This is a genomic window from uncultured Sphingomonas sp. (genome assembly GCF_913774285.1).
In the GTDB taxonomy this organism is placed as follows: domain Bacteria; phylum Pseudomonadota; class Alphaproteobacteria; order Sphingomonadales; family Sphingomonadaceae; genus Sphingomonas.
Genome location: NZ_CAJYHX010000028.1, coordinates 1 through 55229, shown reverse-complemented (window position 1 = coordinate 55229; position 55229 = coordinate 1). Strand labels below are relative to the sequence as shown.

56 protein-coding genes and 1 other RNA gene (1 of these 57 running past the window's edge) are annotated in these 55229 nt (G+C 67.4%); 24 read left to right on the top strand and 33 right to left on the bottom strand.

Annotation, left to right across the window (positions count from 1 at the left end; translation table 11 throughout):
• On the top strand, positions 1-1440 hold the 3' portion of the coding sequence (locus QZ670_RS14435; RefSeq protein WP_294256617.1) for a glycosyltransferase family 39 protein. The gene continues 198 nt to the left of window position 1, outside the view; the window shows 1440 of its 1638 coding nt (coding positions 199-1638); the start codon falls outside the window, past its left edge; the stop codon is at positions 1438-1440.
• A gap of 123 nt (positions 1441-1563) precedes the next feature.
• On the opposite strand, the gene QZ670_RS14430 is transcribed toward QZ670_RS14435, so the two are convergent.
• Positions 1564-2346 carry an aldolase/citrate lyase family protein gene (locus QZ670_RS14430; protein WP_294256615.1) on the bottom strand — a complete coding sequence of 261 codons (783 nt, stop codon included), beginning with the start codon at positions 2344-2346 and terminating at the stop codon, positions 1564-1566.
• A gap of 677 nt (positions 2347-3023) precedes the next feature.
• Between QZ670_RS14430 and QZ670_RS14425 the strand changes: the two genes are divergently transcribed.
• Entirely contained in the window at positions 3024-4109 is a 1086-nt protein-coding gene (locus QZ670_RS14425) for an aromatic ring-hydroxylating dioxygenase subunit alpha (RefSeq protein ID WP_294256614.1), read from the top strand.
• A 41-nt stretch (positions 4110-4150) separates the two neighbouring features.
• A complete protein-coding gene (locus QZ670_RS14420; RefSeq protein ID WP_294256612.1) occupies positions 4151-4840 on the top strand; it encodes a GntR family transcriptional regulator in 690 nt (229 codons plus the stop codon).
• Between the two features lie 7 nt (positions 4841-4847).
• Here QZ670_RS14420 and QZ670_RS14415 read toward each other — a convergent pair whose 3' ends face one another.
• Both QZ670_RS14415 and pobA read right to left on the bottom strand, forming a co-directional pair.
• Positions 4848-5858 carry an aldo/keto reductase gene (locus QZ670_RS14415; RefSeq protein ID WP_294256611.1) on the bottom strand — a complete coding sequence of 337 codons (1011 nt, stop codon included), beginning with the start codon at positions 5856-5858 and terminating at the stop codon, positions 4848-4850.
• Between the two features lie 2 nt (positions 5859-5860).
• Positions 5861-7030 carry a 4-hydroxybenzoate 3-monooxygenase gene (gene pobA, locus QZ670_RS14410; protein ID WP_294256609.1) on the bottom strand — a complete coding sequence of 390 codons (1170 nt, stop codon included), beginning with the start codon at positions 7028-7030 and terminating at the stop codon, positions 5861-5863.
• Positions 7031-7145: 115 nt separating this feature from the next.
• Between pobA and QZ670_RS14405 the strand changes: the two genes are divergently transcribed.
• Positions 7146-8033, top strand: a complete 888-nt coding sequence (locus QZ670_RS14405; protein WP_294256608.1) for a helix-turn-helix domain-containing protein — start codon at positions 7146-7148, stop codon at positions 8031-8033.
• Here the strand turns inward: QZ670_RS14405 and QZ670_RS14400 are convergent.
• The 4 genes from QZ670_RS14400 to QZ670_RS14385 form a co-directional block, all read right to left on the bottom strand.
• On the bottom strand, positions 8019-9029 hold the full coding sequence (locus QZ670_RS14400) for a glycosyltransferase family 4 protein (protein ID WP_294256606.1): 1011 nt from the start codon (positions 9027-9029) through the stop codon (positions 8019-8021). The two genes, QZ670_RS14405 and QZ670_RS14400, sit on opposite strands and share 15 nt — an antisense overlap.
• 112 nt (positions 9030-9141) lie before the next feature.
• Complete coding sequence (locus tag QZ670_RS14395) at positions 9142-10725, bottom strand: alpha-amylase family glycosyl hydrolase (protein WP_294256605.1); 1584 nt, start codon at positions 10723-10725, stop codon at positions 9142-9144.
• A 160-nt stretch (positions 10726-10885) separates the two neighbouring features.
• The gene (locus QZ670_RS14390) at positions 10886-12001 is read right to left on the bottom strand and encodes a glycosidase (RefSeq protein WP_294256603.1); all 1116 of its coding nucleotides are present in this window, start codon (positions 11999-12001) and stop codon (positions 10886-10888) included.
• Between the two features lie 37 nt (positions 12002-12038).
• Positions 12039-12335, bottom strand: a complete 297-nt coding sequence (locus QZ670_RS14385; RefSeq protein ID WP_294256601.1) for a chorismate mutase — start codon at positions 12333-12335, stop codon at positions 12039-12041.
• Positions 12336-12417: 82 nt separating this feature from the next.
• Here QZ670_RS14385 and QZ670_RS14380 point away from each other — a divergent pair, with 82 nt between their 5' ends.
• The gene (locus QZ670_RS14380; RefSeq protein ID WP_294256598.1) at positions 12418-13431 is read left to right on the top strand and encodes a polyprenyl synthetase family protein; all 1014 of its coding nucleotides are present in this window, start codon (positions 12418-12420) and stop codon (positions 13429-13431) included.
• 16 nt (positions 13432-13447) lie between these two features.
• Here QZ670_RS14380 and QZ670_RS14375 read toward each other — a convergent pair whose 3' ends face one another.
• A complete protein-coding gene (locus QZ670_RS14375) occupies positions 13448-13666 on the bottom strand; it encodes a hypothetical protein (RefSeq protein WP_294256595.1) in 219 nt (72 codons plus the stop codon).
• A 60-nt stretch (positions 13667-13726) separates the two neighbouring features.
• Between QZ670_RS14375 and hrpB the strand changes: the two genes are divergently transcribed.
• Together hrpB and QZ670_RS14365 are read left to right on the top strand one after the other, a co-directional pair.
• Complete coding sequence (hrpB, locus tag QZ670_RS14370; protein WP_294256593.1) at positions 13727-16306, top strand: ATP-dependent helicase HrpB; 2580 nt, start codon at positions 13727-13729, stop codon at positions 16304-16306.
• Between the two features lie 11 nt (positions 16307-16317).
• Entirely contained in the window at positions 16318-16599 is a 282-nt protein-coding gene (locus QZ670_RS14365) for an ETC complex I subunit (RefSeq protein ID WP_084584007.1), read from the top strand.
• Positions 16600-16666: 67 nt separating this feature from the next.
• Here QZ670_RS14365 and QZ670_RS14360 read toward each other — a convergent pair whose 3' ends face one another.
• Positions 16667-18451: an ATP-binding cassette domain-containing protein gene (locus QZ670_RS14360; protein WP_294256590.1), complete on the bottom strand. Its 1785-nt coding sequence runs from the start codon at positions 18449-18451 to the stop codon at positions 16667-16669.
• 141 nt (positions 18452-18592) lie between these two features.
• On the opposite strand from QZ670_RS14360, the gene QZ670_RS14355 reads away from it, so the two are divergent.
• The 3 genes from QZ670_RS14355 (at position 18593) to QZ670_RS14345 (ending at position 21040) form a co-directional block, all read left to right on the top strand.
• Positions 18593-18913 (top strand): hypothetical protein, encoded by a 321-nt coding sequence (locus QZ670_RS14355; RefSeq protein WP_121073110.1) that lies wholly within the window; start codon positions 18593-18595, stop codon positions 18911-18913.
• 26 nt (positions 18914-18939) lie between these two features.
• Positions 18940-19608 (top strand): response regulator transcription factor, encoded by a 669-nt coding sequence (locus QZ670_RS14350; protein ID WP_064310484.1) that lies wholly within the window; start codon positions 18940-18942, stop codon positions 19606-19608.
• 124 nt (positions 19609-19732) lie between these two features.
• Positions 19733-21040, top strand: coding sequence for an ATP-binding protein (locus tag QZ670_RS14345; protein ID WP_294257070.1), 1308 nt, complete (start codon positions 19733-19735; stop codon positions 21038-21040).
• A gap of 3 nt (positions 21041-21043) precedes the next feature.
• Here the strand turns inward: QZ670_RS14345 and QZ670_RS14340 are convergent, their stop codons facing one another.
• The 3 genes from QZ670_RS14340 to QZ670_RS14330 all read right to left on the bottom strand — a co-directional run bounded on the left by QZ670_RS14340 (position 21044) and on the right by QZ670_RS14330 (position 26623).
• Positions 21044-22042, bottom strand: coding sequence for an LLM class flavin-dependent oxidoreductase (locus QZ670_RS14340; RefSeq protein WP_294256585.1), 999 nt, complete (start codon positions 22040-22042; stop codon positions 21044-21046).
• A 216-nt stretch (positions 22043-22258) separates the two neighbouring features.
• Complete coding sequence (locus QZ670_RS14335) at positions 22259-25429, bottom strand: efflux RND transporter permease subunit (protein WP_294256583.1); 3171 nt, start codon at positions 25427-25429, stop codon at positions 22259-22261.
• A 12-nt stretch (positions 25430-25441) separates the two neighbouring features.
• On the bottom strand, positions 25442-26623 hold the full coding sequence (locus QZ670_RS14330; protein WP_294256581.1) for an efflux RND transporter periplasmic adaptor subunit: 1182 nt from the start codon (positions 26621-26623) through the stop codon (positions 25442-25444).
• Positions 26624-26892: 269 nt separating this feature from the next.
• Here QZ670_RS14330 and QZ670_RS14325 point away from each other — a divergent pair, with 269 nt between their 5' ends.
• On the top strand, positions 26893-27618 hold the full coding sequence (locus QZ670_RS14325) for an SIMPL domain-containing protein (RefSeq protein WP_294256579.1): 726 nt from the start codon (positions 26893-26895) through the stop codon (positions 27616-27618).
• Positions 27619-27689: 71 nt separating this feature from the next.
• Here QZ670_RS14325 and QZ670_RS14320 read toward each other — a convergent pair whose 3' ends face one another.
• The 3 genes from QZ670_RS14320 to QZ670_RS14310 all read right to left on the bottom strand — a co-directional run bounded on the left by QZ670_RS14320 (position 27690) and on the right by QZ670_RS14310 (position 28701).
• Positions 27690-27947 (bottom strand): GlsB/YeaQ/YmgE family stress response membrane protein, encoded by a 258-nt coding sequence (locus tag QZ670_RS14320; RefSeq protein WP_064310489.1) that lies wholly within the window; start codon positions 27945-27947, stop codon positions 27690-27692.
• A 123-nt stretch (positions 27948-28070) separates the two neighbouring features.
• Positions 28071-28370, bottom strand: a complete 300-nt coding sequence (locus tag QZ670_RS14315; protein WP_066721323.1) for a DUF1153 domain-containing protein — start codon at positions 28368-28370, stop codon at positions 28071-28073.
• A 103-nt stretch (positions 28371-28473) separates the two neighbouring features.
• Positions 28474-28701, bottom strand: coding sequence for a hypothetical protein (locus tag QZ670_RS14310; RefSeq protein WP_294256576.1), 228 nt, complete (start codon positions 28699-28701; stop codon positions 28474-28476).
• A 156-nt stretch (positions 28702-28857) separates the two neighbouring features.
• On the opposite strand from QZ670_RS14310, the gene mnmA reads away from it, so the two are divergent.
• Positions 28858-29967, top strand: coding sequence for a tRNA 2-thiouridine(34) synthase MnmA (mnmA, locus tag QZ670_RS14305; protein WP_294256574.1), 1110 nt, complete (start codon positions 28858-28860; stop codon positions 29965-29967).
• A 61-nt stretch (positions 29968-30028) separates the two neighbouring features.
• Here mnmA and ssrA read toward each other — a convergent pair.
• Positions 30029-30375: a transfer-messenger RNA gene (gene ssrA, locus QZ670_RS14300) on the bottom strand.
• A gap of 59 nt (positions 30376-30434) precedes the next feature.
• Between ssrA and QZ670_RS14295 the strand changes: the two genes are divergently transcribed.
• A complete protein-coding gene (locus QZ670_RS14295) occupies positions 30435-30866 on the top strand; it encodes an Rrf2 family transcriptional regulator (RefSeq protein WP_066721336.1) in 432 nt (143 codons plus the stop codon).
• A gap of 192 nt (positions 30867-31058) precedes the next feature.
• On the opposite strand, the gene mscL is transcribed toward QZ670_RS14295, so the two are convergent.
• On the bottom strand, positions 31059-31517 hold the full coding sequence (gene mscL, locus QZ670_RS14290) for a large conductance mechanosensitive channel protein MscL (RefSeq protein ID WP_294256571.1): 459 nt from the start codon (positions 31515-31517) through the stop codon (positions 31059-31061).
• A 146-nt stretch (positions 31518-31663) separates the two neighbouring features.
• Between mscL and QZ670_RS14285 the strand changes: the two genes are divergently transcribed.
• From QZ670_RS14285 to QZ670_RS14265, 5 genes are read left to right on the top strand one after another with little or no spacing between them, the layout of a single operon-like run.
• Positions 31664-32254, top strand: a complete 591-nt coding sequence (locus tag QZ670_RS14285; protein ID WP_294256570.1) for a LemA family protein — start codon at positions 31664-31666, stop codon at positions 32252-32254.
• A gap of 26 nt (positions 32255-32280) precedes the next feature.
• Positions 32281-32763 (top strand): TPM domain-containing protein, encoded by a 483-nt coding sequence (locus QZ670_RS14280; RefSeq protein ID WP_294256569.1) that lies wholly within the window; start codon positions 32281-32283, stop codon positions 32761-32763.
• The gene (locus QZ670_RS14275) at positions 32763-33650 is read left to right on the top strand and encodes a TPM domain-containing protein (RefSeq protein WP_294256568.1); all 888 of its coding nucleotides are present in this window, start codon (positions 32763-32765) and stop codon (positions 33648-33650) included. Before QZ670_RS14280 ends, QZ670_RS14275 begins: the two co-directional genes overlap by 1 nt.
• Before the next feature lie 2 nt (positions 33651-33652).
• Positions 33653-34324, top strand: coding sequence for a hypothetical protein (locus tag QZ670_RS14270; protein ID WP_294256567.1), 672 nt, complete (start codon positions 33653-33655; stop codon positions 34322-34324).
• A gap of 10 nt (positions 34325-34334) precedes the next feature.
• Complete coding sequence (locus tag QZ670_RS14265; RefSeq protein WP_294256565.1) at positions 34335-34868, top strand: NUDIX hydrolase; 534 nt, start codon at positions 34335-34337, stop codon at positions 34866-34868.
• A 102-nt stretch (positions 34869-34970) separates the two neighbouring features.
• Here QZ670_RS14265 and QZ670_RS14260 read toward each other — a convergent pair whose 3' ends face one another.
• The 5 genes from QZ670_RS14260 to QZ670_RS14240 all read right to left on the bottom strand — a co-directional run bounded on the left by QZ670_RS14260 (position 34971) and on the right by QZ670_RS14240 (position 38943).
• Complete coding sequence (locus QZ670_RS14260) at positions 34971-35597, bottom strand: PEPxxWA-CTERM sorting domain-containing protein (RefSeq protein ID WP_294256564.1); 627 nt, start codon at positions 35595-35597, stop codon at positions 34971-34973.
• 370 nt (positions 35598-35967) lie between these two features.
• Complete coding sequence (locus tag QZ670_RS14255) at positions 35968-36777, bottom strand: ATP-binding protein (protein ID WP_294256563.1); 810 nt, start codon at positions 36775-36777, stop codon at positions 35968-35970.
• A gap of 85 nt (positions 36778-36862) precedes the next feature.
• Entirely contained in the window at positions 36863-37738 is an 876-nt protein-coding gene (locus QZ670_RS14250; protein WP_294256561.1) for an LOG family protein, read from the bottom strand.
• Between the two features lie 39 nt (positions 37739-37777).
• A complete protein-coding gene (locus tag QZ670_RS14245) occupies positions 37778-38473 on the bottom strand; it encodes an extensin family protein (RefSeq protein WP_294256559.1) in 696 nt (231 codons plus the stop codon).
• A 68-nt stretch (positions 38474-38541) separates the two neighbouring features.
• Positions 38542-38943 carry an acyl-CoA thioesterase gene (locus tag QZ670_RS14240; RefSeq protein WP_294256558.1) on the bottom strand — a complete coding sequence of 134 codons (402 nt, stop codon included), beginning with the start codon at positions 38941-38943 and terminating at the stop codon, positions 38542-38544.
• A 135-nt stretch (positions 38944-39078) separates the two neighbouring features.
• Here QZ670_RS14240 and QZ670_RS14235 point away from each other — a divergent pair, with 135 nt between their 5' ends.
• A complete protein-coding gene (locus QZ670_RS14235; RefSeq protein WP_294256557.1) occupies positions 39079-39219 on the top strand; it encodes a hypothetical protein in 141 nt (46 codons plus the stop codon).
• On the opposite strand, the gene QZ670_RS14230 is transcribed toward QZ670_RS14235, so the two are convergent.
• From QZ670_RS14230 to QZ670_RS14215, 4 genes are all read right to left on the bottom strand, one after another.
• Positions 39220-39852, bottom strand: a complete 633-nt coding sequence (locus QZ670_RS14230) for a hypothetical protein (RefSeq protein WP_294256555.1) — start codon at positions 39850-39852, stop codon at positions 39220-39222.
• Between the two features lie 55 nt (positions 39853-39907).
• Complete coding sequence (locus QZ670_RS14225; protein WP_294256553.1) at positions 39908-40312, bottom strand: biopolymer transporter ExbD; 405 nt, start codon at positions 40310-40312, stop codon at positions 39908-39910.
• Positions 40313-40423: 111 nt separating this feature from the next.
• On the bottom strand, positions 40424-40765 hold the full coding sequence (locus tag QZ670_RS14220) for a DNA primase (protein ID WP_294256552.1): 342 nt from the start codon (positions 40763-40765) through the stop codon (positions 40424-40426).
• Between the two features lie 79 nt (positions 40766-40844).
• The gene (locus tag QZ670_RS14215; RefSeq protein ID WP_294256551.1) at positions 40845-42080 is read right to left on the bottom strand and encodes a multidrug effflux MFS transporter; all 1236 of its coding nucleotides are present in this window, start codon (positions 42078-42080) and stop codon (positions 40845-40847) included.
• A gap of 104 nt (positions 42081-42184) precedes the next feature.
• Between QZ670_RS14215 and QZ670_RS14210 the strand changes: the two genes are divergently transcribed.
• From QZ670_RS14210 to QZ670_RS14200, 3 genes are all read left to right on the top strand, one after another.
• Positions 42185-42670, top strand: a complete 486-nt coding sequence (locus QZ670_RS14210) for a hypothetical protein (protein WP_294256550.1) — start codon at positions 42185-42187, stop codon at positions 42668-42670.
• A 99-nt stretch (positions 42671-42769) separates the two neighbouring features.
• Positions 42770-43720, top strand: a complete 951-nt coding sequence (locus tag QZ670_RS14205) for a 2-oxoglutarate and iron-dependent oxygenase domain-containing protein (protein WP_294256547.1) — start codon at positions 42770-42772, stop codon at positions 43718-43720.
• Positions 43721-43854: 134 nt separating this feature from the next.
• Positions 43855-45147: a homoserine dehydrogenase gene (locus QZ670_RS14200; protein WP_294256544.1), complete on the top strand. Its 1293-nt coding sequence runs from the start codon at positions 43855-43857 to the stop codon at positions 45145-45147.
• A gap of 19 nt (positions 45148-45166) precedes the next feature.
• On the opposite strand, the gene QZ670_RS14195 is transcribed toward QZ670_RS14200, so the two are convergent.
• Together QZ670_RS14195 and QZ670_RS14190 are read right to left on the bottom strand one after the other, a co-directional pair.
• A complete protein-coding gene (locus QZ670_RS14195) occupies positions 45167-45496 on the bottom strand; it encodes a hypothetical protein (RefSeq protein ID WP_294256542.1) in 330 nt (109 codons plus the stop codon).
• 79 nt (positions 45497-45575) lie between these two features.
• Positions 45576-45932 carry a hypothetical protein gene (locus tag QZ670_RS14190; protein WP_294256540.1) on the bottom strand — a complete coding sequence of 119 codons (357 nt, stop codon included), beginning with the start codon at positions 45930-45932 and terminating at the stop codon, positions 45576-45578.
• A 157-nt stretch (positions 45933-46089) separates the two neighbouring features.
• Between QZ670_RS14190 and glpX the strand changes: the two genes are divergently transcribed.
• Together glpX and QZ670_RS14180 are read left to right on the top strand one after the other, a co-directional pair.
• On the top strand, positions 46090-47058 hold the full coding sequence (glpX, locus tag QZ670_RS14185; RefSeq protein WP_294256538.1) for a class II fructose-bisphosphatase: 969 nt from the start codon (positions 46090-46092) through the stop codon (positions 47056-47058).
• A gap of 82 nt (positions 47059-47140) precedes the next feature.
• On the top strand, positions 47141-48988 hold the full coding sequence (locus QZ670_RS14180) for a CocE/NonD family hydrolase (protein ID WP_294256537.1): 1848 nt from the start codon (positions 47141-47143) through the stop codon (positions 48986-48988).
• Positions 48989-49130: 142 nt separating this feature from the next.
• On the opposite strand, the gene QZ670_RS14175 is transcribed toward QZ670_RS14180, so the two are convergent.
• The 5 genes from QZ670_RS14175 to QZ670_RS14155 all read right to left on the bottom strand — a co-directional run.
• On the bottom strand, positions 49131-49901 hold the full coding sequence (locus QZ670_RS14175) for an ABC transporter permease (RefSeq protein ID WP_121073141.1): 771 nt from the start codon (positions 49899-49901) through the stop codon (positions 49131-49133).
• On the bottom strand, positions 49898-50824 hold the full coding sequence (locus tag QZ670_RS14170; protein ID WP_294256534.1) for an ABC transporter ATP-binding protein: 927 nt from the start codon (positions 50822-50824) through the stop codon (positions 49898-49900). Before QZ670_RS14170 ends, QZ670_RS14175 begins: the two co-directional genes overlap by 4 nt.
• 133 nt (positions 50825-50957) lie before the next feature.
• A complete protein-coding gene (locus tag QZ670_RS14165; protein ID WP_294256532.1) occupies positions 50958-51722 on the bottom strand; it encodes a DsbA family protein in 765 nt (254 codons plus the stop codon).
• Positions 51722-53101 (bottom strand): M48 family metalloprotease, encoded by a 1380-nt coding sequence (locus QZ670_RS14160; RefSeq protein ID WP_294256530.1) that lies wholly within the window; start codon positions 53099-53101, stop codon positions 51722-51724. The genes QZ670_RS14165 and QZ670_RS14160 overlap by 1 nt, the downstream gene beginning before the upstream one ends.
• Positions 53102-53207: 106 nt before the next feature.
• The coding region (locus QZ670_RS14155) for an Rne/Rng family ribonuclease (protein ID WP_294256528.1) at positions 53208-55229 on the bottom strand (2022 nt) is incomplete at its 5' end.

Sequence of the window (55229 nt, the reverse complement as noted above, 5' to 3'; positions counted from 1 at the left end):
ACGACGATGTATGTCCTCGCGGTCGTCAACGTGCTGGTGGGCTTGGGCGGCTGGATCTGCGGCCGCTTCGCCTCGCTCGAAGCGTTCGGGACGGCGGTCTATGCCGATCCGAGCTGGATCATCCTGCCGGGAAGACTGGCGATGACCGCCTTCGGGCTCGGCACGATCGTGTTGGCCTATCGCCTCGCCAAGCGGCTGGCAGGCCTAGAGGTAGCCCTAGTCGCAGCGGGAGTGCTCACGCTCAGCCCGGTCCACATCACCTATTCGCAGATCATCCGCTCGGACATGATGGCCTGTTTTTTCATGCTGCTGGCGATGCTGGCGGCATTGGATATCGCCGAGCGCGGGCGGTGGCGCGACCATGTGCTGGCGGCGTTCTGGCTGGGCTGCGCGATCACCACCAAATGGCCGTTCGCGCTGAGCTTTCTTCCCATTGCCGGGGGGATCTGGCTGTCCCGTCGTTCGGGTGACAATTCGGTGCGCGCGTGTCTTGCCCGGATGGTCGTCACCGGGCTGTTGGGTCTCTGCTTCTGCGCGCTCCTTTCCCCCTATCTGCTGCTCGACCACGCGACCGTGGTGCGCAACCTTACGGGCGAGAGTCAAATTCGCCACTTGGGATCCACCGGCGGGACGCTCTGGTTCAATGCACGATGGTATCTGACCGGCCCGCTGTTCACGGGGCTGGGTGCTGCGGGGCTGGTGCTGCTGGTCCCTGGCCTCGCCATTGCCGCGCGGCGGCCGCGGATCGCGGTGCTGGTGTTGCCGCTGCTGGCCAGCTTCTTCGTCGTGCTTTGTACCCAGACCATGGTGTGGGATCGCTGGGCGATGCCGATCCTGCCGCTCTGCGCAATCCTGATCGCATTAGGGCTGCGCGGCGTCATCTTTCGCGTCGGCGAGCGCTGGCGCGGCGCAGCGGCCGCGCTGGCCGGCGCCGCGCTGGCCCTACCGCTGATTCTGACTTCGCTGGCACAGGCGCGCGAGCGGATGCACGACACGCGCCAGCTCGCCTCGGCTTGGGCGGTGGCGCACGTTCCTCCAGGCAGTACGGTGCTGGTCGAGCATTTCGCCTTTGACCTGTTGCCGCAGCCTTGGCACTTCCTGTTCCCGATGGCGGAGGTCGGCTGTGTCGACGCGGCGGCGAAGCTGCACGGCAAGATCGGCTATGCCTCGATCGATCAGGCGCGGGGAACGCGCGCCAATGTCGACTATGGCACCGTGGCTGCAGCGAAGCGTGACACGTGCCGTGCCGACTTCGCCATCCTCACCCAATATGAGCGCTACAAGGCCGAACGCAGCGCCTTCCCCGAGGAATATGCCGCCTATCGCGACTATGTCGCACGCGGCAAGACCGTGGCGCGGTTCGTGCCGAAGCCCGGCGAGACCGGCGGCCGCATCGTGACGATCGTCGATTTCCGTGTGGTGCAGCGAGCAACGCGCTGAGCTGGCGCGGGCGCCGTCGCGCGGCCGCCCTGCGACCGACAAAAGTAAGGCCGCAACCTCGCACGGGAGGTTGCGGCCTTTCTTTTGGGGTCCTGCCCGCCGTCGTCGGCGGGCCAGGCCGTATCAGGCGGCGGCGGCGGTGTCCGCGGTGACCGCGATGCGGCGCTCCATCATTTCGATACGCGACGCGTCTTCCGCGGCGATCTTGCTGTAATAGTCGCGCTTGTTCTTGAGCCAGAGCAGCTCGAACTCGACTGCGTTGGCGATGCCGTCGGCGAGCGACTTGCTGGTCGCGGCTTCACCGTCGAAGATCACCTTGCGGGTCTCGAACCGGTCGAGGCGAACCGCGCGGAACTCGCGCAGCGCGTCGATCGCGTCCATCGACACCGAACCGCCGACGACCAGCTCCAGGTCGTTGTTGACGCAGGCCTGAGCGACGCGAAGCACCGCCTCGGTGATGCTCTGCTCGTTCACCGCGGTGCGGGCCATGCCGCGCGACAGGGTGAAGTCGACCCGGCCGAACACGATGCCGTCGACATTGCCCTTTGCCAGCGGCACGATGTCGTCGAGATTGTCGAGCGTGGTCTGGGTTTCCAGGTTGAACAGGAACTCGGTACGCTCCTCATTCGGCCCGTGGGTCTTGTTCTTCGCGTCGATGAACTTGGACAGCGCGTAACGCGTCTCGACCATCGGCGCGATGACATAGTCGATGCCGTAGATCTTGGTCGACAGTAGGTCGGAAACCGCTTCGCAACCGCCGATCTTCAGCGCAACCTTGAGGTCCGCGCGCTGCGCGAGTTCGAGGAGCCGGATGAACTCGTCCGGTCGCGTGCCCTCCGCTTCGAATTCTGCCTTCACGGCGACGACACCGTAATGGTCGCGCCCCTTCTTGAGGCAATCAAGCATCTTACGCTCATTCGGAGTCACAAGGGTTTTCCTTTAGCAGTCAACAAACCAAAGCCGGGATGAACCCCGGGGCGTCGCATCGATCGTGGTGGAACATGGTTAACAAACCCCTAGCCGCGCCTCGCAGGCACCGACCAGGCCGTGCCCCGCGGCCGATCAAACGACACCTAAACGCCGTCGCAAGTGCTGTGCATTCACATTGCAACATTATTTGGTGATATTCGTTGGACCCCGTTTCGCCGTTGGTCAATGCAAAAACAGCCGGCGAAGCCGAATTTGCGGCAATCGGTGGCGACGGTGGAGTAGTTGTTGGGCGTCGCCGCGGTTCCGTTTCGCTCGCGCACCATCACCTGTCCTACCGCGGTGGCGTGGTGGAGACGATGCCGCATCGCATCATAGTTGCGCCAGCAGTAAACGCGCGCATGCCCGGCAGTTGTTCGCGCCGGTGTCGAAGATTCGCCGCACCGACACGCCCTTGTCGTCGAAGAGTTCGCGGCGCTTCATGTTCGTCTAACGCTCGTTTCGTGCCGGCCTCGTGAGTCATCGGAGCGCACGCGGGGCGGTTTGCGCACCGTGGCCTTCCTACCTGCGCCGCCCCGCTACGCCCGCCGCATTGACAAACCGCGCTGCGCAGGGCCTATTGGATCCAATATCGTGCTCGACGCGAGGAGAGGAAAATGAGTCGACCCGCCCCAACCCAGGACGCCGCGCCGCCCTGGCCGCTCCACACCTGGTATGTCGCGGCCGCAGCCGACGAACTCGCCGACCGCCCGCTCGGTCGCACCATTTGCGGGATACCCATGGTATTCTTTCGCGGCGCGGAGGGAGCGGTCGTCGCGCTCGAGGATTTCTGCCCGCACCGCGGTGCGCCGCTCTCCCTGGGCTTCGTGCGGGATGGTGAGCTGGTGTGCGGCTATCACGGGCTGGTGATGGGCTGCGCCGGGCGCGCCACGGCGATGCCCGGCCAGCGAGTTGAGAAATTCGCCGGCATCCGCCGCTTCGCGGTTATCGAGCGCTACGGCTTTCTCTGGGTATGGCCCGGGGAGGCGGAGACCGCAGATCCGAGCAAGCTTCACCACCTCGCCTGGGCCGAGAGCCCGGACTGGGCCTATGGCGGCGGCTATTACCATATCGCCTGCGACTATCGGCTGATGGTCGACAATCTGATGGATCTCACCCACGAAACCTATGTCCACAGCACCAGCATCGGCCAGAAGGAGATCGACGAGGCGCCGGTCGAGACGCTGATCGAGGGCGAGCAGGTGGTCACCCGCCGCTTCATGGACGGGATCGAGGCGCCGCCTTTCTGGAAGATGGCGCTGCGCGGCGCCGGTCTACCCGATGACCAGCCGGTCGATCGCTGGCAGATCTGCCGCTTCACCCTGCCGAGTCATATCCTGATCGAAGTCGGCGTCGCGCTCGCCGGCAAGGGCGGCTATCATGCCGAGGATCGCTGGAAGGCGGCGAGCATCGTCGTCGACTTCATCACCCCCGAGACCGAGACCTCGCACCATTATTTCTGGGGCATGGCGCGACGCTTCGCGGTGGCGGACAGCGCGCTGACCGACACGATCCGCGCGGGCCAGGGCAAGATCTTCGGCGAGGACCTCGAGATGCTCGAACGCCAGCAGGCCAATCTGCTGCGCTATCCCGATCGGCGGCTGATGAAGCTCAACATCGATGCGGGCGGGGTGCGCTCGCGGCTGATGATCGAGCGGGCAATCGCCGCCGAGCAGGCAGCACCGGTCGACGCCGCGGCCTGACCCCTTGGCGTGCCGCCGTGCCGATGCTTTAAGCACGGGCGATGGACAAGCCTGCCAAGCCGGGCCAGCAGGTGCTGGTCGCGCTCCGCCGTATGATCGCCGACGGCACGATCAAGCCGGGCGCACGGATCGCCGAGATCCCTACCGCCGCGGCGCTGGGCGTATCGCGCATGCCCGTGCGCACGGCGCTGCGCGCGCTGGAGCATGAGGGGCTGGTCGAGAAGCTCGGCGCGCGCGGCTATACCCCGCGCGCGGTGAACGCGGCCGCGATCACCGGGGCGATCGAGGTGCGCGGCGTGCTCGAAGGGCTGGCGGCGCGCCGGGTCGCGGAGCGCGGGCTGGGCGAGGCGGAAGCGGCGCAGCTGGACGCCATCCTGGCGGAAGGCGATGCGCTGTTCGCCAAGGGTCACCTCGCCGATGGCGATCTCGACGGCTTCTACCGCTACAACCTCTCCTTTCACGACCTGCTAATCGCGGCGAGCGGCAACCCCTCGATCGCGCTGGCGCTCGGCCGCAACAACCATCTGCCCTTTGCCTCGGCGGCGGCGCTGGCGCTGGACTGGGACGACCTTGAGGGCGAATACCGCCATCTGCTGGCGGCGCATCACGAGCATCGCGCCGTGTTCGAGGCGATCCGCACCGGTGACGCCGATCGCGCCGAGCGGCTGATGCGCGGGCACGCGGCGGTGGCGGTCGCCAACCGCCGGGCGTTCCGCATGCTGGCGGAGTAGAACCGGCTCAGGCCAGTTGCTCGTCCGGCCAGACTTCGGTGTCGACCTGCGCCTGCGCCTCTTGCGCATAGCGCGGGCCGGCGGCGGCATCGGGCGGGAAGAGCGCGTCGACCCGGGCGAGAAGCTCGGGCGCCACCGGATGCGCGAAGGTGCCGAGCAGGTCGTCGAGATGGTCGATCCGGGTGGTGCCGGGAATCGGTACGATAAAGTCGCGCCGCGACAGCACCCACGCCATGCACAATTGTGCCATCGAGCATCCTGCCGCCGCGGCGATGGTGCGGAAGCGCGCGGCCATGTCGAGGTTGCGGGTGAGATTGTCGCCCTGGAAGCGCGGCATGCCGCAGCGCAGGTCGCCCTCCGGCACGCCCTCGGCGCCGACCCCGCCCGCGAGCAGCCCGCGGGCGACCGGCGAGAAGGCGACGAAGCCGGTGCCGAGCTCGGCGCAGGCATCGAGCACCGCGATCTCCGGGTTGCGCGTCCAGGGCGAATATTCGGTCTGCATCGCCGCGATTGGATGCACGGCATGCGCCCGTCGGAGCGTCGTCGCCGACATTTCGGAGAGGCCGATCGCGCCGATCTTGCCCGCCTCCACCGCGCGGGCGAGGGCGCCGACCGATTCCTCCACCGGCACGTTCGGGTCGAGGCGGTGCATGTAATAGAGGTCGATATGATCGGTGTTCAGCCGGCGGAGGGAGTCCTCCAGCGTGCGGGTGATCGCTTCCGGGCTGCCGTCGATCCCGCGCTTGCCGTCCGATCCGCCGAGCACGCACTTGCTCGCCAGCGTGAAGTCGGCGCGGCGGTGCATCACCGTGCGGCCCAGCAGTTCCTCGTTGGCACCGAAGCCGTAGAGCGCGGCGGTGTCTAGGAAGGTTACGCCCGCATCCAGCGCATGTAGCAGCAGCCGCTCGGCATCGGCCGCGTCGGGGCGTGGCAGATAGGCGTGGCTGAGATTCATGCAGCCAAGCCCGATCGCCGAGACGGTGAAGGGGCCGATTTTACGGATGGGCAGCGTCGTCATGGTCAGAGCGGCAATCCTACATAGTTTTCGGCGATCGTCGTCTGTGCCGCGTGCGACGTGGCGATATAGTCCAGGTCGGCGAGCTGCATCCGGCGATCGAACGCATCGGTCTCCGGAAAACGATGCATCAGCTTGGTCAGTTGCCACGAGAAGCGCTCGGATTTCCAGACCCGGGCGAGCGCCTTTTGTGAATAGCCGCCGATCGCGTCCTGGTCGCCATGCCGATAGTGGCGAACCAGCGCCTCGGACAGATAATGGACGTCGGACGCGGCGAGGTTGAGCCCCTTGGCGCCGGTCGGCGGCACGATGTGCGCGCTGTCCCCCGCGAGCAGCAGCCGGCCGTGGCGCATCGGCTCGAACACGAAGGAGCGTAAGGGCGCGACCGACTTCTCGATCGCCGGGCCGCGCGTCAGGTTCGCTGCGGCTTCGGGCCCGAGGCGCACCGCCAGTTCGTCCCACAGCCGGTCATCGGGCCAGTCGCCGAGGTCCTCGTCGAGCGGCACCTGGATATAATAGCGGCTGCGCGTCGCCGAGCGCATCGAAGCGAGCGCGAAGCCGCGGTCGTGGTTGGCGTAGATCAGCTCGTGATGGCAGGGCGGCACATCGGCAAGGATGCCGAGCCAGCCGAACGGGTACACCTTCTCGTAGGCGGCGCCGACGCTGGCAGGAATTGCCTTGCGCGAGGGCCCGTGGAAGCCGTCGCAGCCGCAAATGAAGTCCGCATCGATCCGCTCGGCGCGGCCTTCCCGGGTGTAGGTGAGATAGGGCGCATCGCTTTCGAGATCGTGCAGCGTGACGTCGGTCGCCTGGTAGATCACCTGCAGACCGCGCGCGGGCGCGGCTTCCATCAGGTCGCGGGTCAGTTCGGTCTGGCCGTAGACAAGGACATGGTGGCCGGTGAGCTCGGTGACGGGAATGCGGATCAGCCGATCGCCATCGGCAAGCGCGAAGCCGTCGTGCGGCAGACCCTCGCGGTGCATGCGGTCGGCAAGGCCCACGCGCTCCATCAGCATCGTCGCGGTGCGCTCCAGCACGCCGGCGCGGATACGGCCCAGCACATAATCGGGCGTGGCGCGCTCGACGACCACCACGTCGATGCCCTCCGCCCGCAGCAAATGGCCGAGCAGCAATCCCGCCGGGCCTGCGCCGATGATCGCAACCTGTGTCCGCATGCGCGCCTCTCCAGTTTTCTTGTTGCGCAGCATGGTGCCGAGGCGCGCGCCGGTGCGTGAGGGACACGTCAACCTTTTGCTTGGACGATTCGCCCGGCCGTGCGACGCTCCGTTCATGCGTGCACGGAGCCCGGTCCCGGCCTTTTATCTCTATGGCGAGCCGCAGCGGGGCGTCACCGAGGGGTTCGTCCATGTCGAGGATCTCGACGATCGCTCGCGGCCGAGCGAATGGACGATACGCCCGCATCTCCACCGCGATCTCCACCATGTGATCCTGATCGCCGAGGGCGGCGGCACGATGACCGCCGAGGCCGAGACGGCGACGTTCGCGGCGCCCGCGCTGCTGCTGGTGCCTGCCGGCATTGTCCACGGCTTTGGCTGGCACCAGGAGTCGCGCGGCTGGGTGTGCACCATCGCCGACGCCTATTTCGCCCAGCTGGCGATGCGCGACCCGGCGCTCGACGGATTGTTCCGGATGCCGCGGGCGCTGTCGTTGACCGACGGCGAGGGGGAGGCGATCGCCGCTTCGCTTGGCGAGGTGCAGCGCGAGCTCAGCTGGTCCACACCCGGCCAGCGCGCGGCGGTGGAGGCGGCGCTGCTCGCGATCCTGGTGCGCAGCCTGCGCTGCGGCGGGGCGGCGGCGGCGCGGGGCAGCGGCAGCCGGCGCGAGGCGGAGGTGGTGGCGCGGCTGCGCGCGCGGATCGAGGCGCGGTTCCGCCTGCGCGAGCCGGTGGGGGTCCATGCCCGCGCGCTGGGGGTGAGCGTCACCGCGCTGCGCCTCGCCTGCAGCCGGGTCGCCGGGAGCAGCCCCGCGGCGATGCTCGATGCACGCGCATTGCTCGAGGCGCGGCGGCTGCTGCTCTATTCGAACCTGTCGGTCGGCGAGGTGGCCGACGCGGTGGGGTTCGAGGACCCGGCCTATTTCTCGCGCTTCTTCGCCCGCCACGTCGGCACCCCGCCGCGCGCCTTTCGCGAACGGAGCGGGGCCTCAGCCGCGCGCTAGGATCTTGCGATAGAGCGCGATGTAGCGATCGGCCATTGCCTCCACCGAGAAGCGCGCCTCGATCGCGTGGCGGCACGCGGCGCGGTCGATCAATCCGACGCGGTCGACCGCTTCCACCGCGTCGTCGGCCGAGGCGACCAGCAGCCCGGTTTCGCCGTCGTCGATCAACTCGGGCATCGATCCGCGGCGGACCGCGATCACCGGCGTGCCGCACGCCATCGCCTCGATCACCGAGAGGCCGAATGGCTCATCGAAGTTGATCAGGTGCAGCAGGGCGCGGGCGCTGCCGAGGGCGCGGATGCGTTCCTCGCCGCCCACCGGGCCGTGATAGACGATGCGGTCATCGAGGTGCGGCTGCACCGCGCGCTCGAAATAGCCCTGGTCCTGGATGATGCCGTAGATGCTGAGCCGGCGGCCGGTCGCTTGGGCGACGGCGATCGCCTCGGCGGCGCCCTTGTCCGGGTGCATGCGGCCGAAGAACAGCAGGTCGTCGCTGCCTGCTCCATTGAAGGCGAATTCGTCGAGGCGGATGCCGTGGTGGATCGTCGCGGCATAGCGCAGTGCTGGGTGCCGATCGGCATCCGAGATCGCGACATAGTGCACGCGCTCCTCGAACGGCTTGTACATCGGCAGGATGCGCTCGGAGGAGAAGCCGTGAATCGTCGTCACCATCGGCGTGTCGATCAGCGGGGCATAGGCGTGGGCGGGGAAATCGGCCTGGTTGTGGATCAGGTCGAACTCGGATGCGCGGGCGAAGAGGTGCGACTGGTGGGCATATTCCCACACCTTCGCGTCGATCGCCGGATCTTCCTCGTAGCCGCGCGGCACCACCCCGGCGAGGCGGGCGGTGGTGACCGAGTCCTGCGTGGCGAACAGGGTGACGTCGACACCTTTCGCCACCAGCGCTTCGGTGAGCAGGCTCGTCACCAGCTCCCACGGGCCGTAATGCCGCGGCGGGGTGCGCCAGGCGATCGGCGCGAGCATGGCGATCTTCATGCGGCGATGCCCGAACCGGTGCCGTGCCCCTGCGAAAGCAGGGGCCCAGGGTAGGAGAGCGAATCGCGTGTGGCTCTGGGCCCCTGCTTTCGCAGGGGCACGGGAGGGGTGATCATGTGAGCAAAATGCCTTGGTTGGGGGCGAGCGGGAGGGTGGTGCCCTCCACGCGGAGATCGTGGCTGGGCGTGGTGAGCGCCGGCGCCAGCGCGGCGGCCCATTCCGGCAAGGCCAGCGTCTGCGGCGCGTTCGACAGGTTGAGCGCCACGAGCACGCGCGCGTCGCCATGCCGGCGCTCATACGCCAGCACCGCGCCGTCGCTCGATACGGCGTGCCAGCTCCCCGCCGATAGCGCGGGATGCACCCGCCGCAGCTGGAGCAGCGCGCGGGTGAAGGCCAGCATCGAGCCCGCTTCGTCGCGCTGGGCCATCACGTTGCGCGTTGCCCAATCGGGATTGAGCGGCAGCCAGGGCTCGACGCTGCTGAACCCGGCATGCGCGCTGGCGTCCCAAGGCATCGGCGTGCGGACCTCGTCACGGTTGAACGCGGTCTCGGGTTCGCGCAGCGCCTGCGGGTCGCGCACCCGGTTCGTCGGGATGGCGACATTCGGCATGCCGAGCTCGTCGCCCTGATACAGCGTCGGCGTGCCGCGCAGCGTGAGCAGCAGCATCATCGCCACTGCCGCCTGCTCCGGCCCCACCCGCGAGGCGACGCGGGGCTTGTCGTGGTTGCCGAGGACCCAGTTGGGCCAGCCACCGGCGGGCAGGGCGCCTTCATAGTCGGCGATCAGCTTGGCCAGCGCCGCGGCGTCCCAGCGCGCGTCGAGCAGATGGAAATTGAAGGGCAGATGCACGCCATTGCCGCCCTCGCCATAATAGGCGACGAGCCGCGGGATCGGCAGGTAGATCTCGCCGATCAGCACCCGCTCGGGATAGGCTTCCGCCACGTCTCGCATCGCGGCGATGATCTCCATCATCTCGGGCTGGTCGGCGGAGTGGAGCGGCAGCAGCCGCTCGATGTCCTGCATCCCCTCGCGCCAATCGGGGTTGGCGGGATTGTCGGGGAAGTCGGGATGCTTGATCGCCAGCCACAGCACGTCGATGCGGAAGCCGTCGACCCCGCGATCGAACCAGAAGCGCATTGCGTCGAGCATTGCCGCGCGCAGATCCGGGTTGCGCCAGTTGAGCTCGGGCTGCTCTTTCAGGAACTGGTGGAGATAATATTGGCCGGTGGCCGCATCCCATTCCCAGGCGCTGCCGCCGAAATAGCTCTGCCAGTTGTTGGGCGGGCCGCCCTCGGGGGCGGGGTCGCGCCAGATATACCAGTCGCGCTTGGGGTTCTTGCGCGAGGAGCGGCTTTCGAGGAACCAGGGGTGTTCGCTCGAGCTGTGGTTGGGGACGAAGTCGAGCAGCAGCTTGAGGCCGCGGGCATGGGCCGCGTCGCGCAAGCGGTCGAAATCGGCGAGCGTGCCGAAGCGCTTATCAATCCCGCAATAGTCCGCCACGTCATAGCCGAAATCGGCCATCGGCGAGGGGAAGATCGGCGACAGCCACACCGCGTCCACGCCGAGATCGACCAGATAGTCCAGCCGCGCGGTCACGCCCGCCAGATCGCCGATGCCGTCGCCGTTCGAGTCGTTGAACGAGCGCGGATAGACCTGGTAGATCACGCCCGTCTGCCACCAGAGCGGTTCGGTCATTGGGGACATCCTTCGATCCTCCCCGAAACGGGGAGGGGGACCGCGCGGCGCAGCCGCGTGGTGGAGGGGGAGTGCGGCAAGGGCACCCGGTGCGGAGGCCCCCCTCCACCATGCTGCGCATGGTCCCCCTCCCCGTTCCGGGGAAGATCTGGGTGGTGCTTCACCGGAATCGCTCTTTCGGGATATGCGTGATCCGGCACGCCAGGTCCGCTTCGCCGCTTGCTACGATGTACCGTTCGCCGGCATCGACCAGCCCGGTGGTGAATACCACCGGCGTCGGCAGGTACAACTGGTGCGCGATGTCCGCGGTCAGCGCCGGATTGGCTTCCAGCAGCGGCACCGTGTCTTCCTGCCGCAGGATCACGCTGGGGTCGTCGCGATCGAGCAGCGCCCAGAAGCTGCGATAGATGCCGACCGCGTCGCGCTTCTCCACGCCGTGATAGATCAGCAGCCAGCCGGCATCGGTCAGCACCGGCTGGCTGCCGCCGCCGATCCGCTGGTTCGAGGTAGAGCCCTTGCGCGCGCGGATGCCCGGCTGGTCGAGCGGCTTCCAGTGCAGCCCGTCGGGCGAGCGGGCGAGGTTGATCGAGGGGCCGCCGAGCCAGGGCGAGTCGTCCGGATAGGCGAAATAGACCTCGCCCAGAGGCCGGGTCAGCGCGTGGAAGAAGCCGCCGATGCGGCCCTCGAACAGCAGCATGTCCTTGTTCTGATGATCGAGCACGACGCCCAGCAGTTCCCAGTCGAGGCCGTTCGTGGAGCGATACATTGCGGTGCAGTGCCGCTCCGCCGAGACGCCGCACACCGTCATCCAGTAGGTGCCGTCGATGCACGTGATCCGCGCATCCTCGACGCCGTAATCCATGTAGGACGCCGAGGGCTGGATCGCCTTGTCGTAATGCACCGCCACTACCTTTCGGGCATCGGCGTCCAGCTCCACCGGCAGCAGCCAGGACAGCGAGGTGAGCCCGAGCAGGCGGGGCGCGCGGTCCTTGAGCGCGAACTGGCGGGGGTCGGCCATGTCGAGCCCCGCCACCGGATGGGCATCCAGCACATAGCCCGAGGGCGTCCAGCGAATCGCCCGCGCATGGCCGTCTACCACCGGATCGCGCAGCGCCTCGGCCACGCGGACCATCAGCAGCAGGTTGCCGTTCGGCAGCCGCGCGAAGCCAGGGTTGAAGGCGCCCAGCACATAGGTCGCGTCGTCCACGCCCGCCCGCAGCGGCGAGCGGCTCAGGTCGACATCGTCGGGCCGGAAGATCAGATAATCGTCGCTCAAGCGCTTGCCCCCATGGGTTTCACGCCCAGCAACGGAGTCAGGCCCCGGCGGTTCCGGCTTCCTGCGCTTGGCGATGATGCCGGATCACCTCGTCGATGATGAAGCGCAGGAATTTCTCGGAAAATTCGGGGTCGAGATCGGCGTCCTGCGCCAGCGCGCGGAGCCGGGCGATCTGCGCTTCCTCGCGGCCGGGATCTGCAGCCGGAAGGCCGGTCTCGGCCTTGTAGCGGCCTACCGCCTGGGTCACCTTGAACCGCTCGGCGAGCATGAAGACGAGCGCCGCATCGATATTGTCGATGCTCTGGCGATAGCGGGTCAGCGTCGCGTCGGTCATGCGAATCTCCTTTGCCGCTGCGGCACGGCCATGCAAGCACCTCTTGCCTTTGCAATGCACAAAGGCCAGAGGCTCGTTGCATATGAGCGCAACCGTCCACCGCCTGGGCTCGCGAACCCAGCCTTCGCTCGATCCGATCATGGCGCTGGTCGCCCAGGACATGAACCTGGTCAACGCGGTGATCCTCGATCGCATGCAGTCCGAGATTCCGCTGATCCCCGAACTCGCCGGCCATCTGATCGCGGGCGGCGGCAAGCGGATGCGGCCGATGCTGACGCTCGCCAGCGCCCGACTGTTCGGCTATTCGGGCACGCGCCACCATAAATTGGCAGCGGCCGTGGAGTTCATCCACACCGCGACGCTGCTCCACGACGACGTGGTCGACAGCTCGGACCTGCGCCGCGGCCGCCGCACCGCCAACATCATCTGGGGCAATCCGGCCAGCGTGCTGGTCGGCGACTTCCTGTTCAGCCGCTCGTTCGAGCTGATGGTCGAGGCCGAGAGCCTGAAGGCGCTGCACATCCTGTCCAACGCCAGCGCGGTGATCGCGGAAGGCGAAGTCAACCAGCTCACCGCAGTGCGCCGGATCGACCTGTCCGAGGATCGCTATCTCGACATCATCGGCGCCAAGACCGCCGCGCTGTTCGCCGCCGCCTGTCGCGTGTCTGCGGTAGTCGCCGAGCGTCCGGAAGCGGAGGAGCTCGCGCTCGACGCCTATGGCCGCAACCTCGGCATCGCCTTCCAGCTGGTCGATGATGCGATCGATTACGTGTCGGACGCGTCGACCATGGGCAAGGATGCCGGCGACGACTTCCGCGAAGGCAAGATGACGCTGCCGGTGATCCTCGCCTATGCGCGCGGCAACGAGGCGGAACGCGGCTTCTGGAAGGAAGCGATCTCCGGCCGCCGCATCGCGGACGAGGATTTCGCCGAGGCGATCCGGCTGGTGCAGAGCTGCCGCGCGGTAGACGATACGCTGGCGCGCGCCCGCCACTACGGCCAGCGCGCGATCGATGCGCTGGGCGGCTTCCGCGCCTGTGAGGCCAAGGACGCGATGGTGGAAGCCGTGGAATTCGCGGTGGCGCGCGCCTACTGACGCGCGCCGACCGGAATCATTCTTCGGTCGACTTCTCTTCGCCGTCCTCCTCGTCGACTTCGAGCGCGTCCTCCTCGTCCATGTCGAGCACCTCTTCGATGCCCTCGACGATCAGGTCGAGCTGCTCGTAGCTCGCCGTCATCTCGATGGTTTCACCGTCCTCGTCCTCGAGGTGCAGCGTGTAATCGCCGTCGCTGTCCGGCGTGATGGTGAACTGGGAAAGGATTCGTGCCATGTCGCGCTCCTCTGGCGGTGAGTCCGCCTAACCACGCTTGTCCCGAATGGTTGCAGCCGAATGACGTCCTCCCTGCCGATCCACGCTGTTTTGCCGGCGCTGCTCGACGCGCTGCGGGGGGGGAGCAACGCGGTGCTGGTCGCGCCACCGGGTGCGGGCAAGACCACGGCGGTGGCACCCGCCCTGCTCGGCGAGGCCTGGTGCACCGGTGAAATCCTGCTGCTCTCCCCGCGCAGGCTCGCCGCGCGCGCGGCGGCGGAGCGGATGGCGGCGCTGGCGGGCGAGAGCGTCGGCAAGACCTTCGGCTATGCCACGCGGATGGACAGCAAGCGCTCGGCGGCGACGCGCGTGACGGTCGTGACCGAAGGCATCTTCGTCAACCGCATCCAGGCCGATCCCGAGCTGGTCGGCGTCTCGGCGGTGCTGTTCGATGAGGTGCATGAGCGCAGCCTCGACAGCGACTTCGGTCTCGCCCTCGCGCTCGATGCGCAAGGCGCGCTGCGGCCCGACCTGCGGCTGGTCGCGATGTCGGCGACGCTGGACGGCAGCCGCTTTTCCGGGCTGATGGGCGACGCGCCCGTCGTGGAGAGCGAAGGCCGCAGCTTCCCGCTGACGCTGCGCCATCTCGGCCGCGCCGCGGAGGCGCGCATCGAGGACAGCGTCGCCGCGGCGGTGCGACAGGCGCTGCGCGAGGAGGAGGGCGGCATCCTCGCCTTCCTGCCGGGCGTCGCCGAGATCGAGCGGACCGCCGAGCGGCTGGGCGACCTGGGCGGCGCGGTGCTGCACCGGCTGCACGGCAGCCTGGAGCCGGCCGCCCAGCGCGCCGCGATCGCGCCCGATCGCGAGGGGCGGCGCAAGATCGTGCTGGCGACCTCGATCGCCGAGACCTCGCTGACGCTTGACGGCATTCGGGTGGTGGTCGATTCGGGGCTCGCGCGGCGGCCGCGCTACGATCGTGCGGCGGGGATGACGCGGCTGGTCACCGAGCGGGCGAGCCAGGCGGCGGTGACGCAGCGGGCAGGGCGCGCGGCGCGGCAGGGGCCGGGAACCGCCTATCGGCTGTGGGAAGAAGCAGCGACGGCGGGGCTGCCGCGCTTCGATCCGCCCGAGATTCTGGAAGCGGACCTGTCGGCGCTGATGCTCGATTGTGCGCTGTGGGGCGTGACCGATCCGCGCCAGCTCGCCTGGCTCGATCCGCCGCCCGAGGCTGCGATCGCCGAGGCGCGGGCGCGGCTGGGCGCGCTGGAGGCGATCGATGGCGATGGGCGCCCGACCGAGCATGGCAAGGCGATCGCCCGCCTGCCGCTGCCGCCGCGGCTCGGCCACATGCTGGTGCGCGCGAGCGAACGCGGGATGGCGCGAACGGCGGCGGAGGTGGCGGTGCTGCTCGGCGAGCGCGGGCTGGGGGGCAATGATGCGGACCTCGAGCTGCGGTTGCGCCGGTGGAAGGGCGAACGCGGCCAGCGCGCGGAGAATGCGCGGCGGCTGGCCGAGCGCTGGAGCAAGCTCGTTCCCCCTCCCGCAGCGAGCGCTCCCCTCCCGCTCGCGGGAGGGGCTGGGGGAGGGGCTGACGTGGCGGCTTCATCCCTGACAGCGCAGCGGGCCAGCCGGCCATCCCCTCCCCCGACCCCTCCCGCAAGCGGGAGGGGAGCGCAGGCTGGGGGGGCGGGAGAAGACGTCGCCCTCTGCGTGGCGCTTGCCTTCCCAGACCGCGTCGCCAAGCGTCGTGACGGCTCGGGCGAGACCTGGGCCTCGGTCGGCGGGCGCGGGTTCAAGCTCGATCCGACCTCGCCGCTCGCCCGCGCCGACTGGCTTGCCGTGGCCGAGACGCAGGGCATGGCCGCCGGCGCGCGCATCCTTTCCGCCGCGCCGATCGACGCCGTGACGGTGGAATCGCTGTTCGCCGACCGCATCGAAACCCGCCGCACCGTCAGCTTCGATCCCGCCACCGGCCGCATCGAAGCCCTGCGCGAACGCCGGCTCGGCGCCGTCCGCCTCTCCGGCGGCAGCGACTCGGGCGCGACGCCGGCGGAAATCGAATCGGCATTGCTGGAAGGCGTGCGCACCCATGGCCTGCACCTGCTTCCCTGGTCCGAGACCGCGCAGGCGCTCCGCACCCGTGCCGCCTATGCGGGCATCGACGCGCTGACCGACGAAGCCCTACTCGCCACGCTGGACGACTGGCTGCCCGCGGCGCTCGAAGGCAAGCGTCGGCTGGACGCGGTGCCCCCCGAATCGCTCACCCAGGCGCTGCAGAACCTGCTCGGCTGGGACGGGCAGAAGACGCTCGATCGCCTCGCCCCCGCGCGCTTCGAAACGCCCGCCGGCTCGTCCCATGCGATCGACTATGCCGCCGAAGCCGGCCCCACGGTCGAGGTCCGCGTCCAGGCGCTGTTCGGGCTGGCAGAGCATCCGATGATCGGCGGCAACGTGCCGCTGGTGCTCAGCCTCACTTCGCCCGCAGGCCGCCCGATCCAGACGACGCGCGACCTGCCCGGCTTCTGGACGGGCAGCTGGGCGGCGGTCGCCAAGGAAATGCGCGGCCGCTACCCCCGCCATCCCTGGCCCGAGGACCCGGCAGCGGCCTCCGCAACACTCCGGACGAAAAACGCTGATGCAAGGGCGCGCGGGGCGCGCTAAAGGGTGGCCCCATGAAGTCCGCTCGCATCTATCAGCGCGTCAAGAACGCGATGCAGTCCGGCCGCGCCCGGACCGACAACTGGGTTCTCGAGTTCGAGCCGCACACGCCGCAGCGGCCCGATCCGCTGACCGGCTGGGCCGGCGGCGGCGAGACCGCGAACCAGGTCCGCATTTCCTTCCCGACGCTGGAAGCGGCCAAGGACTATGCCGAGCGCGAAGGCTATGCCTATCACGTCGTGCCGGCGCCGCAGCGCAAGCTCAAGCTGCAGGCCTACGCCGACAATTTCCGCTGATCGCCGCTGCTTCCCTCGCCCGGCGGGGGAAGTGAACGGTTGACGATGCAGGGCAGGGGGCCGGCGCTTACGCCAGCCCCTCGACCATCTCCGCCAGCTCCAGCCAGCGCATCTCGGCGGCATCCTTCTCCTCGCGAAGCTTGGCGATGCCTTCGCTCAGCTTGGCGAACTTGGCCGGATCCTTGGTGTAGAGCGCCGGATCGGCCAGTGCCGCCTCGTCACGCGCGACCGTCTGGTCGATCTCCTCGATGCGCTTGGGCAGCAGCTCATAGTCGCGCTGGTCCTTGTAGCTGAGCTTGGTCCGCGCCTTGGGCGCCTCGGGCGCCGGTGCAGCAGCCGCCGGCTTGTTCGCCTTCTTCGCCTCGATCCGCGGGCGCCGCTTGGCTTCCCAATCGGCATAGCCGCCGACCACCACGTCCACCGTGCCGCTGCCGTCCAGCCCCAGCGTCACCGTCACCGTGCGGTCGAGAAAGTCGCGATCGTGGCTGACGATCAGCACCGTGCCGGCATAATCGGCGATCACTTCCTGGAGCAGGTCGAGCGTCTCGAGGTCGAGATCGTTGGTCGGCTCGTCGAGCACCAGCAGGTTAGACGGCCGGGCGAATTCGCGCGCGAGCAGCAGGCGCGAACGCTCGCCGCCCGACAGCGTGCCGATCCGCGCCTCGGCGATGCTGGGATCGAACAGGAACTCCTTGAGATAGCCATGGACGTGCTTGCGCGCGCCCTGCACGTCGATCCAGTCGCCGCCGTCCGCCAGCACGTCGCGCACCCGCTTGTCGGGCGCCATCAGGCTGCGCTGCTGGTCGATGATGATCGCGTCCAGCGTCTGCGACAGCTTCACGCTGCCCTCGTCAGGCTGGAGCTCGCCGGTGAGCATCTTGAGCAGCGTCGACTTGCCCGCGCCGTTCGATCCGACGATGCCGATCCGGTCGCCCTTGGTGACGCGGAAGGTCAGGTCCTTGATGATCGTCCGCTCGCCGAAGCGCTTGGTGACGTGTTTGGCGTCGATCACCACCTTGGTCTGATTGCCGTCCGAGGCGGTGGCGAGCGCGGCAGTACCCTGCGGACCCGTCATCGCGGCGCGCTCCGCCCGCATCTCCTTCAGCTTGGACAGACGGCCCTGGTTGCGCCGCCGCCGGCCGGTGACGCCGCGCTGGAGCCAATGCTCCTCGATCTTGAGCTTGGCGTCGAGCCGCTGGGCGTTGCGCTCCTCCTCGGCATAGACCTGCTCGGTCCACGCCTCGAACCCGCCGAAGCCGATCTCGGCGCGGCGGATGGAACCGCGATCGAGCCACAGCGTCTGGCGCGTGAGGCGGGTGAGGAAGGTACGATCGTGGCTGATGACGACAAAGGCGCCCTTGTAGCGCGTCAGCCAGTCTTCCAGCCATTCGATGGCGCCGAGATCGAGATGGTTGGTCGGCTCGTCGAGCAGCAGCACGTCGGGATCCTGCGCCAGCGCGCGGGCGATCGCGGCGCGGCGACGCTCGCCGCCCGAGGCGGTGGCAGCCTCGCGCGACAGGTCGATGCCGAGCTGGTCGGCGATCGCTTCGGCCTCGTGCTGGGCGGGGGCGTCGTCGCCGGAAAGGACATAGTCCATCAGCGTGGTGCAGCCGGCCATGCGCGGCTCCTGCTCCAGCAGGATCACGCGGGTGCCGGGCACGATGGTGCGGCGGCCCTCATCGCTGTCGATCGCGCCCGCGATCAGCTTGAGCAGGGTCGTTTTCCCTGCGCCGTTGCGACCGATCAGCGCGAGCCGATCGCGTTCGCCGACATGCAGGTCGAGATTGCGGAAAAGCCAGCCGGATCCCTGAACGAGACCCAGCCCTTCATAGGAAAGCACCGGAGCAGCCATGGTGCAGCACCTAGGAGGCGGCGGGCCTCCCCGCAAGCGGGCAGGCATGGGGCACGACGATGCACCAATGCCACAATTGCCGAACCGCGACTGACGTTCATGTTCAGGGGCTATTCAATGCCCGGACCCTATGCCATTCCGATGCCGATGTTGGTCAAACCCGTTCTGATCGCGTGTCTTGCGAGCCTCGCGCTCACGAGCCCGGTCCTCGCGCGCCCGATCGGCGCGGAGCAGGATGACGGCCAGCGTGCGGCGCGCGAGCGGCGGCTTCGCGGCCAGAATCTGCCCGCGCGCGAGATCGAGCGGCGGGTGATCCCCCGCATGCCGGGCGCGCAATATCTCGGGTTCGACTATGATCCCGAGCATGACGTTTACACGCTCAAGTTCCTGCGCAATGGATCGGTGATCTGGGTGGAGGTGGACGGTCATACCGGCCAGATCCTCCGCCGCATGGGCAGCTGAGCAGCTAGAAAAGGACGGGACTGCGAATGCGACTTCTGATCGTCGAGGACGAACCCAATCTCGGGATCCAGCTGCGCACCGCGCTCGAGGGCGCGGGCTACGCCGTCGACCTCGCGACCGATGGCGAGGAAGGCCATTTCCTCGGCTCGACCGAGCAATATGACGCGATCATCCTCGACCTCGGCCTGCCCGAGATCGACGGGCTGACCGTGCTCGATCGCTGGCGCAAGGAAGGCCGCACCATGCCGGTGCTGGTGCTCACCGCCCGCGACAGCTGGTCGGACAAGGTGGCGGGGCTCGATGCCGGCGCCGACGACTATGTCGCCAAGCCGTTCCAGACCGAGGAGTTGATCGCCCGGCTGCGCGCGCTGATCCGCCGCGCCTCGGGCAATGCCTCGGCCGAGCTGACCGCGGGCGACATCCGGCTCGACACGCGCTCGGGCAAGGTCACCAAGGCGGGCGAGCCGGTGAAGCTGACCGCACAGGAATACAAGCTGCTCAGCTATCTGCTCCACCACAAGGGCAAGGTGGTCAGCCGCACCGAGCTGATCGAGCATATCTACGACCAGGATTTCGATCGCGATTCGAACACGATCGAAGTGTTCGTCACGCGCATCCGCAAGAAGCTGGGTGCCGATGTGATCACCACCATCCGCGGCCTGGGCTACAGCCTCGACGAAGCCAGCTTCACCTGAGGTCGAACAAGTGAACGCCGCGCCGTTATCCAGCGAGGAGCCCGAGATCGCGGCGTCCGGCCCGTCCGAGGCCGAGTTGCGTGCACATCGGCCGGTACGCGTTACCGGGTCGGTAAGCCGGCGCATGTTGCTGGTCGCGACGGCGTGGATCCTGCTGCTGCTGGTCGGCGGGGGCTATGCGCTCGACAGGGTGCTGACCAGCGCGATCACGCGCAATTTCGACGACCAGCTCGACTATCTCGTATCGTCTATGATCGTCTCCGCGGAGGTCGGCTCGAACGGCGAGGTAGTGCTGAACCGCGAACTGGCCGACCAGCGCTTTCTCGAGCCCAATTCGGGCGCCTATTGGCAGATCAGCGGCCAAGGCTTCGAGCCGTTTCCGTCACGTTCGCTGTGGGACCGTAAGCTGCGCGTGGATCAGGTCCACAATGATCGCGAGATGCACTTCTACGACAGCAACCAATTTGCCGACCAGAAGCTGCGCATCGCGGAGCGGGACCTGAAGCTGCCCGGATCGCCGGTGCGCTGGCGCTTTCAGGTGGCGGAGAGCCGCGAGGTACTCGACGCGCAGATCGCAACCGTCCGCCGCACGCTGGTGCGCAGCTTCGCGCTGCTCGGCCTGGGGCTGGTGGCGATGGCGGCGCTGCAGACTTGGTATGGCCTCCGGCCGCTGCGCAAGGTGCGCCGCGAGATCGCCAGCCTGCGTGCTGGTCGCACGCAGCGCGTGGGCGGGCCGATGCCCGCCGAGGTCGGGCCGATGGTCGACGAACTGAACGCCTTGGTCGAGCACAACGATCGCCAGGCGGAGGAGGCGCGGCGCCATGCCGGCAACCTGGCGCACGCGCTCAAGACCCCGCTCAGCGTGATCATGAACGCCGCCGCCGCGGGCCAGGAGGACCTGCCCGATACCGTGATCCGCGAGGCGCGGACGATGCGGCGGCAGATCGACCACCATCTCGCCCGCGCCCGCGCCGTTGGCCGCCGCGGCAGCGCGCACAGCCGCGCCGAAGTATGGCCGTCGATCGAGGCGGTGGAGCGCGCGGTGGCGCGGCTCTATCCCAATGTTCGCATCGATGTGGACGGGGTGAAGGACGCGGTCGCGCATATCGAGCGGCAGGATCTCGACGAGATCCTCGGCAACCTGGTCGAGAACGCCGCAAAATATGGCGGCGGCAGCGTGTTCGTGACCGCGAGGCTCGAATCGGGCTTCGTCGAGATCATGGTCGAGGACGACGGGGTCGGCATTCCGGAGGCGGACCGCATCCGCATCTTCGATCGCGGCGTGCGGCTCGATACCGGCAAGCCCGGCACCGGGCTGGGGCTCGCCATCGTCCGCGATGTCGCCGAGATCTACGGCGGCACGGTCAGCCTGGAAGAGAGCGAAGACCTGGGCGGGCTGCTCGTTCGCCTGCGGTTGCCCGCCGCCGGCTGAGGTTCATGCCGGCTCGACCGCGCGCATCGCTTCCGCCGCGATTTCCAGGCTGCGCTTGCGGGCCTGGTGGTCGAACATCGCGCTGGTCAGCATCAGTTCGTCGGCCTGGGTGCGTTCGATAAAGGCTTCGATCTCGCGGCGGACCTTGGCCGGGCCTCCGACGGCCGAGGCCGACAGCACATGGTCGAGCACCGCATTGCCCTGCGTGCCCAGGCTCTCGCGATAGCCGCGTACCGGCGGCGGTAGCTGGATGCCGCGCCCGGTGGTGCGGATCGCGACGAACGCCTGTTGCTGCGAGCTGGCGAGATATTCGCCTTCCTCGTCGCTGTCTGCGGCGAAGACGTTGAAGCCGAGCATCACATGCGGCTTGGCCAGCGCCTCGGACGGGCGGAAGTTGCGGCGATAGACGGCGATCGCCTCGTTGAGCAGCCCCGGCGCGAAGTGCGAGGCGAAGGCATAGGGCAGCCCCAGCGCCGCGGCGAGCTGCGCGCCGAAGGTGCTGGAGCCGAGGATCCACAGCTTCACGTCGGCGCCCGCGCCGGGCGTCGCGCGGATGCCGGTGCGGCCGTCATCGGCGAAATAGCTCTGCAGCTCCATCACGTCCTGCGGGAACTCGTTGCCGTCGCTCTCCAGGTTGCGGCGGATCGCGGCGGACACCCGCTGGTCGGAACCCGGCGCGCGGCCGAGGCCGAGGTCGATCCGGCCGGGGAACAGCGCGTCGAGCGTGCCGAACGCCTCGGCCACCTGCAGCGGGGAATGGTTGGGCAGCATGATCCCGCCCGCGCCGATGCGGATCGTACTGGTCGCCTGCCCGACATGCGCGATCACCACCGCGGTGGCGGCGCTGGCGATGCCCTCCATGCCGTGATGCTCGGCCATCCAGTAGCGCCGAAAGCCGAGCTTCTCGGCATGGGCAGCAAGGTCGGCGGCGTTGGCAAGCGCCTGGCCCACGGTGCCGCCTTGGACGACGGGCACCAGATCGAGCAGGGAATATGCAGTCATGGAAGGAATGTGGGGACGCCGGGGCAGCGTTGCCAGAGGGTTAGCCCTTCAACTCCCCTCCCGCTTACGGGAGGGGCAGGGGGAGGGTGCGTGGGGGAAGCGAGGGCGAAGGCTGAAGAAGGAAGGCTGCGGCCCAAGCCCTCCTCCACACGGCGTCGCCCGCTACCCTCACTCACCCTCCCCTAACCCCTCCCGCAAGCGGGAGGGGGATTTTGCTCACTCCGCCGGCTGTACCTCCTCGTCACCCGGCTTGTGGTCGATCGCGCCGTGCGGCCCGGCCGCTGGCCCAAGCACGCGGCTGCCGTCGTCGCCCGGGCGATAGGTGAGCAGGCGCCGCGAGAGCCGCGGCCCCAGCCAGCCTTCCAGCCCCACCGCCAGACTGAACAGCGCCGGCACGATCACCAGCGTCAGCAGCGTCGAGACGATCAGCCCGCCGATCACCACCACGCCCATCGGCGCGCGGAACGACGAGTCGCCGTTGAGCGACAGCGCGGTCGGCACCATGCCCGCCACCATCGCGATCGTCGTCATCACGATCGGCTGGGCGCGCTTGCGGCCGGCATCGACGATCGCCTCCATCTTGGACACGCCCTTCTCCATCTCCTCCAGCGCAAAGTCGACGAGCAGGATCGAGTTCTTGGCGACGATGCCGAACAGCATCAGCATGCCGATATAGACGGGCAGCGATACCGGCATGCCGAGGATCGCCAGCATGACCAGCCCGCCCAGCGGCGCGTTGAGCAGCGATCCCATGTTGACGATCGGCGAAACGAAACGACGATAGAGCAGCACCATCACCGCGAAGACCAGGAAGATGCCCGAGGCCAGCGCGACGATGAAGTTCTGGATCATCTCGCCCTGCCACTTGGCCTGGCCCACCGTCATCTCGGACACGCCCACCGGCAGCTGCTTCATGATGGGGAGATTGTGGATCTCCTTCATCACCTCACCCGAGACATAGGGCTTGCCCGTCGCCGGGTTCATCGCGAGGTCGGCGCCCACCACCAGGCGGCGCTGGAGGTTGAGCCGTTCGACCTTGGTCGGCCCCGCGGCGAAGCGGATGTCCGCCACCGAGGAGAGCGGTACCGAACTGCCGGTCTGGGTCTGCACGCGCATGTCGCGCAACGTATCCAGCCGGGTGCGCGAATCCTGGTCGAGCGCGACGCGGATCGGGATCTGGCGATCGGACAGCGAGAATTTCGCGCTGTTCTGCTCGATGTCGCCCAGCGTCGCGACGCGGATCGCATTGGACAGCGCCGCCGTGGTCACGCCGAGGTCGGCCGCCAGGTCGAGCCGCGGCGAGATCACGATTTCCGGCCGCTGCAGGTCGCCCGAGATGCGCGGCGCGACGAGGGACTTGAGGCCCTCCATCTGCTTCATCAGGGTGAGCGCGGTCTTGTTGAGCAGCTCGGGATCCTCGCCGCCCAGCGTGATCGTCAGGTCACGCCCCGACGAGCCCCAGCCGAACTGCGAGCGGAAATTCACCCGCGCATCGGGAATGGCGAGCAGCTTGGGCGCGAGACGCTTCTCGAATTCGGTGCTGGTTTCGGTGCGCGCGGGCGTGTGCTTCTCGGCAAGCGTCGCGGTGACGCGGCCATTGCCCACCTGGGTGCGGGCGTAGGTGTGCTGCACCGCCGGCTCAGCGCGCAGGATGCCGGCGACCTCCTGGACGACTCGGTCGGTCTGCTCCAGCGTGGTGCCAGGCACCATCTCGACCGTCGCGGTGACCGTATCCTCGTCCTGCGCCGGCTGGAAGGTCTGCGGCATGGAGACGAGCAGGAAGATCGTCGCGCCCAGCGAGCCGACATAGCCGAGGATCGCCACCCAGCGGTGCATCAGCGTCCATTCGAGCAGGCGGACATAGAGGCGCATCACCGGCCCGCCGCCATGTTCGACATGGCCGTGCGCCTTGAGGAAATAGGCCGCGATCATCGGCGTGAGCATGCGCGCCACCGCCAGCGACATCAGCACTGCCGCAACGACGGTGAGGCCGAAATTCTTGAAGAACTGGCCAGAGATACCCGGCATCAGGCCCACCGGCAGAAACACCGCGACGATCGACATGGTGGTAGCGAGCACGGCGATGCCGATCTCGTCCGCCGCGTCGATCGATGCCTGGTAGGCCGATTTGCCCATCCGCATGTGGCGGACGATGTTCTCGATTTCCACGATCGCGTCGTCGACCAGCACGCCCGCGACCAGGCTGAGCGCCAGCAGCGTCATCTGGTTGAGCGTGAAGCCCATCATATCCATGAACCAGAAGCTGGGGATCGCCGACAGCGGAATCGCCAGCGCCGAGATCACGGTCGCCCGCCAGTCGCGAAGGAACAGGAACACGACGACGACGGCGAGCACCGCACCCTCGACCATCGCCTCCATCGCGGTATCGAACTGTTCCTTGGCGTATTTGCTGTAATTGTCGAGCAGCTCGAAATGGACCTTGGGATTGTTCTTCTCGAGCGCCTGCAGCTTCTTCTGCGCTTCCTCGTAGATCGTGACGTCCGAGGCGCCCTTGGCGCGCTGGATGTCGAACGAGATCACCGGATGCCCGTCATAGCGCGCGAAATTGCGGCGCTCGGCATAGCCGTCCTTCACCGTCGCGATGTCGGCCAACCGCACGGTGCGGCCGGTGCCGGTGGCGATCTGGGTCTGGCCCAGCGTGTAGGCGTCCTTGGCGTTGCCGACGACGCGAAGCGACTGTTCGAATCCCGAAATTTCGGCGCGACCGCCCGCAGCGTTGAGGTTTACTTGGCGGAGCTGCTGGTTCACCTGGCTCGCGGTGAGACCGAAGCTGGCGAGCTTCACCGGATCGAGGACGACGCTCACCTCCCGGTTGACGCCGCCGTTGCGCTGCACCGCGGCCATGCCGCTGATCGACAGCAGCTCCTTCGACACGCTGTTGTCGATGTACCAGGAAAGCTGTTCGACAGTCATGTCCGTCGCGGTAGCGGTGAAGCTCGCGACATCGTTGTTGCTGGCGCTGTCGACGCGGCCGACCTGCGGCTCGAGGATGCCGTCGGGCAGATTGCCGCGGATCTGCTGAATCGCGCTGCGGACGTCTTCCACCGCGCGATCGATCGGGGTGCCGATCGCCAGCTGGACGACCGTCTGGCTGTTGCCTTCGGAGACGGTCGAGTTGATCTCGTCGATGCCCTGCAGGCTGCGGACAGCGCTCTCGACCTTTTGGGTGATCTGCGTCTCCAGCTCGCTCGGCGCGGCGCCGGGCTGGCTGATCGAGATCCAGACGATCGGAAAGTCGATGTCGGGGCTGTTGTTCACGTCCATGCGGCTGAAGCTGACCAGCCCGGCAATGGTGAGAAACAGGAAGAGGACGATCGGCGGGACCGGGTTGCGGATGGCCCAGGCCGAGATGTTGCGAAAGCTCATCGCGCCGATCCCTTACTTCTTCTGGAGCTGGGGAATGACCTTCTGGCCCGGATTAAGGAACGCGCCCGCAGTCATCACCACGCGCTCGTTGCCGGTCAGGCCGCTGGTGATCCGCACGCCCTGATCCGAAACATCGCCGGTCTTCACGTCGCGGCGCACCGCCTCGTTCTTGTCGTTGAGGATATAGACATAGGTGCCCAGCTGATCACTCTGCACCGCCGACTGGGGCAGGATCACCGAGGTGACTGCCCCCGCGACGATCCGCGCGCTGGCGAAGCCGCCGGGGCGCAGCGCCGGATTATAGGGCAACGCGATTCGTGCCGTGCCGAGGCGACTCGTCGGGTCGATCACCGGCGAGACCTGCCATACCTGGCCCTTGAAGCTGGTCTGGGTGCCGACCGGCGTCACTTCCGCCGGCGCGCCGACATGGAGCTTCTGGATGTCGGCTTCGGCGAGCTGGGTGCGCAGCTCGAACTGGCCGTCCATCGCCATGCGGAACAGCGTGCCCGAGCCCGAGCTGACGATCTGGCCCGGCTCGATCTGGCGGGCGAGCACCAGACCCGCCTCCGGCGCGCGAATGTCGAGCCGGCGGTTGCGCGCTTGGGTTTCCGCGAGCTGCGCCTTGGCAACGCGGACCCGGGCAAGCGCCTGATCGCGCGCGGCGGTTTTCTGGTCGATATCGGCGCGAGAAATGAATCCGTTTCCGACAAGCTTTTGCGCGCGATCGAGATTCGCCTGGGCGAGCTTGGCGTCGGCTTCCGCGACGCGGATCTGCGCGGCGAGCGATTCGGCGGTCTGCGCCTGGACCGAACGATCGACCACGGCGAGTACCTGGCCCTTCTGCACCCAGCTGCCGGCATCGACCAGCACGCGGGTGACGAGGCCGCCTTCACCCGCGACGCCGACCGGCATCTCGCGCTTCGCGGCCAGGCTGCCGGTACCGCTGACGATCGTCGACACGGTCTGCTGGCCCGGTGCCGAAACGGTGACGGTGAGCAGCTGGCTCTGGTCCTTGCCCCCCTTGGCGGCGGGGACGGGCTTCGTCGCGGAGCGCCCCATCATCAGGAACCCGGCGATCACGACCAGCACCAAGGCGCCGAGGCCGATCCACAGCCACTTGCGCCCACGCCGCGCCGGTTCCCCCTCGAACCCGAGCTGCTCCTGCCGATCCAACATCCCTGCCTCGTAATTCATGCGCCCACCTCGTCCGGAGCGCGTGCACGCCCCTCGTCGCACTGTATTATAGGAATATATCACCGACGGCAAGGCCGGTGAAGCAACGCGCGGCGGCATGCCCGGTTGCATGTATCGGCGCAAGTGACACCCAAGAAAAAGAGCGGCTTCTGCCGGGCCTTGCAAGTAATGCCAATCGTTTGTTGTCGCCGCTTCGTTCAGCCTGCGTTCGTGTGCAGGCGTCGACAAGCCGGTGCATGACGACGACAAACCACAGGAGGAACGTCCCCATGATCCGCTCCCTGCCGCTCGCCGCGCTGCTCGCGCTGGCCGCTTCGCCCCAGGCCTTCGCCCAGGTGCAGCCGGCCGCCCAGCCGATCCCGGCTGACGGCACCGTGCTCGACATCGTGGCCGAGGGCACCAGCACCCGCGTGCCCGATCTCGCGCTGATCCAGGCCGGGGTAGTCACCGCCGCGGGCACCGCCGGCGAGGCGATGCAGCAGAACGCCGCGCGGATGGCCGCGGTGCTCGGTGCGCTGCGCAAGGCCGGCATCGCCGAGCGCGACCTGCAGACCAACTCGGTCAACCTCGCGCCGCAGTACCGCTATCAGGAGAACAAGCCTCCGGTGATCACCGGCTACCAGGCGTCCAATCAGCTGACGGTGCGCTTCCGCGACGTCGCCAAAAGCGGCACGATCCTCGACGCGCTGGTCGCGCAGGGGGCGAACAACATCTCGGGCCCGAACCTCACGCTTGCCGACGAAGAGGGTGCCGTCGACGAGGCACGGCGCGACGCGATTACGAAGGCCAAGGCGCGCGCCACGCTCTATGCACAGGCGGCGGGGCTCAAGGTCGATCGCATCCTGCTGATCTCGGAGGCGGGCATGCCGCAGATGCCGCAGCCGGTACCGATGCTGATGCGCGGCAAGGCGATGATGGCCGAAGCAGATACTGCAATCGTGCCGGGTGAGCAGAAGGTCACCGCCAGCGTCTTGGTCCGGTTCCTGCTGAAATGATCCGGACATGAAAAAAAAGGGCCGCCCCGGCTGGGACGGCCCTTTTTGTTGGTCTGGTGGAAGCGGGATGCTTAACGCACCGCGCCGCGACGCACCAGGTTGACGATCGCCAGCAGGATGACCGCACCCACCAGCGAGACCAGGAAGGTCATCGGGGTGATCACGCCGCTGTTGATGTTGCCGCCGAACAGCAGGCCACCGACGAACGCGCCGACGATGCCGACGACGATATTGAGGAAGATACCCTGCTGGGCATCGGTACGCATGATGATGCTAGCAAGCCAGCCGACGACGCCGCCGATGACGAGCCAAACGATAAATCCTACCATTGGTCCCTCCTTTACAGGCCCGGCGACCCGGGCAACGTAAAGGAAAATCCGCAACGTGCGTATTTGGTTCCGTGGCGATATTTTGCGTTGTCAAGGGAACTTTCGTGCGGAAAAACGAAAATATCAGAATTTCTGCTGGCGCTCGTACAACGAACGATAGTGCTGGATGCGCGTGACGCGCAGGCCCGGCATTCCCGAGCGATCGATCGCGCGCTGCCAGCCGGCGAATTCCTCGACGGTGAGGCCGTAGCGATCGCACACCTCGTCCACGGTCAGCAGCCCGCCATTGACGGCGGCCACGACCTCTGCCTTGCGCCGCACGACCCAGCGGGTGGTGTTCGGCGGCGGCAGGCTGTCCAGGGTCAGCGGCTCGCCGAGCGGACCGATTACCTTGGCAGGACGGATCTTCTGGTTCTCAATCATCTACCAACCTCTTCGGGGCCGGCCGCCCCTGTTACGCAACCGTGAAACGACTTTTACCGGCCTGCCTTGAACATCGGCTAAAATGGCAAGGTAAACGCCCGCTTCACGCCTCTCCCCACTGGTGCAGCGCAGTTGCGGCGGCGCGATGGAAACAGCCATCGGTCGGCGCGAGCAGCGCTGCCACGGGAAGTGGCATCGAAAGTCGGGTCTGGAGTCGCGCGGTGAAGCTGGCGGCCTGCCGGCTCGTCACCATCGCCATCAGCACGGCGAGTCCCGTCGGGAGCGTCGCAGTGCCCAAGTCGCGGTTCGGATGGGCAAAACTCAAGTCCACCAATGCGTTTCCAGTCGTCCTTCGAGCCCGCAGTATAAGCCGCGAGTGCTGAAAGGGCCGTAAAGGCGCCGAAAACCTCGGCTTAACTTCCATGTCTGGCAGGTTTCCGCGCACCCCGGGTGGCATCCGGTACGGGGCTGTCCTATCTGGGCGGCCATGAACCCCGGTGATTTCCAGCTAGCCGAGCCGCTTTCCGGGCGGCGCATCGTCGTCGCCATGTCGGGCGGCGTCGATTCCTCCGTCGTCGCCGCGCTCGCCGCGCGCAGCGGGGCGGAGACGATCGGCATCACGCTCCAGCTCTACGATCACGGCGAGGCTGTGGGCCGCGCCGGCAGCTGCTGCGCCGGCCGCGACATCCGCGACGCGCGCGCGGTGTGCGACAAGCTCGGAATCGCGCACTATGTGTTCGATCACGCCAGCAGCTTCCAGACCCAGGTGATCGACGACTTCGCGGACGAGTATCTGGCGGGGCGCACCCCGATCCCCTGCGTGAAGTGCAACATGGGGCCCAAGTTCACCGACCTGTTCGCGCTCGCCCGCGACCTGGGCGCGGACTGCCTCGCCACCGGCCATTATGTCCGCCGGGTCGTGGGGGCTGCGGGCGCCGAGCTGCACCGCGCCGCCGATCCCGCGCGCGACCAGAGCTATTTCCTGTTCGCGACCACGCAGGCCCAGCTCGACTATCTGCGCTTTCCCTTGGGTGGCCTGCCCAAGCCCGAGGTGCGTGCGCTCGCCGCCGAACTGGGGCTGGGCGTCGCCGGCAAGCCCGACAGCCAGGACATCTGCTTCGTCCCCGACGGCGACTATGCGACGCTGGTCAAGAAGCTGCGTCCCGAAGCCGAGGCGGGCGGCGAGATCGTCGACGAGAGCGGCGTCCGGCTGGGCGAGCATCGCGGGCTGATCCACTTCACCGTCGGCCAGCGCCGCGGGCTGGAGATCGGCGGCGCGCCCGAGCCCTATTATGTCCTCCGGCTCGAGCCCGAGACCAGGCGCGTCGTGGTCGGCCCGCGCCGGGCGCTCGCGGTGGGCGCGGCGCGGCTGGAGAATATCAACTGGCTGGGCGGCGACTATGCAGGTCCGATGACCGCCAAGGTGCGTAGCCTCGCCAAGCCGGTGCTGGCGCGGATGGAGGGCGACCGGGTGGTGTTCGAGACGCCCGAGTACGGCGTGGCGCCGGGCCAGGCGGCGGTGCTCTATGCCGGGGATCGCGTGCTCGGCGGCGGCTGGATCGCCGAGACCGAGCGGGCGCAGGCGCTCGCCGCCTGAGTCGACCGATCGTGGAAAATGGGTCCAGGGGGTTCTGTTGCCCGGCCCCCCTGGCGGCCGCTGGAGTCCACTTCTGTTGCCCGGTGTGGCCCGACCGCGCATTTTAGAATAACCTTAGGCCGTTAGGCCGTGGGGTTACGCCGCAATAGCGAGTGCTTCGTTATCGTTGGCACTTGTGTAATGGGCCGTTGCGGTGGTCCCATTCCGAGCGAAGACAGCGCTTTTCAATACACGTCGATCCTGGTTCGGCCCCGTCAGAAACGGTGTCCAGATACACCACCGGTTATGGTGGAGCCGCCGGGTACTGCCCCCGGGTCCGCTGCATCTATTGCACGCCATTGTTTATCGCCATAGCCGGGCGAACCCGGCAAAACCCTATATAGGGCCTTCTCGCTTAATGAAAAGGTCAGGTTGCACGGATTAAGCGCCTTCACACCGCCCCATTCGGTTGGCATGGAGAAGGCATCATGTTGACGCAGCGTTCCCGCTACGCGCTCCGCGCAATGCTCTTCCTCGCAGAACAGCCGATCGCCGGCGCGCCCGTGCCGATGAACCGCATCGCGGCGGAAGCGAACGTACCCCGCAAATTTCTCGAGCTGATCCTCGCCGACCTGCGCGAGGCGAGCTTCCTCGTCTCCACCCGCGGCAAGATGGGCGGCTATCGCCTCGCCCGGCCCGCGCACCTAATCTCTCTGGGCGAGATCATCCGGGTGATCGAAGGGCCGCTGGCGCTGGTCCCCTGCGTCAGCCGCACCGCCTATCGCCCGTGCAACGACTGCAAGGACGAAGCCGCCTGCGCGATCCGCCGCGCGATGGCCCGGGTACGCGACGAGACCGCCCGCATTCTCGATGGCACCAGCCTGGCCGATGCGGCGGCCGAGGAACTCGCGGCCGCGTAAGTCTGCCGGTGTATCGACCGCGGCGGACCTGCCGCCGCAAGATCGGATGCACACTTCCGACAACCATCGTCATCCCCGCGAAGGCGGGGATCCATTCGCCTGTGCGCTTGGGGAAATAACCGCCGCTTCAGCGCCAATGGATCCCCGCCTCCGCGGGGATGACGACTTTGAGGCGTAAGGCCCCGCCGGCTCTCACGCCCCGGCGTTGCGCTTCTTCAGCTCGTCGCGAATCTCGCGCAGCAGCACCACGTCGGCCGGATCGGCGGCGGGCGGTGCGGCACCGGTCGCCTTCTCGCGCTCGGCGGCGGAGATGATCTTGTTTACCGTGCGCACCAGCAGGAAGACGATGAAGGCGAGGATCAGGAAGTTGATCACCACCGTGATGAACTGGCCGAAGCCGATCAGCGGCACCCCCGCTGCCTTGAGCGCGGCATAGTTGGACGGCGAGCCGGTATAGCTGGGCGGAATCGCGCCGAGCCGCAGGAAGTAGCCGGAAAAGTCCACCCCGCCGAAGATCCAGCCGACCAGCGGCATGATCATGTCGTCGGTCAGCGATTTGGTGATGTTGCCGAACGCCGCGCCGATGATCACGCCGACCGCGAGATCGAGCACGTTGCCGCGCGCGATGAACGCCCTGAATTCCTTCAACATTCGCAATCTCTCCCATAGCGAAGGCTTCGCGACCTTGCCGAAGTCCCGGACACAGGCCAACCCCCGAACGTCCGATTTCGCTTCCTCCCCGCGGTGTAGGCGTCGTATAAGACACCCCGTTGATGGGATTTGGAGGTTGCTTCCCCATGAAGTTTCGTACCGCACTCGTGCCGATCGCAGCCCTGTCGCTCTCGGCCTGCGGGCTCAACAGCGTGCCGACCGCCGAGGAAAACGCCAAGGCGAAGTGGGCGGACGTGCAGGCGCAGTATCAGCGCCGCGCCGACCTGGTGCCGAACCTGGTGGCGACGGTGAAGGGCGCCGCCGCGTCCGAAGGCAAGATCCTGACCGACGTGATGAACGCGCGGGCCAAGGCGACCTCGGTGCAGGTCACCGCCAACGACCTCACCGACGCGGGCAAGGTCCAGCAGTTCCAGCAGGCGCAGCAGCAGCTCGGCGGCTCGCTGTCGCGGCTGCTCGCGACGGTGGAGGCCTATCCGGACCTCAAGAGCCAGGGCAACTTCACCACGCTGATGAGCCAGCTGGAGGGCACCGAGAACCGGATCACCATCTCGATCCGCGACTATAACCAGGCGGTGCAGGACTATAACACCCGCATCCGCACCTTCCCCGACGCGGTTGGCGCCAAGATCTTCTACGGTGCCAAGCCGCTGACGCCGTTTCAGGCCAAGGCCGGCGCGGACGTCGCGCCGACGGTGAACTTCGGGAACGGCAGCTGATCCACGCGGCGCTCCTTGCGGGCGCCGTGCTGCTGCACGGCTGCCCCGTCGGGAAGACGACACCGGCACCGCCGGTCGCTGCCACCGGCGAACACCCGCTGCCGTTGCCGAGACTGACCGGAAGGGTGGTGGATAACGCGCACCTCCTATCGCCCGCGCAGGCCACCATCCTCACACGGCGGCTTGCCCAGGCGGAAGTGCGGACCTGCCATCAGGTTGTGATCGTGACGGTGCAGAGCCTTGCGGGCGAGTCGATCGAGCATTTCGGGCAGCGGTTAGGCAATGGGTGGGGGATCGGGAGGCGCGGCTATGACGACGGCGTGCTGCTGATCGTCGCGCCCATTGAACGCCGGGTGCGGATCGAGGTTGGCGATGGTCTGCGCAAGACGCTGACGGACGCAAAGGCCGCGCGCATCATCCAGAACGACATCCTCCCGCGTTTCCGAAAAGGCGCCATGGCCGCCGGAATCGACGCCGGTGCTACCTCCATTCTGCGTGAGATCCGCTGATGATCCTGTTGCGTTTGCTTCTGGCCCTGCTCGTCCTGACGCCGCTACCGGCGCTGGCCGACCCGACCTTCCCCAAGCTGACCGGTCGCGTGGTCGACGACGCGCATCTGCTCTCGCCCGAGCAGGTCGCGCAGCTCACCCAGCTGTCGACGGAGGTGGAGCAGGCTTCCAGCCGCCAGCTGGTGGTCGCGACGATTCCGGACCTGCAAGGCTATGACATCGCCGACTATGGCTATCAGCTCGGCCGCGCTTGGGGGATCGGGCAAAAGGGGGCGAACAACGGCATCATCCTGATCGTCGCGCCAGCGGACAGGAAAGTGCGGATCGAGGTTGGTTATGGCCTCGAACCGATCATGACCGACGCATTGTCGAACCAGATCATCAGCCAGGTCATCGTGCCGAAGTTCAAGGCGGGCGACATGGCAGGCGGGATCGTCGCCGGCGCGCAGGCCATCGCCGAGCAGATGAAGCAGCCGCTCGAAGCTGCCGAGCAGAAGGCCAAGGCTGCGCAGGACGCGGCAACCGCATCCTCTGCGCGCAAGCGGCAGGGCGGAGGACTGCCGATCGGGCTGCTGTTCTGGTTCATCATCCTCGTCGTCATCCTGGTACCGATGCTCGCCCGCTTCGGCGGGCGACGCCGGCCGGGTCCATGGGACGGCCAGGCCTATCGCGATCGCGACCATGACAGCAGTATGCTGCCGATCGTGCTGTGGACCATAGCCAACGAAATCGGTCGCGCGGCCAGCCACCGCGACGATGACGACGATCGCGGCGGCGGCTGGGGCGGCGGAGGAGGTGGCGGCTGGGGCGGCGGCGGCGGCGATGGCGGGGGCTTCTCCGGCGGCGGCGGATCGTTCGGCGGTGGCGGCGCTTCGGGGAGCTGGTGAGGATGCGATTGACCGATCAGGACCGCGCGCGCGTCGCGGCAGCCGTGGCGCAGGCCGAACAGGGCACCAGCGGCGAGATCGTCACGGTGCTCGCCCGGCGCTCCGACGATTATGCCGATGTCGCACTCCACTGGGCGGTGCTCGCCATGCTGCTGGTGCTGGCATTGCTCGCCTGGCAGCCCTGGCCGATCGAGTGGCTGCACACGCGGCTGATCGATCCCTGGGCGCAGACCGTCCCCGCGCACTGGTACCTCACTGCCGCGTTGGTGGTGACGGCACTCACCTTCCTGCTCGTGCGCGTGGTACTCGCCAAGGACGCGCTCCGGATCGCGCTCGCGCCCGGTTCGACCAAGACGCGGCGGGTCCATGCCCGCGCGCTGGCGCTGTTCCGCACCGCGGCCGAGAAGCGCACCACGGGTTCGACGGGCGTGCTGCTCTACCTGAGCCTCGCCGAGCACCGCGCCGAGATCCTTGCCGATTCGGCGATCCATTCGCGCGTCACGCCTGAAGTATGGGGTGCGGCGATGGCGGCGCTGCTGGCGGAAGTGAAGGAAGGCCGCCCGGCCGAGGGCATGGCGGCGGCCGTCGCGCAGATCGGCATCGTCCTCACCGGGCACTTCCCGCGTGCTGCCGACGACGTGAACGAGCTTCCCGATCGGCTGATCGAACTCTAAGGGCGTACCCATGACCGACGAACCGATCGAGACCCCCTGGGCGGGCAAGTGGATCACCGTGTTCCGCCAAGGCAAATGGGAATATGTCGGGCGCACCGGCGGTATCCGCGCCGTCGTGATCGTCGCGATCGATGACGAGGGCCGGGTGATCCTGGTCGAGCAGTACCGCGTACCGCTCGGCCGCCGCTGCATCGAGCTGCCGGCCGGGCTGATCGGCGATACGGAAGCGGGCGACACGATCGAGGGCGCCGCCCGCCGCGAGCTCGAGGAAGAAGCGGGCTATGCCTGCGAGCGCGTCGAGGAACTCGGCGAGTATTTCGCCTCGCCCGGCATGGTCAGCGAAAGCTTCACGCTGGTCCGCGTCCACGGCCTCACCCGCATCGGCGACGGCGGCGGCGTGGACGGCGAGGACATCAAGGTCCACCATGTGCCGATGGCCGAAATGCCGGCGTTCATCGCCGAGTGTCGTGCGCAGGGCATGGGCGTCGACGTGAAGATGCTGCTGGTGCTCAGCGGCGCGCTGCTCGGGAGCGGCAAGGGCTGACGCAAACCGGTCTGCACCTCGTGCCGCGAACCTGCAGGCCCGAAACGACGAACCCCGCCGGATCGCTCCGGCGGGGTTCGCGCTACCAGGGAGGCTGGAAGCTCAGTTCTTCGCGTAGCGGACCTTCACCGAGCGGCGCGACGCGCGGAGCATGCCGCCCATCATGCCGAACCCCGCGATCATCAGGCCCCAGCTCGCCGGCTCCGGCACTGCCGACAGCGCGGTTGCCGAAAAGCTGGTCTCGCCATTTCCCTGGGTGGTCAGGGTCAGCATCGCCGGCGTGTTGTCCATTCCGGCAATGCGGAACGTGCCCGATGCGATCAGCTTCAGGCTGCCGCCGACGCTGTCGGACGAGTAGGTCACCGACTGAATCTTGTTCAGGTCGAAGAAGATCGACGAGCCGATGTCGAAGAACGACGCAACCGGCCCGCCCGTGAAGGTCGGCAGGTCCTTGATCGTGCCGCACGGCCCGATGCAGGTGAGACCGGCGAACACGCCCGTCGAGCCCAGCGCCGCGAAGATCGTGCCCGGCGCACCACCATCGCCTGCGGACGAGCCCGGCATGAATGCGTTGTAGAAGTCGAGACCGGTGGCGGCGCCCATGTTGGTGGCGCCGACCGGGCGAACGAACCCGTTAAAGCTGATCTGTCCGAGAATCTGCGCAGCCTGCGCGGGGACTGCCGCGCACAATAAGGCTGCCGCAGCAGCAAGCTTGGTATGAATACGCATTGGCGCACCCTTTCCTTTGTTAACGACGATGTGAGCGACTCGGCTCTGCGGCCGTTAACCCGACGTTAAGTTTATGAAAGGGAACGACAATGAAGTTCTAATACATGCAGATGCGAAGGTTTGCATTGTGCAGTGCCGGGCAAAACTACCCGGATTGGAAAGCTTAACGGCATTTCGGCCGTGCTGCGGATGCAAACGATCGCTCGCAGGGCGCCGTCTGGGTGGGAAAATGGCTGGGTCGACAAGGGAATCGAAACGTTATCGCAACGTTGCTGCAACCGCGACGTCATATTTCGGCTCGTCCCGCCGATCGTGCAAATCTGTGTTTTTTCGAGACAATCTCATCTAAAATTGTGCGCGGGCCGGATATTCAGAGCAACTTGCCCTGTCGCCCGGCGAGTTCGACGACATACTGCCAGGCCACCCGTCCCGAGCGGCTGCCGCGCCGCGTTGCCCACTGGATGGCGTCCTGCGGATCAAAGTGGAGGCCATGCGCCTCCGCATAGCCGCGCACGATCGCGACATAGGTGTCCTGGTCGACGACGTGGAAGCCGAGCGACAGGCCAAAGCGATCGGCCAGTGCGAGATCGTCGTCGATCGAATCGCGCGGATTGATCGCGCTGGATTGTGCCTCCAGGTCGCGCGGCAACAGGTGCCGGCGGTTGGAGGTGACCAGCAGCCGGCAATGCGCCGGGCGTGCCTCGGCGCCGCCCTCCAGCAGCGAGCGCAGCGCCCGTGCATCGGCCGCGGCATCGAAGCCGAGGTCGTCCAGGAAAATCGCGAAGGGGCGGTCGGTGGAGGCGAGCAGCGCGAACAGGTCGGGCAGCGTCTCGAGGTGCGTCGTCGCCGCCTCTACCAGCGCAAGCCGGCCGCCCTGCGCCTGCACCTCGGCGACCGCCCCCTTGACCAGCGCCGACTTGCCGGTGCCGCGAGCGCCCCACAGCAGCACGTCCTGCGCGGCATGGCCGGCGGCGAGCCGTTCGAGATTGGCGAGCAAAGCGGTCCGCTGCTTCTCGACGCCCTGGAGCAGCGCGAGCGGGGTGGGGGCGAAGGCACGCGCCGGCACGATATCGCGGCCGCGCCAGACATAGGCCGGATGCGCTTCCAGATCGGCGGGCGGGGCAGGGGGCGGCGCCAGCCGTTCGAGCGCCTCGGCGATGCGGATCAGCGGATCGGTCATGGCGCGGCTATAGCGCAACTGCGCGCGGGTGCGAGGGGGCCTTCTCTATACGCCCCCTCCCGCCAGCGGGAGGGGGCGTGGAAGATCAGCCCGCTGCCGTTTCCTTGTTCCGCCAGAAGTCCTGGACGATTTCCCAGCCCTCCTCGGCGGTCTCGCAGAAGCGGAACAGGTTCAGATCGCGCGGCGAGATCACGCCCTCGTCGCACAGCGCTTCGAAGTTCACGACGCGGTTCCAGAACTCCTTGCCGTAGAACAGGACCGGAATCGGATCGACCTTGCCGGTCTGGATCAGCGTCAGCAGCTCGAAGCTCTCGTCGAACGTGCCGAAGCCGCCCGGGAACACCGCGACCGCACGCGCATGCAGCAGGAAGTGCATCTTGCGCAGCGCGAAATAGTGGAACTGCATGCTCAGCCCCGGGGTCACATAGGGGTTCGGCGCCTGCTCGTGCGGCAGCACGATGTTGAGCCCGATCGTCTCGGCGCCCACATCCCGCGCGCCGCGGTTCGCCGCTTCCATGATCGAGGGGCCGCCGCCCGAGGTGACGACGAAGTGGCGCTTGCCGGCCGCGTCGACGGGGAAGTTGCTCGCCAGCCGGCCCAGCTCGCGCGCGACGTCATAATATTTGGACTTGGCGACGAGGCTCTCGGCGATGCGCCTCTGCTGCTCGGTCTCGGCAAGCGCCAGCACCGCCTCGGCCTTGGCCGGCTCGGGGATGCGCGCCGAGCCGTAGATCACGAAGGTCGAGGCGATGTTCGCCTCGTCGAGCAGCAGCTGCGGCTTCAGCAGTTCCAGCTGGAAGCGCACCGGCCGCAGATCCTCGCGCAGCAGGAAGTCCATGTCCTGGAAGGCGAGCCGGTAGGCGGGATGCTCGGTCTGGGGCGTGCCGGTGGCGGTGTTGGCGGCTTCGGCTTCCTGCTGGGCAGGGCGGAAGACGCGCGACGGGACTCTCGTATCGCTCATTGACTGCGAAGTAGGCGCATCCGTGGCGCTTGGAAAGCCTCAGGCGCAGAAGGGTCCCCGCCCCATGTCGAGATGGAAATGGTCGCGGTGGACGTAATTATAGTTCGGGCTCAGTACGGTGGCGAAACGCCTGCAGGCGGATCCGTGGATCGTCTCGAGGAATTTGCGGACAGCCGGATCCTGGTTCTGCCAGTCCTTGAGGATGGTGATCCGCCGCCCGTCCCGTAGCACGAAGCCGGAGACGTCGACCGCGTTGGCGCGGCCATGTTCGGAAAGCTTGGTCGAGGCCTGCGGGCTGCCGACGATCGCCCGACAGACATAGGTGCCGAACGTATCCACCCGGACGAGATCGCTGCCCAGGATCTGCCGCGCCGCAGGCGCCACGGCGTACTGCACCCAACCGGTGAAGGCGCGGGCGAGCGGGCAGCGCATCCCCTTGATGCCGCCCACCGGCACGCCGATGTCGATCAGCTGCACCGCGCCCTCGACGATGCAGCCGCCGCCATAGTCGCGATCGGGCATCGCGCTGAACCGCACGCCCGCGCGGGAAAGATCGGTGAAGCATTGCTGGGTTTCGCGCGGCGTCGGCCGATTGAGCGTGATCGGCGGGCTGCCACGGGGGCGGGTGGGGGCGGGGGCCGGTCGCTTGTCGCCGCCGCCGCTGCCGAAGATACAGGCCGATAGCAGCAAGGGCAGAGCCAGCACCGCCAACGGGAACACACGCGAGAACGCCATGGCGCTGCACCCTAGTCGAGTTCGGCGACGGCGCGAACCACGGTTCGTCGCGCGGACGACTCGCTTCGTCAGCGCGTCGCTTCAATGAAGCGGTCGCCGAGGTCGGCGGGAACACGGAGCAGCCGACCCGATGCGCGGTCGAGCAGCGCCCAGGTGGTCACCGCCTCCACCCGCACCTTGCCGTCGTCGCCCAGGAAGCGGACATGGCGGTTGAAACGGGCGCCGCGCGGCGGCTCGGGCACCCAGGTTTCGCCCGTCACCGTCTCGCCGACGCGGACATTGCCGCGATAGTCGATCTCGTGGCGGGTGATCACCCAGACATAGGCGGCCTTGTCCTCGGGCGTGGCGAGGCTGTCCCAATGCGCGACCGCGATATCCTGGATCCACGCCACCCAGACGGCATTGTTGACGTGCCCCAGCACGTCGATGTCGGCAGGCGTGGCGGTGATCTGGCGGGTGAAGCGGGGCATCACGAATCCTCGAGCGGTAACCATGGAGCGTAGCGCGGCGTTCATGCCAGGGGGAGCAGGCTCCGCACCATGCTGCCGCGCCGACCCTCCGCCCTGTTCCGCAGCCGCTGAGCGGCCCTGCTCTGGGCGGCGGGGGTGTTGTGGACCGCGGTGAGTGTCGCGGGCGTCGGCAAGTCCCGCGACCATGCAATGCCGATCGAGAACGCCACCGATGCCACGGGGCAGCCGATCGACAATGACGACATCGCGCTGGTCCGCAACCTTATCGGCGGCTGACTATTGCGCCGGCTTGCCGGGATCGTCCTGGAACTTGATCGCCCGGATATGCCAGGTGCGCTGCTCCGCGGTGGCGCCGTCGATGTCGCCCGCCCGGTGCAGCGTGACCTCGCCGAGCTGGTAGAAAGGTTTGCCCGTCGCCTTGATGCGCGCATAGACCTGCACCGGCACGGTGACGTAGCGCTGGCCCGCACCCGCCTCGATCTGTCCCGGCGCGCCGACATTGGCATGATATTCCGAATAGGGTGCGAAGCGCGCCGCGAAGGCTTTGGCATCGCCGCCCGAGGCCTTGCCGCCGTCGCTCCACAGCGCCCAGGCCTGGTCATAGCGGCCGCTCTCGATCAGCGCGTAATAGGTCTGCACGACATTGGCGGCGCCCTGCGCGCTGTCGGGGGTGAACTTGGCCTCGTTCACCGGCGTGCGGTCGTCGGGCAGGCCGCCCGGCTGGCCGGGGGCGGGCGGCTTGAGCGGTTCCAGCTGCTCGTTGCCGGGCGCGCGCTCGGTGGCCGCCGGTGCGGTCTGGTTGATCTCGGCGTTGCTCGCGGCGCCGGCCGTGTTGTCCGCGGCCGGGGGCAGTCCCGAGGAACAAGCGGCGAGCGAGCAGGCGGCAAGCAGGGCGGGGATCAGGCGCATCCGGGTCTCTTCCAAAACAGGAACTTGCGAACGAGCCACCGGATGCGCCGGTTCCTCAATCGGCCAGCGGCTGGTTACCGACGAAGCCAAGCTTCACGATGTTGGCGCGCTTGATCGCGGCGAGGACGGCGTCGAAGCGTTCGTAGCGCGCCTCCGGATCGGTCTGCAGCTGGAGCACCGCGGCATCGGTGCGCAGGCCCGCCAGTTTGGCCGGAAGCGCAGCATCGGCGAGGCGGGTGCCGTCCCAGAACAGCGCGCCGGCCTTGTCGATCGCCAGCCGGTGCGTCGAATCGTCGGTGGAGGCGGAGCCGCCCTGCGGCAGGTCGACCGGCACCTTGTGGGTCACCATCGGCATGCTGAGGATCATCACGATCAGCAGCACCAGCATCACGTCGATGAACGGCGTAACGTTGATTGCGCCGATCGGCTGGGGCTCGGCGGTGGACACGAACTTGGGCATGACCTCTCCTCCTTCACTGCAATGGTATAACGTACCATTTCACGGCCGAGGAGCGTCCGCAAGAAGCATGCAAAGGGCGCGCAGCACCGGCTGCGCGCCCTCCCGCGAAGATCAGGGGCGCAGCGCGACGTCGTCCGGATCGTCGAGTTCCTCGTCGAGATCGTCCTCGTCGACATCCTCGTCGTCGAAATCGTCCTGGATGTCGTCTTCGTCGAGGTCGTCTTCATCCTCGTCGGCGTCGTCGTCTTCCTCGCCGATCTCGTCGTCCGCCATCGACAGTTCGTCGAGATCGTCGTCGTCGTCCTCGCTGCCGCCGAGATCGGGGTTGATGTCGGTCAGGAGCGAACCGTCGTCCGGCCCGTCGCCCGTCACTTCGAGAATTTCGGCGCGCTGGCTCTCGTCATAGCCTTCCGCGTCATACACGTCGTCGCTGGGACCCTGGGTGCCGCTCATCGCCAAACCTCATCACTGGCCCGGCGGGGATCGCCGGGGTTCGAATGCGCAACGGCGCTGGCCCCGGCTGCGTTCCGACTCAGCTCGGGCGGAACATCCGTCCGCGTTCCGTCACCGCTACTACCACGAGGGAGAGCGCACCCATCAGCAGAAAACCACTATACAGGGGGATGGTGGTGCCATCGAAGGCCTGGCCGATCGCCGCCCCGATCACCGCGCCGACGATGGTGGTGACGAAACCCTGCAGGCTGGAGGCGGTGCCGGCGATTGCACCCATCTTCTCCATCGCCATCGCCGAGAAGTTGGAGGTGGCGAGGCCGAAGCACGCCATCATCAGCGATTGCAGCGCGGCGAAGCTCCACAGCGTCTCTAGCCCGAACAGCGTGACCACCAGGTGCACGCCGGCGATCAGCGTGAGCAGGCTGACCGCGGTATGCGATATCATCCGCATGCCCAGCCGCATCACGATCCGCGCGTTGAGGAACGACCCCACCGCCATCGTTCCTGCGACGCCGGCGAAGATGATGGTCAGCAGCTCGGGCCGGTGGAACACGTCGGCCATCACCTGCTGGACCGATCCGATGAAGCCGAACAGCGCGCCGGAGAGCAGCGCGGTGGCGATGGTGTAGCCGACCGCGGCGCGGTCGCGCAGCATCACGCCGTAGTCGGCGAGCACCCGGGCAGGCACCAGCGACTGCCGGGCATCGGCGGCGAGCGTCTCCGGCATTCGCGCTGCGAACCACAACAGCACCAGCCCGCCGATCCCGCCGATGCCCCAGAAGATCGTCCGCCACGATCCACCCGCCGCTAGGATGATCTGCCCCAGCGTCGGCGCGAAGATCGGTGCGGCCATGAACACGATGAACACCAGGCTCATCACCCGGGCCATTGCCCGCCCGGCATAGCAATCGCGCACCAGCGCCACGGTGATGACCCGCGATCCGGCTGCCGCCGTGCCCATTGCCACGCGCGCGACCAGCAGCAGCGTGAAGCTGCCGGAGATCGCCGCCACCCAGCTGGTCAGCACATAGGTGGCGAGCGCGATCATCAGCACCGGCCGTCGGCCGAACCGGTCGGACAGCGGGCCGTAGAGCAGTTGCGCCGTGCCGAAGCCGATCAGGAACGCGGTGATCACGAACTGGCGATGATTGGCCGACTCCACGCCCAGGCTGACGCCGATCGCCGGGAGGGCCGGGAGCATCGAATCGATGCCGATCGCGGTCAGTGCCATCAGCGCCGCGGCGAGGGTGACGAACTCGGCGAAGCGCAGCGGCGCCTGGCCGGCGGCGGCGGTGCTCGGGTGCGGGGCGTTCATGCCAGGCTCATGGCCCAAGCCTTCCCTAAGGTCACCCTTTTTCCGGTTGACGTGGATGCCTGCGCAACAACATTGCGATGTGCAACCGCCGCAGGAGTATCCGCATGAATCGCCGTTTCGCACCCCTGTTGCTGCCGATCGCACTCGCCGCGTGCCATGGCAGCGCGAATATCAACTTCGACGGCAACGACAGCGACGGCAACAGCGTCATCTCCACCGATTCGAACGGCCGCATCCAGATCAAGGCGCCGGGAATCCAGGGCTCGATCACGCTGCCCAAGATGCCGCTCGACGCGAAGAATTTCGACATCGACGGCGTTACGCTCTATCCCGGATCGACGCTGAAGAACCTCAAGGTCAACGACAACCAGGGCGACAAGGACGGCCAGGTGATCGTCGAGTTCGAGAGCCCGGCAGCGCCCACGGCGGTGCGCGACTGGTTTCGCGACAACATGACCAAGCAGGGCTTCAAGGTGACGACGAAGGACGATAACCTGATCGGCACCACCGATGACGGCCAGCCCTTCGCGCTCCAGCTCAGCGCGAGCGGCGATGCCAGGACCAAGGGGCTGATGCAGGTCGGCCGCTGATCCCGATCGGGACAGGGCGCCGGCCATTGGGAATCTTCCCAGGCTTGTGGGGCCGGTGGTGGCGGGACTAACCGCCGGTTTTTGCGTTCGGAGACTGTGATGTTGGATACCCTCGCCGAAATTCCGGCGCTTTCGCTGAAGGACCAGGCCAGCGATCCGGAGGGCTTTGCCCAGGCGTTCGGCGGATCGTTCCAGCGCTTCGGTTTCGCCGTGGTGCGCGATCATGGCGTGCCGCAGGCGCTGATCGAGCGTGCCTGGGCGCTGACCAAGGCGTTCTTCGATCTGCCCGAGGAGGAAAAGCGCGGATATTTCCTCCCCGGCGGCGGCGGCGCGCGCGGCTATACCCCGTTCAAGACCGAGATCGCCAAGGGCGCGACGCACGTCGACCTCAAGGAATTCTGGCATATCGGTCGCGAGCTGGCCGCCGGGCATCGCTTCGGCGACGTGATGGCGCCCAATGTCTGGCCGAACCAGCCCGAGGGCTTCCGCGAGACCTTTGTCGAGCTGTTCGCCGCGTTCGACACGGCGGGCGACAAGCTGCTCTCGGCCGTAGCGCGCTATCTCGGCCTCTCGCCCGACTGGTTCGACACCGCGGTGAAGGACGGCAATTCGGTGCTGCGCCTGCTCCATTACCCGCCGGTCGCCGCCGATGCGCCCGAGGTGCGCGCGGGCGCGCATGAGGACATCAACCTGATCACGCTGCTGCTCGGCGCCGAGGAAGCCGGGCTCGAGCTGCTCGATCGCGACGGCAAGTGGCTGGCAGTGAAGCCGCCCGAAGGCGCGATGGTGATTAATGTCGGCGACATGCTGCAGCGGCTGACCAACCATGTCCTGCCCTCGACCACGCACCGGGTGGTCAATCCGCCGGCCGAGCGCCGCGGCCATTCGCGCTATTCGATGCCGTTCTTCCTGCATCCGGCGCCCGATTTCCTGATCAAGACGCTGCCGGGCTGCGTCAGCGCGGAGAATCCGAACCGCTATCCGGAGCCAATCACCGCGCATGATTATCTGCACGAGCGGCTGGTAGAGATCGGGCTAATCAAGAAATAAACAGCGCGTGGCGGCGCTCGCCTACGACAAAATCTGTCTTTCCTTCTGGGAAGGGAAGGCGCTAGGGACGGCAGGCGGCGGTCGGGCGAAGGGCTCGGCCGCCGCCTCGCTGTAGAGTTTTAGAGGAACGACGAATGGCGGAAGCGTTGCGCGTGGCACTGGCGGGGCTCGGTACGGTGGGCGGCGGCGTGATTCGCCTGCTCGACGCCAATGCCGAGCTGATTAGCCGCCGCGCGGGGCGCAGAATCGAGGTGGTCGCCGTTTCCGCCCGCGATCGCACCAAGGATCGCGGCATCGATCTGTCGCGCTTCGACTGGGTCGACGATCCTGTCGAACTCGCGCGCCACGCCAACGCGGATGTGGTGGTCGAGCTAGTTGGCGGTTCGGATGGCCCGGCGCTGGCGCTCGCCCGCGCGGCACTCGGCGCCAACAAGAGCTTCGTCACCGCCAACAAGGCGATGATCGCGCATCACGGCCTCGAGCTCGCGCAAGCCGCGGAAACCGCGCAGGTCGCGCTCAAGTTCGAGGCGGCGGTTGCAGGCGGCGTGCCGGTGATCAAGGGTCTGCGCGAAGGCGCTGCAGCGAACGAGATCAGTCGGGTCTACGGCATCCTCAACGGCACCTGCAATTTCATCCTGTCGAAGATGGAGGCCGAGGGCCGCGATTTCGCCGAGATCCTCGCCGAGGCGCAGGCACTCGGCTATGCCGAGGCGGACCCGACCTTCGATATCGACGGCATCGATGCGGCGCACAAGCTGTCGATCCTCGCCAGCATCGCCTTCGGCACCCAGCCGGCCTTCGGTGACCTCAAGGCGAGCGGCATCCGCCACATCCTCGCCGCCGACATCGCCGAGGCGGCGACGCTCGGCTATCGCGTGCGGCTGCTCGGCATCGCCGATGCAGGGCCGCACGGCCTGTTCCAGCGCGTCCATGCGCATCTCGTGCCGCTCGGCCATCCGCTGGCGCATGTCACCGGATCGACCAACGCCGTGGTGGCGGAGGGCAATTTCGTCGGGCGGCTGCTGTTCCAGGGCGCCGGCGCGGGCGACGGCCCGACCGCTAGCGCGGTGGTGGCAGACCTGATCGACATCTCCCGCGGCGAATTCGGCCCGCCCTATGCGATGCCGGCGACTGCGCTCGTTTCCCAGCCTGCGGCGGACAGCGGCGAGCGGCGCGGGCGTTCCTATGTGCGCTTCACCGTGGCCGACCGGGTCGGCGTGCTGGCGGAAATCGCGGCAGCGATGCGCGATGCCGGCGTCTCGATCGAGAGCCTGATCCAGCGCGGCGTGAGCCCGGACGGCAGCGCGCTGGTGGCGATCGTCACCCACGAGGCGCCGGAGCGGAGCATCGCCCAGGCATTGGAAAAGCTGCGGGGGTCGCAGAGCCTCACCGGCGAGCCGATGTGGATGCACATTCTCGACGCATGAGCCGCGTCGCGGCGGCGGTTCAGTAGCTCAGCTTGAGCAGCCGCCGCCCGCTACCTGGGCATACGGGCATGCCGGTGCGGTTGCAGCTCGGGCCCTGCGCCGCGCGGACCATCTCGAGCTTGCGGTCGATCAGCGGCTCCTGCGCACTCGTCAGACGGAAGCGGTTGCGTGCCGCGCGCGTGCCGCAATCGCGTTCGACGTCGCAGGCGGTGATCAGCGGCGACAGCTCGGCATGCGGCCGCGCCGATCGCTTGAGCGTCGCGCGCATCACCCGCGGCGGCGCAACGTCCGCGGCGCGTACCGCACCCGCGATGGTGGCGCTCTGGAGCGCCAGTGCGATCAACAACATATGCCCTCCTGTCGTTTCCCGATCACGCAACGCGTCGATGCGTTGCTGGTTGCGCAACCTTGCAAGCCTCGCAGCGCGATCACGGCGCCAGCTCCCGCTGCTGCATCTTCACCGTGCCGTCGAAGCCCATCGTGGCGGTGAGGCCGACCTTGCCGCATTTCACCGTGAAGGCGCCCTCGCCGCACGGGGTGATTCCCTGCTGGACGGGCTCGCCGATCAGCCGGTTGAGGCGTGCCGCGTCGGAATCCTTGCCGAGGTTCGGGGCGACGAAAGACACCCGGTACCGGTCGGCTTCGCGCCGAGAGCAGACGACAATCTCGCTCTGGTCCGAAGGCGCCCGGCACGGGATTTCCGCCTGGGTGCGCGTCCTATAGTCCGCCACCAGCGTCGACACCGTGTCTTGTTGGGCAAGGAGCAGCAGTATCGGCAGCAACATCGTGTCAATCCTTCACGATTCCACGCAATCATAACCCAAAACTCTTCGTAAATCACTAAAGGTCTTTGGCAAGTGGCATGACAACGCTAGCACCGCTCGACAGGGCTGAACCGGCCCCGTATCGCGGTGCACAAATCGTAAAGGGAATCCCCAGCCGATGCCGAACGCAAGCCATGTTCTCGACCGTGTCCTCGTGCTCGAAATGGTGCGCGTCACCGAAGCGGCGGCGATCTCCGCCTCCAGCCTGGTAGGCCGCGGCGACGAGAAGGCCGCCGATGCCGCCGCCGTGGAGGCGATGCGCGAGGCGCTGAACCAGCTCTACATGGACGGCACCGTGGTGATCGGCGAGGGCGAGCGCGACGAAGCGCCGATGCTCTATATCGGCGAGAAGGTCGGCTCGGCGATTGGCAAGGGCCCGAAGATCGACATCGCGCTCGATCCGCTCGAAGGCACCACGATCACCGCCAAGGCCGGCCCCAATGCGCTGGCGGTGTTGGCGGTGGCGGAGGAGGGCAACCTGCTCAACGCGCCTGACGTGTACATGGACAAGATCGCGGTCGGCCCCGGCTACCCGCAGGGCGTGATCGACCTCAACAAGACCCCGACCGAGAATGTGCAGGCAATCGCCGCCGCCAAAGGGGTGAAGCCCAGCGAGATCATCGCCTGCGTGCTCGACCGTCCCCGCCACGAGAAGCTGATCGCCGAGCTGCGCAGCATCGGTTGCGGCATCATGCTGATTTCCGATGGCGATGTGGCCGGTGTGATCGCGACCAGCGATCCGGATACGACCATCGACGTCTATATGGGCCAGGGCGGCGCTCCCGAGGGCGTGCTGGCCTGCGCGGCGCTGCGCTGCGTCGGTGGGCAGTTCCAGGGCCGGCTCATCTTCCGCAACGAGGACGAGCGCGCCCGCGCCCGCAAATGGGGCATCGAGGATCTCGACAAGGTCTATTCGCTGGAGGAACTCGCCAAGGGCGACTGCATCTTCGCGGCGACGGGCGTTACCGACGGCTCGCTGCTGGCCGGCGTGAAGCGCGTCCGCGGCAAGATGACCACCGAGAGCGTGGTGATGCGCGCCAGCTCGGGCACGGTCCGCTGGGTGAAGGGCGAGCATCGCATCGACTGACCGGAAGCAACGGCGCCGCCGGCTTGATCCCGGCGGCGTCTTGCCGCACCACGTTCCCTCGCTTTCTGGGGGATCGACGAACATGCGGCACTGGCTGGTTACCGTAGCACTCGCGGCGCTTGCCGCCCCTCTAGCGGCGGCCGCGCCGCCGCAGCTTACCCCCACCGCGACCGACGCGCCCTTCACCTTCGAAGAGGCGATGATCCAGATGCGCGACGGGGTGAAGCTCCACACCGTCATCCTGCGGCCGAAAGGCGCCACGGGTCCGCTGCCCATTCTGTTCCAGCGCAGCCCCTATGGCTCGCCCGACGCCGCGCCGGGCCGCGTGCCGAACAGCTGGGCGCCGCTGGTGCGCGACGGCTATATCTTCGTGTTCCAGGACATGCGCGGCCGCTTCAAGTCGGAGGGCGGGCCCTTCACCCTCTCCACCGAAGTGAAGACCGGCAAGGGCGCGGTCGACGAGGCGACCGATGCCTATGACTCGATCGACTGGCTGGTGAAGAACGTCCGCCCAAATAACGGCAAGGTCGGGATGTGGGGCGTTTCCTATCCCGGTTTCACCGCGGCGATCGCGCTCGCCAAGCCGCACCCGGCGCTCAAGGCGACCAGCCCGCAGGCTGCGTGGATCGATTACTGGAAGAACGACGATCTCCACCGCTGGGGCGCGATGCGGCTCACTTATGCCAGCGACTGGGTGAACAGCCTGCAGGCGGACAAGACCAATGACGGCATCGATCTGTACGACCGCTACGACACGTACGACTGGTTCCTCCACGCCGGCTCGCCCGACGACATCGAGAAGAGATATTTCAAGGGCCGGGTGCCGCGCTATCGCGAGATGATCGAGCATCCCGATTATGACGCGCATTGGAAGAAGCAGGTCTGGTCCAACACGCTCGGCAAGACGACGGTGCCGACGCTCAACGTCGCCGGATACTGGGACCAGGAGGATCCCTGGGGCAGCTGGAAGATCTGGGAAAAGCAGCGCGCCAACGATCCGAACAAGCTCGCGCTGATGGTCGCCGGCCCCTGGGCGCACGGCACCTGGCACTCGCCGGCGAACAGCCTGGGGCGGATCCCGTTCGGCGTCGACAGCGGCACGCAATTCGTCGAGCAGATCGAGGCGCCGTTCTTCGCCTATTGGCTGCACGGCACCGGCACCAAGCCCGACTTCGCGCTGAAGAGCTTCCAGTCGGGCTCCTGGCAGTGGAAGACGTATCAGACCTATCCGCTCGCCAACGCGCAGGCGACGAACCTGTATCTGCATGCCGATGGTGCGCTCAGCTTCACCGCGCCTGCGGCGGGGGAGGGCTGCCGCGACTATGTCAGCGATCCCGCCCGACCGGTGCCGTTCCGCCCGCGGCCGATGTCGGCCACCTATGCCACGCCAGACTGGCGCTGGTGGGAGGCGGAGGACCAGCGCTTCGTCGACGACCGCCCCGACGTGCTCAGCTATGTCTCCGCCCCGCTGGAGAACGACCTGACGGTGACGGGGGAGGTGACCGCCAAGCTGATGGCGTCGACCAGCGGCACCGATAGCGACTTCGTCGTCAAGCTGATCGACGTGTTCCCGGAGGATGTTGAGAAGGCGCCGACGGCGCTGGGTGCGTACGCGAAGGGGCTGAACGGCTATGAGCTGCCGATCGCGATGGAAATCCGCCGCGGCCGTTACCTCAAGAGCTTCGAGCAGGCGACGCCGCTGGTGCCGGACCAGGTGACCGCGTGGGACTTCCCGCTGCGCGACCACGACCATGTGTTCAAGAAGGGGCACCGGATCATGGTGCAGGTCCAGTCGAGCTGGTTCCCGGTGATCGACCGCAACCCGCAGACCTTCGTGCCGAACATCTACAAGGCCAAGCCGGAGGATTACCGCAAGGCGACGCAGCGGGTGTGCGCGGGCTCGGCGGTGACGCTGCCGGTGGTGAAGTAATCCAGATCCTCCCCGGGACGGGGAGGGGGACCGCGCTGCGCAGCAGCGTGGTGGAGGGGGAGCCCGGCAAGGGACGTCGCCCGTGGAGAGCCCCCTCCACCATGCTGCGCATGGTCCCCCTCCCCGTACCGGGGAGGATCTTTTAGTTCTTCAGCCGATATCCCGTCCGGAAGATCCACACGATCAACCCGAGACACAGCAGCAGGAACACCCCCGTGAAGCCCAGGCTCCAGGCGATGTCGACATCGCCGTGGCCGAAGAAGCTCCAGCGGAAGCCGCTGACCAGATACACGACCGGGTTGAACAGGCTCACCGTGTGCCAGGGCTCGGGCAGCATATCGATCGAGTAGAAGGCGCCGCCGAGGAAGGTCAGCGGCGTCACCAGCAGCGAGGGCACGATGTTGAGCTGCTCGAAGCTCTTCGCCCAGATGCCGATGATGAAGCCGAACATGCTGAACGTCACCGCGGTCAGCACCAGGAAGGCGAGCATCGCCGCGGGATGATCGACCCGCAGCGGCACGAACAGCGCCGAGGTCGCCAGGATGATCAGCCCGATCACCACCGACTTGGTCGCCGCCGCACCCACGAACCCCACCACCAGCTCGATCGCCGAGATCGGCGCAGACAGCAACTCGAACACCGTGCCGGTGAACTTGGGGAAGTAGATGCCGATCGAGGCATTGGCGATGCTCTGCATCAGCAGCGACAGCATGATCAGGCCCGGCACCAGGAAGCTGCCGTAATTCACGCCATGGATCGCATCGATCCGGCTGCCGATCGCGCCGCCGAACACGACGAAATAGAGCGAGGTGGTGATCACCGGGGTCGCGATTGACTGCCACAGCGTGCGGATCGTGCGCGCCATCTCGAACTTGTAGATCGCCCAGATGCCGGGAAAGTTGATGCCGTTCATGCCTGTGCCCCCACCAGGTCGACGAAGATGTCCTCCAGGCTCGACTTGGACGTGTCGAGATCCTTGAAGGCGATGTTGAGGTCGTGCAGCTTGCGCAGCAGCGACGGGATGCCCGTCCGCTCGGCCTGCGCGTCGAAGGTATAGCGCAGCTTGTGGCCCTCGTCGGCGAGGCTCAGCTGCCATTCGCCGAGTTCGGCGGGGATGGCCGCGAGCGGCTCGACCAGGCTGAGGTCGAGCTCGCGCTTGCCGAGCTTCTTCATCAGCGCGGTCTTTTCCTCGACCAACAGCAGCTTCCCCTTGTTGATCACGCCCACCCGATCGGCCATTTCCTCGGCCTCCTCGATATAGTGGGTGGTCAGAATGATGGTGGTGCCGCGGTCGCGCAGGCGGCCGATCAGCTTCCACATGTCGCGGCGCAGCTCGACGTCGACGCCCGCGGTGGGCTCGTCCAGGAACAGGATGTCGGGCTCATGGCTCAGCGCCTTGGCGATCATCACCCGGCGCTTCATGCCGCCGGACAGCTCCATGATCTTGGCGTCGCGCTTGTCCCACAGCGACAGGTCCTTGAGGAGCTGATCGCAATAGGCATGGTCCGGCGCCTTGCCGAACAGTCCGCGTGAATAGCGGGCGGCGGAGCCGACGCGCGAGAACATGTCGACCGCGATCTCCTGCGGCACCAGGCCGATCTTGGAGCGGGCCGCGCGCGGCTGGCGGATCGCGTCGTGCCCGTCGACCAGGATGGTGCCCGTGCTGGGCGTGACGATGCCGCAGATGATCGAGATGAGCGTCGTCTTGCCCGCGCCGTTCGGCCCGAGCAGCGCGAAGATCTCGCCGCGGTGGATGTCGAGATCGACATGGTCGAGCGCGGTATGGCCCGACGCGTAGGTCTTGCTGACCTGGCGTAGCGACAGGATGGGTTGCATGGATGTGGCCCCGGCCGGAAGGAGCCCGTTAGCTAGGGTGGCGTTCATCCTGGGGCAAGGTGTGCGAAGACGTTTGAGTCAAAGCCGGGTCCGCCTCGCCCAAACGGGTTTCCTCTGAGGATATCCCAGGCCCCTACTTGGCCTTCCGTGCGATCGTGACCGCGTCCACCAGCGCCTGATAGTCGCGCGCGCCGTACAGGATCTGCTTGCCGACCACCCAGGCGGGCGTGCCGTTCATCGCCAGCTTGGCGCCGAGCCGGTGGTTGGCGTCGATTTCCTTGGCGATCGCATCGCTATTTGCGAGCTTCTGCGTCGCGGCCGGATCGAGACCGGCCTTGGCCAGCGCGTCGCTGATCGAAGCGTTGCTCGGGCCATCGCTGGCGAACAGCGCATCGTGAAACGCGCGAAACTTGCCCTGCTGCGCGGCCGCCAGCGCGAAGCGCGCGGCGACGACGCTCGCCTCGCCCAGCACCGGATATTCGCGGTAGACGACGCGAACGTTCGGATCCTTGGCGATCAGCTCGGCAAGACCCGGCAGGCTCGCGCGGCAATAGCCGCAGGCATAGTCCATGAACACGGTAACGGTGACGTCGCCGTTCGGATTGCCCGCCCAGGCGCTGGCGAAAGGCGTGGTCAAGGCCGGCAGCACGGCGGGAACGGCGGCCTGCGCGCTATCCTGCGCCTTTGCCGCCTCGGCAGCTTCCTGCTGCTGGAGCTTCTCCATCATGTCGCGCAGGATCGAGGGGTTCTCCAGCAGATAGCCGTGGACGATCCGCTCGACCTGCGCCTTGTTGCCGCCGATCCCCGGTAGCAGCGCCTGCAACCCCAGCACCACCAGGCCGCCGAGTACCGCGGCCAGCAGCAGCGCGCTGGCAAAAAAGAGCCTCGACCGTGTCATTACTGGAGATTGCGTCCCTTGTTGCGCTTGTCGTCCTTCATCGCCTGTTCGGAGACCATCGCGATGTCCTGCGCGCGAATCCATTCGGGCGAGCCCTGCGCCAGGCCGCCCATCGCCCGGCGCGCACTCACCATCGCGGTGCGCGCATCGCCGATCAGATTGGCCCGCTCGGCGGTGGCGAGCGCGGTGCGCGGCTCGTCGCCCTCGCGATCATAGACGGTGCCGAGGTTGATCCAGGCAAACGGATTGTCGCGGTCGCGGGTGAGCGAATCGCGCAGCACCTGCTCGGCTTCCTTGAGGTTCGCCTTGTCCTCGGTCGCGACCAGCGCGTGGCCGAAGGTGCTCGCGATCAGCGGCGAGTTGTTCGAGAGCTGGGTCGCCTTGCGCAGCGGATCGAGCGAGGCCTGAGGCTGGCCCGATTCGAGCAAGATCTGGCCCTGCAGCTCGAGGAAATAGGGATCGTTGGGTGCCAGCTTGACCAGCGCCGCGGTTTCCGCAGCGGCCTGTTCGGGGTAGCCCGACTGGTGATAGGCATAGGCGCGGGCATAATGCGCCGGGATCGACTGGTCGCTTTGCGGATAGATGCGTAGCGTCTTCTTCGGATCGTTGGTATAGCCGCGCAGCTTGGCCTGGACGCGCTTGAAGCGGCGTTCGAGATCGGGGTCGAGCGGCTTGGTCCAGCTGGGCGAGCCTTCTAGATCGGCCTTCAGCGTCTGGACGCGATCCTGCGACATCGGGTGGGTCTGTGCGAACGGATCGACTTCGGGATCCGTGCTGTAATAGCCGTAGCGGTGCATTTCCTGGGTGAGCTTCTCGAAGAAGCCGAGCATGCCCTTGCCCGTGATGCCCGCCGTGTTGAGGAATCGCACGCCGGCCGCGTCGGCGGAGGATTCCTGCACGCGGCTATAGGCGAGATACTTGCCGATCGCGGCGCGCTGGCCGGCCATCAGGATGCCGGTGCCGGCCTCTGCCGACCCGGCGGCCATCGCCGCGGCGCCGAGCAGCAGGCTGAGGATCGAGATATTGCCATAGCCGCCGTCGCGCTGGAACACCGCGTGCCCGCCGACGATATGGCCGATTTCGTGCGCGACGACGCCCTGCACCTGATTGGCGGTATCCGCCGCGTCGATCAGGCCCGAATTGACATAGACGATCTGCCCGCCCGCGACGAAGGCGTTGATCGAGGGGTCGGCAATCAGCACGACCTTGCCGTTGGCGGGATTGAGTCCGGCGGCGGTGAACAGCGGCTTGGCCATGTCGGCCAGCAGCGCCTCGGTTTCGGCATCGCGGAGCACCGATTGCGCCATCGCCGGACGCGACGCGAACGCGGCAAGGCCGAGCATCGCGAGCAGCGTGGCCAATCGATGGATGCGCGCCATGATCCTACTCCCGGGGACTCAATTGAAGGGCTGCCCTGGCAACAACGCCCTGAACCTACACTGAAAGACCCCGGCGCGACCGGGCGGGCCGCGCCGGGGATCTTGCTCAGGCGCCGAAGGTCCGCTGCCACCAGCCGCGGCGGGGCTGGCCTTCCTCGGCCGGCGATTCCTCGGCGGCCGGTTCTTCGGCAGCCGGGGTCACGTCCTGCGCGACCGGGGCTTCGACGGCTGGTGCCTCGGGGGCCGCTTCGGCCGCGACATCCGCCTTCTTGCGGCGGGTGCGCTTCGGCTTGGCAGGCGCTTCCTCGGCGGGTGCCTCGACGGCGGCGGCCGCAGCCTCCGCCTCGACATCGGCCTTCTTGCGGCGGGTACGCTTCGGCTTGGCCGGCGTTTCCTCGGCGGGTGCCTCGGCGGCCGCTGCCGCAGCTTCCGCCTCCACGTCCGCCTTCTTGCGGCGCGTGCGCTTCGGCTTGGCCGGCGCTTCCGCCTCGGCCTCTACTGCTGCGGGGGCAGGGGCTGCTTCGGCGACCGGCTCGGGCGCAGGGGCGGCGACGAGCGCTTCGGCTTCCGGCTCGGCGGTATCGTCGGCGTCCTCGGCTGCCTGCTCGGCACCCTCTTCGCCAGCACCGCGACGACCGCCGCGACGGCCGCGACGACGGCGCTTGCGGTTGCGCTCGCCTTCCTCGCGCTGCGCTGCGGTTTCCTCGGTCTCGGCAGCCGCCTCGACTTCGGCCGGCTCGGCCTCGTCTGCCTCGACGTCGCCCTCGGCGCCTTCGGTCTCGACCTGCTCGTCCTGACCGGCTTCGCCTTCCTCGCGACCACGGCGGCCACGACCGCGACGGCGGCGACGACGCTTGCCGCGGCCTTCACCGTCGCGCTCGCCACGTTCCGGGCGTTCGCCACGCTCGCGCGGCTCGGCGGCTTCGGTTGCTTCCGCCTCGGCCTCGAGTTCTTCTTCCTCTTCCTCGATCTCCTCGACGAAGTCCTCTTCCGGCTCCTCGATCAGCGGCTCGATCTTGGGCGCATAGGCCGGCGGCGGGCCCGAGGCCTCGACGGTCATGCGCGCGCCTTCCAGCTCGCCGTCGGCCTCGACCTCGACCAGCACGCCGTAGCGATCCTCGATCTCGGCCAGTTCGCTGCGCTTCTTGTTGAGCACGTAGAAAGCCGCTTCCTGGCTGGCGCGCAGCAGGATCTGCGAGCCGCGACCGCGGGCGGCCTCGTCCTCGATCATGCGCAGCGCCGAAAGGCCCGCCGACGAGGCGGTGCGGACCAGACCCGTGCCTTCGCAATGCGGGCAGGTGCGGGTGGAGGCTTCGAGCACGCCGGTGCGCAGGCGCTGGCGGCTCATTTCCATGAGGCCGAAGCCCGAGATGCGACCGACCTGGATGCGGGCGCGATCGTCCTTCAGCGCCTCCTTCATCGCCTTCTCGACCTTACGAATGTTGGAGTTGTTCTCCATGTCGATGAAGTCGATGACGACGAGGCCGGCCATGTCGCGCAGGCGCAACTGGCGCGCGATTTCCCGTGCGGCCTCCAGATTGGTGGCAACGGCGGTCTGTTCGATGCCATGCTCGCGCGTCGACCGGCCCGAGTTGATGTCGATCGACACCAAAGCCTCGGTCGGGTTGATGACGAGATAGCCGCCCGATTTCAGCTGAACGACCGGATTGTACATCGCGGCCAGCTGATCCTCGACGCTGGCGCGCTGGAACAGCGACACCGCATCGGCATATTGCTTCACGCGGCGCACATGGCTCGGCATCAGCAGGCGCATGAAGTCCTTCGCCGCGCGATAGCCATGCTCGCCTTCGACGATCACTTCCTCGATATCCTTGTTGTAGATATCGCGGATGGCGCGCTTGATGAGGTCGCTGTCGTTGTGGATCAGCGCGGGCGCGTCAGACTTCAGCGTATTCTCGCGAATCTCGTCCCATAGGCGAGCGAGATAGTCGAAGTCGCGCTTGATTTCCGGCTTGGTGCGCTGAAGGCCTGCGGTGCGAACGATGCAGCCCATAGTGGAGGGCAGGTTCATTTCCGCGATGATGGTCTTCAGCCGCTTGCGATCCGCCGCGTTGCTGATCTTGCGCGAAATGCCGCCGCCATGGCTGGTGTTGGGCATCAGCACGCA

Bases quoted from the DNA above. Each gene is read 5' to 3' on its own strand.
- QZ670_RS14245 (WP_294256559.1), bottom strand. From the start codon at position 38,473: ATGGCGTTCTCGCGTGTGTTCCCGTTGGCGGTGCTGGCTCTGCCCTTG.
- QZ670_RS14325 (WP_294256579.1), top strand. From the start codon at position 26,893: ATGATCCGCTCCCTGCCGCTCGCCGCGCTGCTCGCGCTGGCCGCTTCG.
- QZ670_RS14180 (WP_294256537.1), top strand. From the start codon at position 47,141: ATGCGGCACTGGCTGGTTACCGTAGCACTCGCGGCGCTTGCCGCCCCT.
- QZ670_RS14255 (WP_294256563.1), bottom strand. From the start codon at position 36,777: ATGACCGATCCGCTGATCCGCATCGCCGAGGCGCTCGAACGGCTGGCG.
- QZ670_RS14400 (WP_294256606.1), bottom strand. From the start codon at position 9,029: ATGAAGATCGCCATGCTCGCGCCGATCGCCTGGCGCACCCCGCCGCGG.
- QZ670_RS14385 (WP_294256601.1), bottom strand. From the start codon at position 12,335: ATGACCGACGCGACGCTGACCCGCTATCGCCAGAGCATCGACAATATC.
- QZ670_RS14265 (WP_294256565.1), top strand. From the start codon at position 34,335: ATGACCGACGAACCGATCGAGACCCCCTGGGCGGGCAAGTGGATCACC.
- QZ670_RS14375 (WP_294256595.1), bottom strand. From the start codon at position 13,666: ATGGCACGAATCCTTTCCCAGTTCACCATCACGCCGGACAGCGACGGC.
- QZ670_RS14360 (WP_294256590.1), bottom strand. From the start codon at position 18,451: ATGGCTGCTCCGGTGCTTTCCTATGAAGGGCTGGGTCTCGTTCAGGGA.
- QZ670_RS14345 (WP_294257070.1), top strand. From the start codon at position 19,733: ATGTTGCTGGTCGCGACGGCGTGGATCCTGCTGCTGCTGGTCGGCGGG.
- QZ670_RS14405 (WP_294256608.1), top strand. From the start codon at position 7,146: ATGCGTGCACGGAGCCCGGTCCCGGCCTTTTATCTCTATGGCGAGCCG.
- QZ670_RS14330 (WP_294256581.1), bottom strand. From the start codon at position 26,623: ATGAATTACGAGGCAGGGATGTTGGATCGGCAGGAGCAGCTCGGGTTC.
- QZ670_RS14175 (WP_121073141.1), bottom strand. From the start codon at position 49,901: ATGAACGGCATCAACTTTCCCGGCATCTGGGCGATCTACAAGTTCGAG.
- QZ670_RS14250 (WP_294256561.1), bottom strand. From the start codon at position 37,738: ATGAGCGATACGAGAGTCCCGTCGCGCGTCTTCCGCCCTGCCCAGCAG.
- QZ670_RS14170 (WP_294256534.1), bottom strand. From the start codon at position 50,824: ATGCAACCCATCCTGTCGCTACGCCAGGTCAGCAAGACCTACGCGTCG.
- QZ670_RS14335 (WP_294256583.1), bottom strand. From the start codon at position 25,429: ATGAGCTTTCGCAACATCTCGGCCTGGGCCATCCGCAACCCGGTCCCG.
- QZ670_RS14320 (WP_064310489.1), bottom strand. From the start codon at position 27,947: ATGGTAGGATTTATCGTTTGGCTCGTCATCGGCGGCGTCGTCGGCTGG.
- QZ670_RS14380 (WP_294256598.1), top strand. From the start codon at position 12,418: ATGAGCGCAACCGTCCACCGCCTGGGCTCGCGAACCCAGCCTTCGCTC.
- QZ670_RS14205 (WP_294256547.1), top strand. From the start codon at position 42,770: ATGTTGGATACCCTCGCCGAAATTCCGGCGCTTTCGCTGAAGGACCAG.
- QZ670_RS14220 (WP_294256552.1), bottom strand. From the start codon at position 40,765: ATGAGCGGCACCCAGGGTCCCAGCGACGACGTGTATGACGCGGAAGGC.
- QZ670_RS14165 (WP_294256532.1), bottom strand. From the start codon at position 51,722: ATGACACGGTCGAGGCTCTTTTTTGCCAGCGCGCTGCTGCTGGCCGCG.
- QZ670_RS14340 (WP_294256585.1), bottom strand. From the start codon at position 22,042: ATGACTGCATATTCCCTGCTCGATCTGGTGCCCGTCGTCCAAGGCGGC.
- QZ670_RS14425 (WP_294256614.1), top strand. From the start codon at position 3,024: ATGAGTCGACCCGCCCCAACCCAGGACGCCGCGCCGCCCTGGCCGCTC.
- QZ670_RS14215 (WP_294256551.1), bottom strand. From the start codon at position 42,080: ATGAACGCCCCGCACCCGAGCACCGCCGCCGCCGGCCAGGCGCCGCTG.
- hrpB (WP_294256593.1), top strand. From the start codon at position 13,727: ATGACGTCCTCCCTGCCGATCCACGCTGTTTTGCCGGCGCTGCTCGAC.
- QZ670_RS14315 (WP_066721323.1), bottom strand. From the start codon at position 28,370: ATGATTGAGAACCAGAAGATCCGTCCTGCCAAGGTAATCGGTCCGCTC.
- QZ670_RS14285 (WP_294256570.1), top strand. From the start codon at position 31,664: ATGAAGTTTCGTACCGCACTCGTGCCGATCGCAGCCCTGTCGCTCTCG.
- QZ670_RS14160 (WP_294256530.1), bottom strand. From the start codon at position 53,101: ATGGCGCGCATCCATCGATTGGCCACGCTGCTCGCGATGCTCGGCCTT.
- QZ670_RS14365 (WP_084584007.1), top strand. From the start codon at position 16,318: ATGAAGTCCGCTCGCATCTATCAGCGCGTCAAGAACGCGATGCAGTCC.
- QZ670_RS14430 (WP_294256615.1), bottom strand. From the start codon at position 2,346: ATGCTTGATTGCCTCAAGAAGGGGCGCGACCATTACGGTGTCGTCGCC.
- QZ670_RS14200 (WP_294256544.1), top strand. From the start codon at position 43,855: ATGGCGGAAGCGTTGCGCGTGGCACTGGCGGGGCTCGGTACGGTGGGC.
- pobA (WP_294256609.1), bottom strand. From the start codon at position 7,030: ATGCGGACACAGGTTGCGATCATCGGCGCAGGCCCGGCGGGATTGCTG.
- QZ670_RS14415 (WP_294256611.1), bottom strand. From the start codon at position 5,858: ATGACGACGCTGCCCATCCGTAAAATCGGCCCCTTCACCGTCTCGGCG.
- QZ670_RS14190 (WP_294256540.1), bottom strand. From the start codon at position 45,932: ATGTTGCTGCCGATACTGCTGCTCCTTGCCCAACAAGACACGGTGTCG.
- QZ670_RS14395 (WP_294256605.1), bottom strand. From the start codon at position 10,725: ATGACCGAACCGCTCTGGTGGCAGACGGGCGTGATCTACCAGGTCTAT.
- QZ670_RS14275 (WP_294256568.1), top strand. From the start codon at position 32,763: ATGATCCTGTTGCGTTTGCTTCTGGCCCTGCTCGTCCTGACGCCGCTA.
- QZ670_RS14295 (WP_066721336.1), top strand. From the start codon at position 30,435: ATGTTGACGCAGCGTTCCCGCTACGCGCTCCGCGCAATGCTCTTCCTC.
- QZ670_RS14350 (WP_064310484.1), top strand. From the start codon at position 18,940: ATGCGACTTCTGATCGTCGAGGACGAACCCAATCTCGGGATCCAGCTG.
- QZ670_RS14355 (WP_121073110.1), top strand. From the start codon at position 18,593: ATGCCGATGTTGGTCAAACCCGTTCTGATCGCGTGTCTTGCGAGCCTC.
- QZ670_RS14230 (WP_294256555.1), bottom strand. From the start codon at position 39,852: ATGCGCCTGATCCCCGCCCTGCTTGCCGCCTGCTCGCTCGCCGCTTGT.
- QZ670_RS14240 (WP_294256558.1), bottom strand. From the start codon at position 38,943: ATGCCCCGCTTCACCCGCCAGATCACCGCCACGCCTGCCGACATCGAC.
- glpX (WP_294256538.1), top strand. From the start codon at position 46,090: ATGCCGAACGCAAGCCATGTTCTCGACCGTGTCCTCGTGCTCGAAATG.
- QZ670_RS14420 (WP_294256612.1), top strand. From the start codon at position 4,151: ATGGACAAGCCTGCCAAGCCGGGCCAGCAGGTGCTGGTCGCGCTCCGC.
- QZ670_RS14210 (WP_294256550.1), top strand. From the start codon at position 42,185: ATGAATCGCCGTTTCGCACCCCTGTTGCTGCCGATCGCACTCGCCGCG.
- QZ670_RS14195 (WP_294256542.1), bottom strand. From the start codon at position 45,496: ATGTTGTTGATCGCACTGGCGCTCCAGAGCGCCACCATCGCGGGTGCG.
- QZ670_RS14260 (WP_294256564.1), bottom strand. From the start codon at position 35,597: ATGCGTATTCATACCAAGCTTGCTGCTGCGGCAGCCTTATTGTGCGCG.
- QZ670_RS14270 (WP_294256567.1), top strand. From the start codon at position 33,653: ATGCGATTGACCGATCAGGACCGCGCGCGCGTCGCGGCAGCCGTGGCG.
- mscL (WP_294256571.1), bottom strand. From the start codon at position 31,517: ATGTTGAAGGAATTCAGGGCGTTCATCGCGCGCGGCAACGTGCTCGAT.
- mnmA (WP_294256574.1), top strand. From the start codon at position 28,858: ATGAACCCCGGTGATTTCCAGCTAGCCGAGCCGCTTTCCGGGCGGCGC.
- QZ670_RS14225 (WP_294256553.1), bottom strand. From the start codon at position 40,312: ATGCCCAAGTTCGTGTCCACCGCCGAGCCCCAGCCGATCGGCGCAATC.